The sequence below is a fragment of the Nonomuraea endophytica genome (assembly GCF_014203235.1).
GTDB classification, from domain to species: Bacteria; Actinomycetota; Actinomycetes; order Streptosporangiales; family Streptosporangiaceae; genus Nonomuraea; species Nonomuraea endophytica.
Genome location: NZ_JACHIN010000007.1, coordinates 1 through 57,434 on the forward strand (window position 1 = coordinate 1; position 57,434 = coordinate 57,434).

General features: G+C 70.9%; 48 protein-coding genes (1 of these 48 running past the window's edge). 20 read left to right on the forward strand and 28 right to left on the reverse strand.

The window, feature by feature from the left end:
* The first annotated feature begins 376 nt into the window (after positions 1–376).
* Positions 377–1,408: an AI-2E family transporter gene (locus HNR40_RS25105; protein WP_312896501.1), complete on the forward strand. Its 1,032-nt coding sequence runs from the start codon at positions 377–379 to the stop codon at positions 1,406–1,408.
* Between the two features lie 32 nt (positions 1,409–1,440).
* Positions 1,441–2,160: a helix-turn-helix transcriptional regulator gene (locus tag HNR40_RS25110; protein WP_184965414.1), complete on the forward strand. Its 720-nt coding sequence runs from the start codon at positions 1,441–1,443 to the stop codon at positions 2,158–2,160.
* 4 nt (positions 2,161–2,164) lie between these two features.
* On the opposite strand, the gene HNR40_RS25115 is transcribed toward HNR40_RS25110, so the two are convergent.
* Genes HNR40_RS25115 through HNR40_RS25155 form a run of 9 tightly spaced genes read right to left on the reverse strand, consistent with a single transcriptional unit; the run spans position 2,165 to position 11,466 of the window.
* Positions 2,165–3,013, reverse strand: coding sequence for a hypothetical protein (locus HNR40_RS25115; protein ID WP_184965416.1), 849 nt, complete (start codon positions 3,011–3,013; stop codon positions 2,165–2,167).
* Between the two features lie 51 nt (positions 3,014–3,064).
* Positions 3,065–4,261, reverse strand: a complete 1,197-nt coding sequence (locus HNR40_RS25120) for an ABC transporter permease (protein WP_184965418.1) — start codon at positions 4,259–4,261, stop codon at positions 3,065–3,067.
* Entirely contained in the window at positions 4,258–4,911 is a 654-nt protein-coding gene (locus HNR40_RS25125; RefSeq protein ID WP_376773505.1) for an ABC transporter ATP-binding protein, read from the reverse strand. Before HNR40_RS25125 ends, HNR40_RS25120 begins: the two co-directional genes overlap by 4 nt.
* Positions 4,908–5,942, reverse strand: coding sequence for a peptidoglycan-binding protein (locus HNR40_RS25130; protein WP_221340815.1), 1,035 nt, complete (start codon positions 5,940–5,942; stop codon positions 4,908–4,910). Before HNR40_RS25130 ends, HNR40_RS25125 begins: the two co-directional genes overlap by 4 nt.
* Positions 5,939–6,457 carry a hypothetical protein gene (locus HNR40_RS25135; RefSeq protein ID WP_184965422.1) on the reverse strand — a complete coding sequence of 173 codons (519 nt, stop codon included), beginning with the start codon at positions 6,455–6,457 and terminating at the stop codon, positions 5,939–5,941. Before HNR40_RS25135 ends, HNR40_RS25130 begins: the two co-directional genes overlap by 4 nt.
* A 24-nt stretch (positions 6,458–6,481) precedes the next feature.
* Positions 6,482–7,900 (reverse strand): sensor histidine kinase, encoded by a 1,419-nt coding sequence (locus HNR40_RS25140; RefSeq protein WP_184965424.1) that lies wholly within the window; start codon positions 7,898–7,900, stop codon positions 6,482–6,484.
* Positions 7,897–8,565 (reverse strand): response regulator transcription factor, encoded by a 669-nt coding sequence (locus HNR40_RS25145; RefSeq protein ID WP_184965426.1) that lies wholly within the window; start codon positions 8,563–8,565, stop codon positions 7,897–7,899. The genes HNR40_RS25140 and HNR40_RS25145 overlap by 4 nt, the downstream gene beginning before the upstream one ends.
* A 43-nt stretch (positions 8,566–8,608) precedes the next feature.
* A complete protein-coding gene (locus tag HNR40_RS25150) occupies positions 8,609–10,408 on the reverse strand; it encodes a vWA domain-containing protein (protein ID WP_184965428.1) in 1,800 nt (599 codons plus the stop codon).
* Entirely contained in the window at positions 10,405–11,466 is a 1,062-nt protein-coding gene (locus tag HNR40_RS25155) for an AAA family ATPase (protein ID WP_184965430.1), read from the reverse strand. Before HNR40_RS25155 ends, HNR40_RS25150 begins: the two co-directional genes overlap by 4 nt.
* A 238-nt stretch (positions 11,467–11,704) precedes the next feature.
* Between HNR40_RS25155 and erm the strand changes: the two genes are divergently transcribed.
* Positions 11,705–12,520: an ErmE/ErmH/ErmO/ErmR family 23S rRNA (adenine(2058)-N(6))-methyltransferase gene (gene erm, locus HNR40_RS25160; protein WP_184965432.1), complete on the forward strand. Its 816-nt coding sequence runs from the start codon at positions 11,705–11,707 to the stop codon at positions 12,518–12,520.
* On the opposite strand, the gene HNR40_RS25165 is transcribed toward erm, so the two are convergent.
* From HNR40_RS25165 to HNR40_RS25200, 8 genes are all read right to left on the reverse strand, one after another.
* Positions 12,509–13,900, reverse strand: a complete 1,392-nt coding sequence (locus HNR40_RS25165; protein ID WP_184965435.1) for a putative hexosyltransferase — start codon at positions 13,898–13,900, stop codon at positions 12,509–12,511. The two genes, erm and HNR40_RS25165, sit on opposite strands and share 12 nt — an antisense overlap.
* Positions 13,901–14,080: 180 nt before the next feature.
* Positions 14,081–15,016, reverse strand: a complete 936-nt coding sequence (locus HNR40_RS25170) for a S8 family peptidase (protein WP_184965437.1) — start codon at positions 15,014–15,016, stop codon at positions 14,081–14,083.
* A 141-nt stretch (positions 15,017–15,157) separates the two neighbouring features.
* Positions 15,158–16,978, reverse strand: coding sequence for a chitinase (locus tag HNR40_RS25175; RefSeq protein WP_184965439.1), 1,821 nt, complete (start codon positions 16,976–16,978; stop codon positions 15,158–15,160).
* A 3-nt stretch (positions 16,979–16,981) separates the two neighbouring features.
* A complete protein-coding gene (locus HNR40_RS25180; protein ID WP_184965440.1) occupies positions 16,982–18,391 on the reverse strand; it encodes a carbohydrate-binding protein in 1,410 nt (469 codons plus the stop codon).
* Positions 18,388–20,049, reverse strand: a complete 1,662-nt coding sequence (locus HNR40_RS25185; RefSeq protein ID WP_184965442.1) for a glycosyl hydrolase family 18 protein — start codon at positions 20,047–20,049, stop codon at positions 18,388–18,390. The genes HNR40_RS25180 and HNR40_RS25185 overlap by 4 nt, the downstream gene beginning before the upstream one ends.
* A gap of 85 nt (positions 20,050–20,134) precedes the next feature.
* A complete protein-coding gene (locus HNR40_RS25190; protein WP_184965444.1) occupies positions 20,135–22,384 on the reverse strand; it encodes a glycoside hydrolase family 18 chitinase in 2,250 nt (749 codons plus the stop codon).
* A gap of 360 nt (positions 22,385–22,744) precedes the next feature.
* Positions 22,745–24,562, reverse strand: coding sequence for a M14 family metallopeptidase (locus HNR40_RS25195; RefSeq protein ID WP_184965446.1), 1,818 nt, complete (start codon positions 24,560–24,562; stop codon positions 22,745–22,747).
* A 92-nt stretch (positions 24,563–24,654) separates the two neighbouring features.
* Positions 24,655–25,329, reverse strand: a complete 675-nt coding sequence (locus tag HNR40_RS25200) for a nitroreductase family protein (protein WP_184965448.1) — start codon at positions 25,327–25,329, stop codon at positions 24,655–24,657.
* Between the two features lie 93 nt (positions 25,330–25,422).
* Between HNR40_RS25200 and HNR40_RS25205 the strand changes: the two genes are divergently transcribed.
* Genes HNR40_RS25205 through HNR40_RS25220 form a run of 4 tightly spaced genes read left to right on the forward strand, consistent with a single transcriptional unit; the run spans position 25,423 to position 29,137 of the window.
* A complete protein-coding gene (locus tag HNR40_RS25205; RefSeq protein ID WP_184965450.1) occupies positions 25,423–25,902 on the forward strand; it encodes an Lrp/AsnC family transcriptional regulator in 480 nt (159 codons plus the stop codon).
* Between the two features lie 51 nt (positions 25,903–25,953).
* Positions 25,954–26,853: an ATP-binding cassette domain-containing protein gene (locus HNR40_RS25210; protein WP_184965452.1), complete on the forward strand. Its 900-nt coding sequence runs from the start codon at positions 25,954–25,956 to the stop codon at positions 26,851–26,853.
* Complete coding sequence (locus HNR40_RS25215; RefSeq protein ID WP_184965454.1) at positions 26,850–27,602, forward strand: ABC transporter permease; 753 nt, start codon at positions 26,850–26,852, stop codon at positions 27,600–27,602. Before HNR40_RS25210 ends, HNR40_RS25215 begins: the two co-directional genes overlap by 4 nt.
* Positions 27,599–29,137, forward strand: a complete 1,539-nt coding sequence (locus HNR40_RS25220; protein ID WP_184965456.1) for a CocE/NonD family hydrolase — start codon at positions 27,599–27,601, stop codon at positions 29,135–29,137. Before HNR40_RS25215 ends, HNR40_RS25220 begins: the two co-directional genes overlap by 4 nt.
* Here the strand turns inward: HNR40_RS25220 and HNR40_RS25225 are convergent.
* From HNR40_RS25225 to HNR40_RS25245, 4 genes are all read right to left on the reverse strand, one after another.
* Positions 29,110–32,244, reverse strand: coding sequence for an AfsR/SARP family transcriptional regulator (locus HNR40_RS25225; RefSeq protein ID WP_184965458.1), 3,135 nt, complete (start codon positions 32,242–32,244; stop codon positions 29,110–29,112). The two genes, HNR40_RS25220 and HNR40_RS25225, sit on opposite strands and share 28 nt — an antisense overlap.
* A gap of 21 nt (positions 32,245–32,265) precedes the next feature.
* Positions 32,266–33,063: a MerR family DNA-binding transcriptional regulator gene (locus tag HNR40_RS25230; protein ID WP_184965460.1), complete on the reverse strand. Its 798-nt coding sequence runs from the start codon at positions 33,061–33,063 to the stop codon at positions 32,266–32,268.
* 95 nt (positions 33,064–33,158) lie between these two features.
* Complete coding sequence (locus HNR40_RS57355) at positions 33,159–35,240, reverse strand: cellulase family glycosylhydrolase (protein ID WP_221340816.1); 2,082 nt, start codon at positions 35,238–35,240, stop codon at positions 33,159–33,161.
* 103 nt (positions 35,241–35,343) lie between these two features.
* Positions 35,344–35,718, reverse strand: a complete 375-nt coding sequence (locus HNR40_RS25245; protein WP_184965462.1) for a hemerythrin domain-containing protein — start codon at positions 35,716–35,718, stop codon at positions 35,344–35,346.
* A gap of 108 nt (positions 35,719–35,826) precedes the next feature.
* Between HNR40_RS25245 and HNR40_RS25250 the strand changes: the two genes are divergently transcribed.
* The 5 genes from HNR40_RS25250 (at position 35,827) to HNR40_RS25270 (ending at position 39,463) form a co-directional block, all read left to right on the forward strand.
* Positions 35,827–36,183 carry a winged helix-turn-helix transcriptional regulator gene (locus HNR40_RS25250; protein ID WP_312896502.1) on the forward strand — a complete coding sequence of 119 codons (357 nt, stop codon included), beginning with the start codon at positions 35,827–35,829 and terminating at the stop codon, positions 36,181–36,183.
* Between the two features lie 32 nt (positions 36,184–36,215).
* On the forward strand, positions 36,216–37,400 hold the full coding sequence (locus HNR40_RS25255) for a serine hydrolase domain-containing protein (RefSeq protein WP_184965467.1): 1,185 nt from the start codon (positions 36,216–36,218) through the stop codon (positions 37,398–37,400).
* Positions 37,375–37,938 (forward strand): AAA family ATPase, encoded by a 564-nt coding sequence (locus HNR40_RS25260; protein ID WP_184965469.1) that lies wholly within the window; start codon positions 37,375–37,377, stop codon positions 37,936–37,938. Before HNR40_RS25255 ends, HNR40_RS25260 begins: the two co-directional genes overlap by 26 nt.
* 27 nt (positions 37,939–37,965) lie before the next feature.
* Positions 37,966–38,616 carry a leucine efflux protein LeuE gene (leuE, locus tag HNR40_RS25265; RefSeq protein WP_184965471.1) on the forward strand — a complete coding sequence of 217 codons (651 nt, stop codon included), beginning with the start codon at positions 37,966–37,968 and terminating at the stop codon, positions 38,614–38,616.
* A 214-nt stretch (positions 38,617–38,830) separates the two neighbouring features.
* The gene (locus HNR40_RS25270; RefSeq protein WP_221340817.1) at positions 38,831–39,463 is read left to right on the forward strand and encodes a VC0807 family protein; all 633 of its coding nucleotides are present in this window, start codon (positions 38,831–38,833) and stop codon (positions 39,461–39,463) included.
* Positions 39,464–40,397: 934 nt separating this feature from the next.
* Here the strand turns inward: HNR40_RS25270 and HNR40_RS57360 are convergent.
* Positions 40,398–41,549 carry a sensor histidine kinase gene (locus HNR40_RS57360; RefSeq protein ID WP_184965473.1) on the reverse strand — a complete coding sequence of 384 codons (1,152 nt, stop codon included), beginning with the start codon at positions 41,547–41,549 and terminating at the stop codon, positions 40,398–40,400.
* A 362-nt stretch (positions 41,550–41,911) separates the two neighbouring features.
* On the opposite strand from HNR40_RS57360, the gene HNR40_RS25280 reads away from it, so the two are divergent.
* The 8 genes from HNR40_RS25280 to HNR40_RS25315 all read left to right on the forward strand — a co-directional run bounded on the left by HNR40_RS25280 (position 41,912) and on the right by HNR40_RS25315 (position 51,424).
* On the forward strand, positions 41,912–42,532 hold the full coding sequence (locus HNR40_RS25280) for a DedA family protein (protein ID WP_184965475.1): 621 nt from the start codon (positions 41,912–41,914) through the stop codon (positions 42,530–42,532).
* A gap of 37 nt (positions 42,533–42,569) precedes the next feature.
* On the forward strand, positions 42,570–43,385 hold the full coding sequence (locus HNR40_RS25285) for a DMT family transporter (protein WP_184965477.1): 816 nt from the start codon (positions 42,570–42,572) through the stop codon (positions 43,383–43,385).
* Between the two features lies 1 nt (position 43,386).
* Complete coding sequence (locus tag HNR40_RS25290) at positions 43,387–44,592, forward strand: glycosyltransferase (RefSeq protein ID WP_184965479.1); 1,206 nt, start codon at positions 43,387–43,389, stop codon at positions 44,590–44,592.
* A complete protein-coding gene (locus tag HNR40_RS25295) occupies positions 44,589–45,308 on the forward strand; it encodes a DUF998 domain-containing protein (protein WP_184965481.1) in 720 nt (239 codons plus the stop codon). Before HNR40_RS25290 ends, HNR40_RS25295 begins: the two co-directional genes overlap by 4 nt.
* 115 nt (positions 45,309–45,423) lie before the next feature.
* On the forward strand, positions 45,424–46,125 hold the full coding sequence (locus HNR40_RS25300; protein WP_184965483.1) for a cytochrome P450 family protein: 702 nt from the start codon (positions 45,424–45,426) through the stop codon (positions 46,123–46,125).
* Positions 46,122–46,874, forward strand: a complete 753-nt coding sequence (locus tag HNR40_RS25305; protein WP_184965485.1) for an isocitrate lyase/PEP mutase family protein — start codon at positions 46,122–46,124, stop codon at positions 46,872–46,874. The genes HNR40_RS25300 and HNR40_RS25305 overlap by 4 nt, the downstream gene beginning before the upstream one ends.
* A gap of 7 nt (positions 46,875–46,881) precedes the next feature.
* Positions 46,882–49,896: an AfsR/SARP family transcriptional regulator gene (locus tag HNR40_RS25310; protein ID WP_246509474.1), complete on the forward strand. Its 3,015-nt coding sequence runs from the start codon at positions 46,882–46,884 to the stop codon at positions 49,894–49,896.
* 31 nt (positions 49,897–49,927) lie between these two features.
* Positions 49,928–51,424: a DHA2 family efflux MFS transporter permease subunit gene (locus tag HNR40_RS25315; protein ID WP_184965487.1), complete on the forward strand. Its 1,497-nt coding sequence runs from the start codon at positions 49,928–49,930 to the stop codon at positions 51,422–51,424.
* On the opposite strand, the gene HNR40_RS25320 is transcribed toward HNR40_RS25315, so the two are convergent.
* From HNR40_RS25320 to HNR40_RS25345, 6 genes are all read right to left on the reverse strand, one after another.
* The gene (locus tag HNR40_RS25320) at positions 51,393–52,613 is read right to left on the reverse strand and encodes an MFS transporter (protein WP_184965489.1); all 1,221 of its coding nucleotides are present in this window, start codon (positions 52,611–52,613) and stop codon (positions 51,393–51,395) included. The genes HNR40_RS25315 and HNR40_RS25320 overlap by 32 nt on opposite strands.
* A 181-nt stretch (positions 52,614–52,794) precedes the next feature.
* On the reverse strand, positions 52,795–53,625 hold the full coding sequence (locus tag HNR40_RS25325; RefSeq protein ID WP_184965492.1) for a serine hydrolase: 831 nt from the start codon (positions 53,623–53,625) through the stop codon (positions 52,795–52,797).
* A 198-nt stretch (positions 53,626–53,823) separates the two neighbouring features.
* On the reverse strand, positions 53,824–54,702 hold the full coding sequence (locus tag HNR40_RS25330) for an alpha/beta hydrolase (protein WP_184965494.1): 879 nt from the start codon (positions 54,700–54,702) through the stop codon (positions 53,824–53,826).
* Positions 54,703–54,752: 50 nt separating this feature from the next.
* Entirely contained in the window at positions 54,753–56,147 is a 1,395-nt protein-coding gene (locus tag HNR40_RS25335; RefSeq protein WP_184965496.1) for an NAD(P)/FAD-dependent oxidoreductase, read from the reverse strand.
* A gap of 176 nt (positions 56,148–56,323) precedes the next feature.
* Positions 56,324–57,112: an ABC transporter permease gene (locus HNR40_RS25340; protein ID WP_184965498.1), complete on the reverse strand. Its 789-nt coding sequence runs from the start codon at positions 57,110–57,112 to the stop codon at positions 56,324–56,326.
* Positions 57,109–57,434, reverse strand: the 3' portion of a protein-coding gene (locus HNR40_RS25345) for an ABC transporter permease (RefSeq protein WP_184965500.1). It continues 532 nt past the right edge of the window; the window shows 326 of its 858 coding nt (coding positions 533–858); its start codon lies off the right edge, out of view; the stop codon is at positions 57,109–57,111. Before HNR40_RS25345 ends, HNR40_RS25340 begins: the two co-directional genes overlap by 4 nt.

A 57,434-nucleotide genomic window follows, 5' to 3' on the forward strand; every position in this document is an offset into this window, starting at 1 on the left:
AGCAAAAACTCATCATATTCCAGACGAGGTGTTGCATGAAATACTTCATGCACTGGCTTTTAACACACTGTTGAGTTCTCAAGAAACGGACGCGTTTTCCAGCGGCTCATTTCGTGTCTTAATTCTTTCAGCCGGTCCGCTTGGTGTCAAATTGACACTCGCGGGCTGACCTGCGGGAATTTCGACCACCCCGTCTCCGGGGCAACCCCTCTAACTTACTCCGACTTCCGGAGCTTGTCGAATCGGGGGTGTCCGTCCGGGTTCGGCGATCTTGGCCGTTCCCGTGGGACTGGTGAACTCTATGTACGTCTCCCGGAACCGTCAAATCAGCAAGATGTGCCGGTGTGGAGGGGATCGTGGGGGTAGTACCCCATGTGTGAGCGAGCGGTCGATACCCCGCGCGATCATCGTGCTGCTAGGCACCGCCTGCGCACTGATCGTGCTTTTCGGGCTGCGAGAGGTCGCCTCGATCGTCGGCCCCTTGGTGCTCGCCATGGTCCTTGTCATCGCCGTGTCTCCCGTGCGGGGATGGCTGGCAGGCAAGCGGGCGCCCGTCTGGGTCCAGGTGGCGGTGCCGTTCCTCATCGTGGTGTTCGTGGTGCTGGCCATGGTCGCGGTGCTGACGGTCTCGGTCACGCAGCTGGCCGGGCTGTTGCCCTCCTACTCCGGCCAGTTCCAGGGGCTGCTCAACCAGGCGCAGCGCTTCGCCGCCGAGTACGGGTTCGGGAACGAGCAGCTCAGCAAGGCGCTGCAGTCGTTCGATCCGGGCAAGTTGCTCGGTGCGGCCCAGGCGTTGCTGTCCAGCCTGGTCGGGGTGTTGTCGAGCCTGTTTCTGATCGTGGTGCTTCTGCTGGCGATGTCGCTGGACGCGCCCATCACGGCGAAGATCCTGGATTCGGTACGCGGCGAGCGCCCGGGCATCATCACCGCCCTGGACACCTTCGCCGGCAAGACCCGGCGCTACCTCATCGTCTCCACCGTCTTCGGGATCATCTGCGCCACCTGCGATGTCATCGCCCTGTATCTGCTGGGTGTCCCGCTGCCGCTGCTGTGGGGGGTTCTCGCGCTCATCACCACCTACATCCCGAACATCGGCTTCGTCCTCGGGCTCATCCCGCCGAGCATGCTCGCCCTCCTGGACGGCGGGCCCAAGCAGATGATCCTGGTCATCGCCGCCTACTGCGTGATCAACGTCGTCTTCCAGGGCCTGGTGCTGCCCAAGTACCTGGGCGACGCGGTGGGACTGTCCACCACGATGACGTTGCTGTCGCTGATCGTGTGGACGTTCGTGCTGGGCCCGCTCGGCGCGCTGCTGGCGATCCCGCTCAGCCTGCTGACGAAGGCGCTCCTGATCGACAGCGACCCGAGCGCGAAATGGGCGGGCGCCCTCATCTCGGGCAAGGCATAAACACCGGCGACGGAGGTGTTCTCCCTGACGCCATGTATGTAGAACGAGCGCCGCACGCCGAGCTGGCCGGCCGGATCTCCTGGCTGTGGGAACAGGTCGCGGAGTCCGACGGCTCCCAGCTCGTGGTGCCCGACGCCGCCGTCGACCTGATCTGGGGTCCCGGCGGTCTGCACGTGGCCGGTCCCGACACCGGCCCGATGCCGACGCCGATGCGCGCGGGCGACGTCTACGTGGGTGTCCGCTTTCATCCCGGGGCCACCGGCGCGCTGTTCGGCGTACCCCTGGAGGAGCTGCGCGACCAGCGTGTCCCCGTGAGCGCGCTCGGCGGGGTCATGCGTGATCTGGAGGCGCGGCTCGGCCCGAGCGGGCGTACCGGGGAGTCGCCCGAGGTGCGGGCGGCGGTGCGGCGGGCGATGGTCGGGGCGGTGACCGAGCGCTGGGGCGAGACGCCCGCGCCCGACGCGGCCGCGCCGGCGATGGCCACGGCTCTGCGGGCGGGACGGTCGGTCCGCGAGGTCGCCTGGGAGCTGGGGTTCAGCGAGCGCCAGCTGCACCGCAGAAGCCTGGCGAGCTTCGGCTACTCCCCCAAGGTTCTGCAGCGCATCGTCCGGTTCCAGCGGGCGCTCCGGATGGCCAGGGCGGGGCGGCCTCTGGCCGAGGTGGCGTTCGCGAGCGGCTACGCCGACCAGGCGCATCTGGCCAACGACGTCAAACGGCTGAGCGGCGTCACCATGGGGACGTTGCTCACCTGAGGCGTCAGATCCGGCCGTAGGCGCGCAGCGTCTTGAGCCGCTCGACCGTGATGTGACCACCCCACTCCGTCTGTACGGCAGGCGTCCACGACGTCCAGTTGAACCCCCACCCGCCATCCTTCTGCTGCGCGACCAGCGCGTCCAGGTGGCGCTCGATCACGTCGGGGGCGAACAGCGGCAGCCGCATCGGCTCGGGCGCGAAGTCCAGCGGGAAGTGCGCGGCACCGGGCGCGTCGGGGTCGAGCGCGACAGTGGCCAGGATGGCCTCCTTCAGCCGCGCGAACTCCGCCTCGGCGCGCTCCCGGTCGGGCGCGAGTTCGAGGAAGAGCACGACGGCCCGCGCCTCGTACGGGGTGGTCTCGTCCTTGATGGCGGCGATGGCCGACCAGCAGAAGTCGGTGGCCCGCACCAGCCACGGGTGCCGCACGCCGTGCTTGTGCAGGAGCCCGGCGATGGACGCGGTGGGCACGAGGTTGCCGGGCGGGTCGTCGTCGGTCTGCCACCAGGGCGCCCTGGGCGTGTCGCGCACGCTGGGCAGCACGAACGGCACGCCGCCGTCCGGCGTGCACACGCCGCCCAGGTACGCGCAGGCGCCGTTGACCATGGGGTCGTCGAAGGCGTCGAGCTCGTCGAGGATGTGGAAGGCGACCTCGACGGGCTCCGGCTGGCTGCCGGGGCCGCGCAGGTCGGGTTCGAGGGCGTTGCCGAAGCCGCCGTCGTGGTTCTGGTAGGCGCGCAGAACGTCCAGGACCCGTCGCCGGTCGCCGTCGCCGAACAACGCCTCGAACCGGAAGCGGTCGAGGAGCCGGGCGTTGAGCTGTATGTATGTCGCGGCGCTGGTCAGAATGTCCATGCCGCACACGCTATCGGGACGCCCGGCCAGAGCTCTTGAAGGAATCGGACGTCAGGTCGTGGCCAGCGCCTCCGTCGGCGACATGCGCGCGGCGCGCACGGCGGGGTAGAACCCGGCGAGCCCGCCGATGACCAGCGTGGCCAGGATGCCTCCGGCCATCGCCCAGACGGGCACGATCGACGGCCAACCCTGGAAGGTGGCGTACAGCGAGGTCACGCCGATGCCGAGCACGACGCCACCGACGCCGCCGATGGCGGACAGCAGCAGCGACTCGGCGAGGAACTGCAGCCTGATCTTCCCCCGGGTGGCGCCGAGCGAGCGGCGCAGCCCGATCTCGGCCCGGCGTTCGAGCACGGAGATGACCATGGTGTTGGCCACGCCGACGCCGCCGACGAGGAGGGCGACGCCGCCGAGGCCGAGCAGCAGGGCGTTCAGGGTGGCGTCGGTGGCCTGCTTGGCGGCCAGCACGTCCGAGGGCCTGGAGACCTCGACCTCGTCGGGGTGGGCGGGGTTGGCGGTGGCGGCGAGCACGTCGCGCACGGCGGTGACCGACTGTTCGTGGGAACGGGCGTAGACGGTCGTGGGGTAGCCGTCGAAGCCGAGGCGTTCCTCGGCGACCGGCCAGCCGACGAGGGCGGCGGTGTCCACCTCGGGGGCGAGCGGCGCCGGGCCGAGCACGCCGACCACGGTGAACCACTGCCCGCCGAGCCATACGCGCTGGTCGGGCCCGGCTTCGACGACGCCGAGCCGTTCGGCGGCCTTGGCGCCGAGGACGGTGGCCGGGTAGCGCTGGGTGGCCTCGTTCAGCCACGCGCCGCTGACCACCTGGGCGCCGACGTCGCCGATGAGGTCGAGCCTGGCGGCGGTGACCGACACGCTGCCGGTCTGCCCTTCGGGGATGTGCTCGTTGCGGTAGACGTGGGCGGTCGTGGTGCCGGTGGCGGTGACGGAGGTGACCGGCGGGATCTGCGCGATCATGCCTTCGGCCTCGGTGGGCAGGTGGGAGCTGTCGCCGAACATGGTCTGGCCGGGCGAGACCTTGAGCAGGTTGGTCCCGAGCGCGGCCAGTTGCCGGTTGAGGTCCTCCTGGCTGGAGGCGGAGATGCCGACGACGCCGAGCATGGCGGCGATGCCGATGGCGATGCCGAGCGCCGACAGGAAGACGCGCAGCGGCCGGGCGCGCAGCCCGGCGCCGCCGACCCGCACGACGTCGCGGGCGTGCATTCTGGCCGGGACGAGGGCGGTCATGCGATCACCTTGCCGTCGAGCATCTCGACCTGCCGGGGCAGGGAGGCGGCGATGTCGCGGTCGTGGGTGATGATCACGACGGTGGTCCCGGCGTCGTTGAGTTCGCGCAGCAGGTCCATGACGCCGGCGCCGGAGCGGGAGTCGAGGTTGCCGGTGGGCTCGTCGGCCAGCAGCAGCGACGGGCCGCCGACGACCGCGCGGGCGATCGCCACCCGCTGCTTCTCCCCGCCGGACAGCTGGTGGGGGCGGTGGTCGAGCCGGTGGCCGAGCCCGACCCGCTCAAGCGCGTCCGCGGCGCGGCGCCGCCGCTCGCGCAGGGCGGGGCCGGAGTAGAGCAGCCCGTCGGCGACGTTGTCGAGGGCGGGCACACCCGCGGCCAGGTGGAACTGCTGGAAGACGAAGCCGATCGTCTGGGCGCGCAGCGCCGACAGCGCCCGGTCGTTGAGCTGCGAGACGTCGTGCCCGGCGATGCGCACGGTGCCGCCGGACGGCCGGTCGAGGGTGCCGATCATGTTGAGCATGGTCGACTTGCCGGAGCCGGACGGGCCGACGATGCCGAGCAGCTCGCCCGCGCCGATGCCCAGGGTGACGCCGCGCAGCGCCTGGACCTCGCCGTAGTCCTTGCTGACCTCCTGCAGCTCGGCGATCACTTGGGCACCGCCACGGTGGTTCCCTCGTCCACACCGGAGACCTCGACCTTGCCGTCGGCGAACAGTCCGGCTTCCACCGCCGCGTAACGGGTCGAGGCGCCCTCGACGACCTGCACGCCGTAGCCGCCCTCGGCGAGGGCGAACAGCGCCCCCACCGGTACGGCCAGCACGTCCTTGCGCTGACCCGACACGACGGTGACCGTCACCGGCCCGGTGTCGAACCCCTTGACCCCGCTCACCGCGACCGTGACCTCGACGGTCGTGGTGGCCTCCTGGCCCTCGCCGGTCGTGGTGGCGGTCTTGCCGATGCTGGAGATCTTGCCCTGTACCTCGGTGCCGTCGGGCAGCTCGACGGTGGCCTTCATGCCCTTCTTGAGCAGGTGGCGGTCGGCCACGTCGAGGTCGACGAGCACCTCGCGGGTGGTGCCGGTGGAGGTCAGCACAGGACCGCCGGCCGCGGCGCCGCGCGCGGTCTTGAGCTTGTCGACGCGCAGCGGGCCGTCGGCCACGACGACGTCCTCGGGCTCGACCGTGCCGGTGACGGGGACGCCGATGTCGTCCTGCCAGTCCTCGACGGCCTCGCGGGTGGCCCAGGTGTACTCGCCATCCACGTCGAAGCCGTCGTAGCCGAGCTTGGCGAGGTTGCGCTCCAGCAGTTCGACGTCCATGCCCTCGACACCGTCCTGGAGCGTGCGGTAGAGCGGCATCGAGCCGTACAGGAGCGGGACCCGGTCGGCGTCCACGCTGTAGACGGACTTGCCGCGGGTGATGGTGTCCCCCTCCTTGGGCAGCCAGGTGATGGTGCCCTGGCCGCGGGCGCTGATGTCGGCGGTGGAGCCGTAGCCGAGCGAGCCGTTGACCGCCTTGGTCTCGGTCAGCGTCGTGCGGGTGACCTTGGCGGTGGCGGGGGCTGTGCGGGCGGCGACGGCCGTACCGGATCCGTCGCCGCCGAAGCCGATCGCGGCGGCGGCCACCGCGGCGGCGAGCAGGGCCGCGCCGCCCGTCCAGGCGACGGCGCGCAGGGCCCTCACTTGCGGCCCCCGAGCTGCGGGAACTTGGCCCGGCATGCCTCGACCGCCTTCTTGAACGCGGGGTCGTCGGCGTTGAGCGCCGGGCGCTTGCCGCCGAAGCCGCCGTTGGGGTCGGGGTCGGGCATGTCGACGCCGTTCTCGCGCATGCAGGCGGCGTAGCCGCGCAGCCGTTCCAGGTCCTCGGGCTTGAGGTCGGCGCGGTCGCGGAAGGGCCGGTACTGCTTGCACGCCTCGGCGGCCTTCTTGAACGCCTCCTGGTTGACGTCCTTGGCGTCGAGCTTCAGGCCGCCCATCTTGCCGTCGGGGTCGGGGTCGGGCATGTCGACGCCGTTGTCCCGCATGCACTGGGTGAACTTCCTGGCCTGTTCCTGCGGGTCGGCGGTCGTGGTGGACGAGGCGCTGGCGGACGCGCTGGGCTGGGCGTTGGCGACCGAGGCCACGCCCGCCGTGGTCGGTTGCGAGCCGCAGCCCGCTATCACGGCGAGGGCGCCTATGGCGATGAGGATTCGCGTCATGGGCCCGACTGTGGCCAGCCCGGATCAGAGCGGGCTGGGAGCCGCCTCGGAGGCAGGTAGGAATACGCGGAACCTGGCGCCCTCGCCCGGACCGGTGTCGAGCGTCACCCTGCCGCCGTGCGCGTGCACGATGGCCGCGACGATCGCCAGCCCCAGTCCCGCGCCGCCGTCCGAGCGCGAACGTCCCTGCCCGACCCGGTAGAGCCGGTCGAAGAGGTACGGCACGTGCCGCTCGTCGATCCCCTGCCCGGTGTCGGCCACTTCCAGCACGGCCATGCCGCCGGCGCGCCCGACGCGGACCGTCACCGAGGCGTCGGCGGGGGTGTGGGCCAGGGCGTTGCCGACGAGGTTGGCGGCCACCTGCCGCAGCCGCGCCTCGTCGCCGGCCAGCGAGACCGGGGCGAGCGCGTCGCCGAGCGCGGCCAGCCTGACCTGGCGTTCGGGCACTCTGGCGCGGGCGTCCCTGATGGTGTCGGCGGCGACCTCCAGCAGGTCGACGCGGCCGCGTTCGAGCGCGCGTTCCTCGTCGAGCTGGGCCAGCGTGAGCAGGTCGTTGACGAGCACGCCCATCCTGGTGGCCTCGTCCTCGATGCGGCGCATGGTCTCGTCGGCGTCGCCGCCGCCGCGCCGGTGCAGTTCGGCGAAGCCGCGTACGGACGTGAGGGGGGTGCGCAGCTCGTGGGAGGCGTCGGCGAGGAAGCGGCGCATGCGGGCCTCGGAGGCGGTTCTGGCGGCGATCTCGTGGGTGACGCGGTCGAGCATGACGTTCATGGCCAGGCCGAGGCGGCCCGGCTCGGTGTGCGGGTCGGGGTCGGGGACGCGGCGGGCGAAGTCGCCGCCGGAGATGTGGGCGGCGGTGTTCTCCATGCGGGTCAGGGGGCGCAGGCCGAGGCGTACCAGGACATCGGCTGCCATGCCGAGCAGGACCAGCACGGCGGCGCTGACGGCGACGGCGATGGCGATGAGCGAGGTGCGGGTCTGCTCCACGTCCTCCAGGGAGGTGCCGATGACGACCGTGTCGCCCATGGGCACGGCGGTCGCCACCACCCGCCAGGCGGGGCCCTCGCTGCCGGGCACGGTGTAGGGGCCGTCGTAGCGGAGCCGGTCGATCTCCGGGCCCGGGTCCTTCGTGGCGGGCAGGGTGGTCTTCAGCGTGCCGGAGCTGGTGTAGATCATGATGCGCGAGACCTGGGCGACCCGTTTGGTGAGCAGCCGTTCCAGGTTCACGTCCACGGCCGTGTAGCGGGCCGGCGGCCTGATCGGCAGCGGCTGCTGGATGCGGCTGCCGATGTTCGCGGAGGCCGCGACGAGCTGCTCGTCCACGCGGCGGACGAGCATGCCCTGGAGCAGCGCGATGCCGACGACGTTGGCGAGCACGAGGCCGAGCGTGGTCAGCGCCAGGATCGAGACGACCAGCCGGGTGCGCAGCGTCCAGCGTTTCATCGCGGGCTCCTGAGCGTGTAACCGACGCCGCGGACGGTCTGGATCAGGCCGGGGATCTTCTTGCGCAGGTAGTAGACGTAGGACTCGACGATGCTGGAGTCGCCGTCGAAGTCGTAGCGCCAGACGCTGTCGAGGATCTGGGCCTTGCTGACCACCCGTCCGGCGTTGGCCAGCAGGTACTCCAGCAGGTTGAACTCGGTGGGGGACAGCTCTACGCGGGCGCCGGCGCGGCGTACCTCGTGGGCGGCGGTGTCGAGCTCCAGGTCGGCGTAGCTGAGCAGCTCGGCGGGCGGGCCGCCGCCGCGGCTGCGGCGCAGGATGGCGCGGATGCGCAGCACGACCTCCTCCAGGCTGAACGGCTTCGCCACGTAGTCGTCGGCGCCCAGCGTGAGGCCCTGCACCCGGTCCTCGACGGTGTCGCGGGCGGTCAGGAACAGCACCGGGATGCGCTCGCCGAGCCGCCGCGCGACCTCGAAGCCGTCGAAGTCGCCCAGCATGACGTCGAGCACGACGATGTCCGGCTCGAAGTCGCGGGCGGCGCTGATCGCCTCCGCGCCGCTCTCGGCGGTCCTGACCTCGAAGGAGACCAGCCGGAGTGTCTGCGAGAGCAAGGCGCGGATGTTCGGCTCGTCGTCCACCACGAGCACCTTGGCCGGTCTGTCCATGCGCCTAGCATTACCTCGGCTACCTCAAAGCAGCATCAAAGCGTCACTTCATGGTGAAGACCGAGCCGCGGGCGCGGAAGGGCAGGTGGGCGCCCTGCGGGATGAGGAACGCGTGCTCGCGCCGGATCCGCAGCACGTCGCACTGGCCGTCGGTGATGAGCAGGATCGGGCCGTCGGCCGGGAAGTCGGGGGCCCGTTCCAGGAGGTTCACGCCGGGTTGCAGGATGGTGCCGCCCCGGCCGCGTACGCGTACCCGCTGGGCGATGTCCTCCACGGGCAGGTAACCGGCGTCGTAGGCGGCGGCGTCGCAGTAGACCACGCGGGCGCGGGGCACGTCCCTGGCGATGGCGTAGGAGGCGATGGCGCCCAGGGCCTTGCCGAGCGTCTTCACGTCCATCGAGCCTGAGGTGTCCAGGACGACGCCGAACGTCGCCTGCTGGACCAGTTCCTCGGGGCGTACCCACCCGGGGCGGGGGATGTCGGGCGTCGCGGACTGGCGGCGGGAGGCGCGCGCGTAGGAGCGGCGCTTGTCCACCGCCGGCACGTGCTCGTCGAACCAGCGCGCCAGCCGCGCGTCCCACGGCAGCGGCGGCTGGTCGAGCGCGCGGATCTCCTGCTCCAGGGCGGCGGGGACGAAGCCGCGCCCGCTGGTCTGGTGGTAGACCAGGCCCTGGGTCAGCGCGTTGCGGTAGTACTCGTCCAGGTCCACGTAGCCCTTGACGCCGCGCGGCGGCCGGTCGAGCACGTCGCCGAGCCCGCGCCCGCGCAGCGTGGCCAGCTTGCGCAGCCGCCGCAGGTCGGTGACGATCTGGTCATAGACGGCCTCGGCCGACTGTCCGGCGAGCGACGGGTCGTGCAGGAGCCCTTCCGGCATCTCCCCCACGCCCATCTCGACGAGCCAGCCGTTGATCACGTAGTCGCAGGCGATGTTCCAGACGTACGGCTCCCGCCCGCCCGTCCGCTCCCCGTGCCGCAGCGCGGCGTGCAGCATCTCGTGGGCCAGCACGAACCGCCACTCCTCGATGACCAGCCCGGCCAGCGGGTTGACGTAGATCTCCGCGGCCTCGGCGCTGACAGCGGCGACCGAGATGTCCCAGCCGCGGGCAAGATCGGCGTCGGCGACGACGGTCATCCCGGCGGCGAGCGCGCCGAGCAGCGGGTAGGAGGAGACGAACCAGCGCAGCGCGACGTCCCACGGGCCGTCGGGCCGCCGGTCCCCGGTGGTGCGCGGGGTCCCGGCCTTCTCCAGGGCGACGGTGGCGGTCCTGGCCACGCCGATGGCGAAGGAGCGTTCGTGGTCGAGGTGCTTGGCGAGGTCCTCGGCGCCGATGAGGAAGTCGGCCTGACCGAGCGGCGCGTACTCCGGGGGCAGCCCGATCCTGCGCCAGCGCTCGGAGAGCGTGACCTCGGGCTCGGCCGGCAGTTCGGCGGGCAGCGGCGTGGGGCAGCGGCCCAGCTTCAGCGTGCGCAGGAAACGCTCGACGTGCACGCAGCAGGCGGCCTGGTAGGCGACGTCGGGCAGGTTGGAGCGCTGCCAGGAGGCCACGACCTCGGCGCCGACGTCAGCGGGCGCGCAGTTGCGCGGGTCGGCGTGGCCGAAGCCCAGGTGGAGCAGGAGGTGGGCGAAGATCCATGCCCATTCCTCCGGCTCCGCCTTGCGGTGCGGGTGGTGGCGGACGTCGCCGTCGCCGGTGACGCTCGCCCAGGTCTCCTTGGACAGGTCGCCGTCGTCGGCCGGGTGCAGGTTGGCGTGGTAGACCTCGAACAGCGGGTGCCGGGTGACCATGGTCCAGCCCTGCTGCACCTTGAGCCGCCACGGGTCGAGCTTCTGCTTCTTCCTCATGAGCGGGCCGCCGAGAGCCGGGGCAGGTCGCGGCCGACCTCTACGAGGAACCACGTCGGCAGGGCGGGCGCGCCGTCGGCCTCGTTGGCGATGACGAGCTGCGCGCACTCCAGCGAGATCTCGGCCAGCTCGACCAGGAGCGTCTTGGCCCGGAAGGCGAGGTCGCGGCCCCGGCTGGAGGCGCCGCGCTTGTCGGCGGGCAGTTCCTTGACGAGGCGGGCGCGGAAGGTCTCCGACAGGAAGTAGAGCAGGTCGCGCTCCTCCGGCCGGCGCGGCCAGGGGGCCTCGCCCTTCAGGACGGCGTCGAGGTCGTAGGCGTGGCGGACGGTCTTGACGTAGGCGCGGAAGGCCGAGGCGTGGGTGGCGGTGAGGGTGCCGAAGGCGAGCATGGCGAGGATCTCGTCCTCGATGTCGTCGCCGTAGGAGGTGATGACGTCGGAGAGCATGTGCCAGGCGCGCGGCGAGGAGAACGCCTCCTCGGTCTTCGGCGGGGCGCTCCACAGGTGGTCGGGGCGCTGGACGAGGTAGTCGGCGATCCAGGGGTGGATGCCGGCGTCGGCCGCCCACTTGAGCCAGTCGTCGGCGCTGGCGCGCAGGTGCACGTGGACCAGCCGGTTGATCAGCGCCGAGGCCATGGGCCTGGCCAGCGCGTTGTCGGTGGCGCGGTTGCCGGCGCCGATCACGACCGAGCCCGCGGGCAGCTCGTAGGTGCCGATCCTGCGGTCGAGGATCAGCGAGTAGAAGGCCTTCTGCACTTCGGGCGATGAGGCGTTGAGCTCGTCGAGGAACAGGCAGTAGGGCTCGTCCCTGGCGATCGACTCCGGCGGGGCGAAGCGGCTGCGGCCACCCACGAGCTCGGGGACGCCGATGAGGTCCTCGGGGGCGAGCTGGGTGCCGAGCAGCGTCACACACTCCAGGCCGAGGGAGGCGGCGAACTCGCGGACGAGCGAGCTCTTGCCGATCCCCGGGGCGCCCCAGAGGAAGACGGGGCGCACCACGGCGACATGCAGCAGCAGCTCGGGGAGCTGCGCCGGGGTGACCGTGACGTTTGCCTGCATGCCCACAAGAGTGGCGAAACGGGCATGGGCCGCGCACCCGGTTTAATGCGTTGCGAGCGTTCGCGCGGCCCTCGTAGGGTCGTCGGCATGTATTGCTCCTGCTTCTACAGCATCCGCATCCGCAGCGGCCGGGCTCTGGCTCGCTAGCGGACTGCTCGACTTCTTAGCGCGTCCGTAAAAGCGCGCCCAGGGCCCTTCGAGATCCCATTCATCTCGAGGACCCGAAAGGGCTGCAGCTGTGGCGCAGAACTTCGCACACGGTAACTATTCCCACACTCAGAAGAAGGCCAGGAACTCCGGCGGCGGCCGCACGCCCAGAGACAAGACGCGGCGCGATTTGTCGCAGAACTTCCTGGTCGATCGGCATGCCGTCAACCTGATCGTGAAGGCCGCGCGGCCGCACGGGCTGATACTCGAACCCGGCGCCGGGGAAGGCGCGCTCACGGCCGTGCTGGCCCGGCAGGAGGACGTGGAGGTCGTCGGCTACGAGATCGATCCGCTTCTGGTCGCCAAGCTCAGGGCCAGGACCGGGCTGACGATCGTCAAGGGCGACTTCACCAAGGCCAAGCCGCCGAAGGAGCCGTTCGCGGTGGTCGGCAACATCCCGTACTCGATCACGTCGAAGATCGTCGACTGGTGCCTGCGGGCGCCCGCGATGACCTCGGCGACCCTGCTCACCCAGCTGGAGTACGCCCGTAAGCGCTCGGGCGACTACGGCAGGTGGAGCCTGGTCACGGTGGAGAGCTGGCCGTGGTTCCACTGGGATCTGCTCGGCCGGGTCGGCCGGGAGAGCTTCCGGCCGGTGCCGGCGGTCGACTCCGGCATCCTGCGCATCGAGCGGCGGCCCGAGCCGCTGGTGGAGGCGGGCGCGGCCTGGCGGGAGCTGGTCGAGCTCGGGTTCACCGGGGTGGGCGGCTCGCTGCGCGCCTCGCTGAAGACCCGCTACCAGGGCGTCGACGCCGCCCTGCGGCGGGCGGGCGTCGAGCGCGACACGGTGGTGGGATACGTCCACCCCGACCAGTGGATCACCGTCTACCGGGAGCTACACGGCTGACTTCATCCGCCCCTCGGAGGGGGCGGACACCGGCTTGGCGAGCTCTGGGACCGTCGGATTACGGCGGTTCCAGGGCATCGCCATGACCAGGATCGGCAGCAGCACGATGGAGGCCAGCGCCCACTGCGAGTGCAGCTCCCACCAGGTGTCGACGTCGAACTGCGTCATGTAGAGGTAGCCGTAGGCGGCCCAGGCCGAGCAGCCGATGATCGCCGGCCAGGCGAAGCGGGTGGGCCTGGCGACCAGGAACGGCATGAACCACATGAGGTACTGCGCGCCGAGCCGGGGCGTGACCACCATGAAGGCGATCAGCATCGCGATGGTCATGTCGATGGGGTCGGCCCGCCGCCACAGCAGCACGCAGGCGACCATGGTGGCGTAGATCAGGTAGGTGCCGGGGACGACGAGGTCGGGACGCAGCTCCCAGTTGCCGTCGCTGAACTGCGCGGCCCAGCCCCAGTCGCCGACGATCGGCCGGATGTCCCCCATGACGGACATCGCTTCCCGGATCTGGCCGAGCGAGGTGTTCACCACGAGCGGCAGCGAGAGCAGGAAGAGCACCGGCACCAGGCCGGTGAAGAACAGCGAGACGATCCTGGCCCGCAGGTTGGGCAGGAGCAGCAGCATGCCCGGGATCAGCCAGATCGGCCAGCTCTTCGAGCACAATGCCAGGCCCATGAGCGCGCCGGCGAACATGCCGCGCCGCAGGTAGTGGCGGTCGTCGCGCGTCGGCATGAGCGAGCGGTGCAGCAGGCCGCCGGGGCGGATCACCCTGTCCAGCGCGTTGCGCCAGCCGTAGGCGGCGACGCCGCGGCGCAGGCGCACGGTCACCTGGGTCGTGACGCCCGTCCGGTACGGCGAGCCAGGCCCGCGCGCCACCACGAACGCGGCCACGCCGAAGGCCAGCGCGACCGGCTCGACCTGGCCGTGGATGGCCGCGACCAGCAGGGCCAGCGGGTTGAGCGCGTATTGCAGCGCGCGCAGGTTGGCCTTGGGCCCGCCGGACAGCTTGGCCACCAGCGGGATCAGCGCGATGTCGGCCACGATCGTGACCAGGCGCCCGGCGAACTCCCACGGGATGCCCAGCCAGAGCAGGAAGCCGTAGACGTACGGGATCGTCGGCAGGAAGTGCCAGCCGCCCTCGCTGGCCAGGACCGGATCCTGGCCGTTAAGGATGGCCACGCCCGCGGGCTTGAAGCTCTCCATGAAGTCGACCGGCTGCCAGGCGTCGTCGGCCGCGGTGAACAGCAGAAGCGTCCGTACGGCCACGCCCACGAGGATCGCGACGACGAGGGATGGTCTCCAGTCACGCCATTGGGCGAGAAGGGCGAGCACGACACCGGCGACGAGGACTATCCCCGTGAGGACTGCGTATTCCATGGCGGCCTCTAGCCTGCCGTACCCGGGAGGGTGCTGCCACCGGGGCAGGCGAATGCGCGGTCAGACATGACACTCGATAAGTATGCTTACCAACACCATTTGTGCACTCCTTTTACCTGCGGTGACACCTGGCCGAGGCGCTATTCCGGCCGGGAAACTCACAGGAAACTCTCAGCTCGTTCACCTGGCCAGCGCCGCCTTCGCGTCGACGACGCCCAGGCCCAGACGCAAGTCCTTGGTCGGGTTCTGCGCGGTCTGCCGGATGGCCCTCATGGTCTGGTCGGGGGTCTTCCCCTGCCCGATCAGAAGCGCCGCCAACCCGGACACGTACGGCGCCGCCATCGAGGTGCCGTCGAGCAGGCCGTACCCGCTGGTGTTCTTGAGGGTCTCCGGGGTCGCGTAGGTCGGCAGCGTGGACATGACGCGCACGCCGGGGGCGGTGACGGCGTCCTCGGCGCCGAAGTTGGAGAAGTCGGCGGGCTTGCCCTGCTGGTCGCTGGCGCCGACGACCAGGACCTGCGTGGCCGCCTTGTACGGCTGCCTGGCGGTGCCCTCGTTCCCGGCCGCGGCCACGACGACCGCGCCTCTGCTGTAGGCGTGCAGGATGGCCGGGTTGAGCGTGCCGCCCTTGAGCAGCCGTGACAGCAGGCCGGTCTCGCCCAGGCTGAGGTTGATGACCTTGGCGCCGTTGTCGGCGGCCCAGACGATGCCCTTGACGATCGTGGCCCTGTCTCCCGATCCGACGGCGCCGAGGACGCGTACCGGCATGATCATGGCGCCGGGCGCCGCGCCGGCGATGCCGATGCCGTTGCGGGTGACGGCGGCGGCGATGCCGGCCACGTGGGTGCCGTGGCCGTTGCGGTCCTTGGGGTCCTGGTCGCCGTCGACGAAGTCGTAGCCATCGACGATCTTGTCCTTGAGGTCGGGGTGGTCGGTGTCCACGCCGGTGTCCACGATCGCGATGACCACGCCGTCGCCCTGTTCCTGTGTCCAGGCCTGGGGCAGCTTGATCGCCGGGAGGCCCCACTGCTGGGGTTCGAGCGGGTCGGGTTCGGGCGAAGCGCAGCCCGCCACGATCGCCAGGATCGCGGCGAGCGTCAATACTCGCCTCATCATGCCCCCCGATGCTCACGATAAGTCCCGACAAGACTACACAGAGCACATAAAGGGGTAGACGGGAGGAGCGAGGTGAGGCGCCTCGGGGGAGGTAACCCGGAAACCTCTCCCGAGGAGCCTCAGCCCCGCTCCTCCCGGGTCTCAGCCGAGCGCGTTGAGATACGCCCGGTGGCTGCGGGAGAACTCGAAGGAGTTGTACTTGTCCCAGTTGATCGACCAGGTCATGAGCCCGCGCAGGTTCGGATAGACCCCACGCGGCCGGTACGGCCCGCAGTTCGTGCCCTTGGCCAGGCAGTCGAAGGCCTTCTGGACCTCGGCCACCGTGGTGAAGCCGTTGCCGGCCCACGGCGCCGCCGGCAGGCCGATGGCGACCTGGTCCTGGCGGAGCGCGGGGAAGACGTTGGCGGTGTCGCCCCTGATGGGGAAGCCCGCGAGCAGCATGTCGGTCATCGCGACGTGGAAGTCGTGGGTGCCCATCGTGTGGTACTGGTTGTCCAGGCCCATGATCGGCCCGGAGTTGTAGTCCTGGACGTGCAGGAGCGTCAGGTCGTTGCGCATCGCGTGGATCACCGGAAGGTAGGACGCGCTGCGGTTGTCGGAGGCCCCGCTCGGGCCGGGCCCGTAGAACTGGTAGCCGAGCTGGACGAAGAAGGTCTCCGGCGCCATGGTCAGCACGAAGCGGGAGCCGTACCTCGCCTTGAGGGTTCTGAGGGCGGAGATCAGGTTGACGATCACCGGGGTGGTCGGGTTGCTCAGGTTGGTGTCGCCGGAGTTGAGATAGAGGGAGTGGCCTTCGAAGTCGATGTCGAGGCCGTCCAGGCCGTAACGGTCGATGATCGCGCCCACCGAGGAGACGAACGCGTCACGCGCGCCCGCGCTGGTGAGCTGGACCTGGCCGTTCTGGCCGCCGATCGATATGAGGACCTTCTTGCCCGCGGCCTGCTTGGCCCGGATGGCGGCGATGAAGTCCGCCTCGGACTCGACGTTCGGGCACTCGGCCGCCGGGCAGAGCCGGAAGCGGATGTCGCCCGAGGTCACCGAGGTCGGCTCGCCGAAGGCGAGGTTGATGACGTCCCACTCGTTCGGGACGTCGGCCATCCGGATGTAGCCGGAGCCGTTGGCGAAGGAGGCGTGCAGGTAGCCGACCATGACCCGCTTGGGCAGTTGCCCGCCGTTTCCGCCGCCCTCGGTCGTGGTGCCGGGGACCTCGGCGGTGTAGGCGGAGCAGTTGCCCGAGCCGTCGCAGGCGCGGACCTTGAAGCGGTAGGTGGTCTTGGCGGTCAGGCCGCCGACCGTGGTCGAGGTGCCCGTGACGGAGGTGGGGGCGCCGCCGTCGCGGGAGAGCTCGTAGCGGGCGATGGTGCCGGAGTTGTCGGTGGAGGCCGACCAGCTCACCGACAGCGAGCTCTGGGTGGCGCCGCCCACGGCGAGGTTGCCGGGGACGGTCGGCGGCGTGGTGTCGTCGGGCGGCGGGGTGCCGGGCGGCCCGTCGAGCACCACGTCGTCGGCCTGGTAGGCGCCCTGGCCGTACCAGCTGTTGACGTAGACGGTCACGCTGGTCGTGCTCGCGCCGGTGGTGAACGTCGTGCTCAGCTGGCGGTAGGCCGAGGGCGACGACGTCCAGGTGCTGACGTCGGTGGTGCCGGTGCCCAGCGCGCCGAGGAAGACGTAGCCGCCGCGCACCCAGGCGGACAGGGTGTAGGAGGACGAGGGCTTGACGCTGATCGACTGCTGGCAGCGTCCGGTGTCGCTGCCGGCCGGGGTGGCCTGCAGCGCCTTGGATCCCGAGTGGACCGGGGTGGTGACCGCCTGGGCTCCGGACGAGGCGGTGCAGGTCCAGCTCGCGAGGTCGCTCTCGAAGCCTGGGTTGCTCAGGATGTTCGCGGCGAGAGCGGGCGTGACGGAGACCGCCGTGAGGCCGAGGGCCAGCACGGCGGCCGCCGCGAGATGACGAAGGCGCATCGCCTAGAACCCCGCGGTGATGCGGGTGAACTCCCAGTCGGCCTGGGCGATGCCGCTGCAGTTGGACTGCACGCCGCCGCCGGGGCACGGCCGGTCACGGTTGACCGCCCAGTACGCCAGCCTGGTCAGGCCCTTGGACTTGGCCCAGTCGCGGATCTGCGTCCAGGTGGCCGGCGAGGTGAGCTCCTGCTGGTCGGACAGGCCGTTCATGCCGGAGATGCCCATGCGGGCGTAGGCCTGCGCGTCCGTGTAGCCGTAGGCGTTCTTCAGCGCGGTCTTCAGGCCCTCGGAGGCGTTGACGGTGTCCTGGTACATGTTGGAGCCGCCGAAGTCGAACGGCATGATCGTGAAGTTGTCGATCGGCACGCTGAGCGCCTTCGCCTGGTTGATCAGGCGGACGCCGTGGGAGTTCGGGCCGGTCCTGGTGGTGCCGAAGGTCACGACGATCTTCACGCTCGGGTTGTTCTGCTTGACGATCTTGAGGCCGTTCAGGATGCGGTCCTGCACCGTGTAGTTCTCGAACTCGTCGGTGTTCTCGATGTCGAAGTCCACGACGGCCGGTCCGACGGCGTTGATGACCTGCTGCACGGCGCCGGCGAAGGCCGCCGGAGTGGAGCAGTTGGGGCCGAGCTTGTTGCCCGACCAGCCGCCGAAGGAGATCTGCACGTTGCCGCCGGCGTTCTTGATGGCCGATATCGCCTGGGCGTCGGTGCCGCCGGTCAGCGGCCGGTTGCCGTCCCACGCCGGGTTGCAGCCGCCGCTGGCCAGGATGAAGGCCATGGTGAAGGACTTCACGCCGGTCGCGCTCATGACGGTCGCGGGCGCGGGCGGGTTGCCCCAGCCCATGTAGAGGTATGGCGCGCCGGCCATCTTGCCCGGCGGGTCGGGGTTGGTGCAGCCGGAGGTCGTGGCGGAGGCGTCACGGCCGGTGGACTCGCCCACGCTGTTGTACGCCTTCACCGTGTAGGTGTGCGACGTGCAGACGCCCAGACCGGAGATGGTGGCGCTGGTGCCGGTAACCGTCGTCCTCAGGGCCGTGCCCTCGTAGACGCGGTAGCCGGTGACCGTCCCGGAGGAGGCGCCCCAGCTGAGCGCGATGGAGGTGTTGGTGACCGTGGTGCTGACGTTGCCGGGCTGGCCGGGCACGCCCGGCTGCGGGTTGCCGCCGCCGGACCGCCACAGCGCGGGCACGTTCGGCGGCTCCCAGCCGGGCTGGGAGGTGTGCGCCTGGATGGCGGTGTAGCTGGTGCCGTTGTAGGTGACGACGGCGCCGATGGCGTACGGCGTCCACGGCGCCCAGTCGGCGAAGAACGCGATCGTGCGGGCGGAGCCGGCGGTCGCGGTCGTCGCCGAGGCCAGGCCCGCGAACAGCAGGGCGGCGGCGGATATCAGCGCGACTAGAAGGCGTCTCATGGCATTCCCTGAAGGTGCGGCTTGACGGTCTTGGAGAAGTTCCAGTTGTGGCTGGCGTCCCAGTTGATGGACCAGGTCATGGCGCCCCTGATGTCCGGCCACGCCTGCGGGGGCACGAAGCTGCCGCAGTTGGTGCGCTTGGACAGGCAGTCGAGTGCCTGGTTGACCAGGGTCGGGGAGACGACTCCGCCGCCCGCGGCGCCCGGTCCGGCCGGCAGGCCGAGTGCGACCTGGTCGGCGCGCAGGCCGTTCTGGAGCTGGATGCAGGCGAGCGCGGTCATGAAGTTGACCGTCCCCTGCGAGTAGGCCTGGGCCTGGTCACAGCCGAGCATGCTGCCGGAGTTGTAGTACTGCATGTGGACGACCGTGAGGATGTCCTTGATGTTCAGGGCGAGCTTGAAGTACTCCATCCCGGTCGACTGCATGTCGATGGTCTGCGGGGCCATCGTGATGATGAGGTTCGAGCCGGCCTTGGCGCGCAGTTCCCTGAGTGCCTGGCCCATGTAGGTGGCGTTGAGCCCGTTCTCCAGGTCGATGTCGACGCCGTCGAAGCCGTAGCTCTGCATGATGCCCCAGACGCTGTTGGCGAACTGGGTCGCCGCGGCGGAGTTGGTCACCTGGACGCGTCCCAGCTCACCGCCGACGCTCAGGATGATCTTCTTGCCGCGCTGGTGCAGGGCCTGCACGTCGGCACGGAACTGGGCGTCGGTGTAGCCGCCGAGCGCGCTGGCCAGGCCCGGGTCGAGGGTGAAGGTCACCTGGCCGGGGGTGCTGGTGGCCTCGGCGAAGGCGATCGCGACGAGGTCGTACTCGTTGGGCACCGCCGACAGCCGCAGCTCGGTGGCCGGGTTGACGAAGTTGTGCCAGTAGCCGGTGAGGAAGTGCTTGGGCAGCGGGCCGCCGCCGGTGCAGCCGGTGGTGGTGCCCGAGGCGTCACGCCCGGCCGACTCGCCCACACTGTTGTAGGCCTTGATCGTGTACGTGTGCGACTCACACGTGCCCAAACCCGAAATCGTCGCGCTCGTACCGGTCACCGTCGACTTCAACGTCGCACCCTCATAGACGCGATAACCCGTGACCGTCCCACTGGACGCGCCCCACGACAGGGCCAGCGAACTGTTCGTCGCACTCACCGACGCCGCACCCGGCTGACCCGGAATGCCCACGCAGCCGGTGGTGGTGCCCGAGGCGTCACGCCCGGCCGACTCACCCACACTGTTGTAGGCCTTGATCGTGTACGTGTGCGACTCACACGTACCCAAACCCGAAATCGTGGCACTCGTACCGGTCACCGTCGACTTCAACGTCGCACCCTCATAGACGCGATAACCCGTGACCGTCCCACTGGACGCGCCCCACGACAGGGCCAGCGAACTGTTCGTCGCACTCACCGACGCCGCACCCGGCTGACCGGGGACGGTCGGCTGCGGGTCGCCCTGGACGCTCTTCCAGAGGGCGGGGACGTTGGGCGGCTCCCAGCCGGGCTGGGAGGTGTGCGACTGGCGGGACTCGAAGTCGGCCGAGTTGTAGGTGACGCGGGTGCCGGTGGGATAGGAGGTCCAAGCCTGCCACTGGGGGTAGGCGACGGCTTGGGCGGGTGGTCCGACCAGGCCGAAGATCAATCCGACGACCAGGACGAGTAAGGCGCGGTATTTCATGAATTCTCCGGTTTCGAGTCGTACGGCCCGCGCCCCTGGGGGGCGAGGGCGCGAGCCGTACGGGCCCGTGGGGTGGGGGGTGTGTTCAGCGCAGGCCGTTGCTGAGGGCCGTGGTGAGGGATCCGTCGTCGCCCGACATCTCCCAGACCATCGCGCCCAGCAGGTTCTTGGCCTTGATGTACTCGGTCTTCTTGGCTATGGACCAGGGATCGTCGAACGTCCACCACTGACCACCGGGGCCGGTGTAGCAGTAGGAGGAGATCGACTGTTCGTCGTGCCTGACCGTGCAGCCGGGCACCCGTGAGGCGATGTTCTTGTAGCCGCGCGTGCCCGCCTCCTCGGGGAAGTCGCCGGGCGCGGCGCCGTTGGCCGACTGCCACTCGCCGGACTTGCCGCCGTCGGCCACCTGCTGCCAGCCGCGGCCGTAATAGGCCAGGCCGAAGGTCAGCTTGCGCGGGTTCACACCCGCGTCCAGGTACTTCTGGATGGCCTTGTCGACGCTGAAGTCCGGGTTGTACGGCGAGTCGGTGTCGAGGTGGAGGTTGCCCTGATGGCCCGTGCGGTTGGGCTCCCAGGAGTTGTCGCTGCCCGCGCCGTGGAAGTCGTAGCCCTGGACGTTGGCGAAGTCCAGGTACTGGAAGATCCTCGACAGGTCCCACCCGGCGTCGATCTTGACCGGGTCGGCGGGGGTGAAGGCGGTCAGCAGGTAGCGCTTGCCGGTGGTGACCGTCAGCGCGTCGAGCTGGGTGCGGAACTCCTGCAGCAGGAGGGTCAGGTTGTTCTTGTCGTTCGGGCCGACGTGGTTGCCCGCGTGGCCGGGGGCGCCCGGCCACTCCCAGTCGACGTCGATGCCGTCGAAGACGCCCGCCGCCACGCCGGGGCCGCCGCGGCCCTGGTAAACGGGCAGGTCGCCCTTGATGTACATGTCGATGCAGGACTTCACGAACGCCTTGCGCTTGGCGTCGGTGGAGGCGGCGTCGGAGAAGTACTTGGAGTATGTCCAGCCGCCGAGCGAGATCAGCGACTTGAGGTGAGGGTGCTTGGCCTTGAGCTTCTTGAGCTGGTTGTAGCTGCCGGCCAGCTTCTGGTCCCAGGTGTCGCCCACGCCGTCCACCGACTCGCCCGCGCCGAAGCCCTTGACGTAGTCGGCCCACGCGTCGCCCTGGCTGGGGTCCTGCGGGTTGGGGGTGGTGGCCCGGTCCACGCCGTTCATGCAGGTGTGCTGCGTCGGGTGGACGTTGGAGAAGGCGTAGTTGACGTGGGTGAGCTTGGCGGCCTGCGCGTCGAGGCTCTTCATCGTGTACGCGCGGCCGTAGATGCCCCACTGCACGAAGTAGGCGACCTTGTTGTAGCTGCCGCCCGGGGTCTCCGGCTGGGTCTTCGCGGTGAACGGCGCGCTCTTGTCGGACTCGTTGCCCGACGGGTCCACGGCGCTGACGGTGAACGTCTGGTCCGTGTCCGGCGGCAGGCCGCTGACCGTGGCGCCGGTCGTCGTGGAGGTGGTCTTCAGGGTGGCGCCCTGGTAGACGCGGTACTCCTTGATCGTCCCCGAGTTGTCCGTCGAGGCGTTCCAGGCCAGGCTGATCGTGGTGCTGGTCTGGCCGGGCGAGCGCAGGCCGGCGGGCACGCTCGGCTTGACCGTGTCCGGCGTGCCGGTGGTCGTGACCGTGACCGGGGCGCTCTTGTCCGACTCGTTGCCCGACGGGTCCACGGCGCTCACCGTGTAGGTGTGCGCGGAGCCGGGTGACAGGCCGGTGAGCTGCGTGCTCGTCCCCGTGGCCGTCTTGACGACCGCGGCTCCCTCGTAGACCCGGTACTCCCTGATCGTTCCCGAGTTGTCCGTGGAGGCGTTCCAGGCCAGGTCGATCGTGGTGTCGGCCTGCGCGGTCGAACGCGGGTTGCCCGGCACGCTCGGCTTGACCGTGTCGGTGGGCACGCCGTCACACGGGTCGCCGTTGAGCTTGCAGTTCTGCGGTACGGCCTGTGCGCCGCCCGGATTGCCGAGGAAGCCGAAGGTAACGGTGGCGCCAGGAGCGAGGGTCCCGTTCCATCCGACGTTGCTGAAGGTGAAGTGCTGCCCACTGCGTGCCAGGGTGGCGTCCCAGAACGAGCCGACCGTGATGCCGGCGGGCAGGTCGAACTCGACCTTCCAGCCGGTGATCGTGCTCGTGGTGCCGTTGGTGACGGTGTAGCGGCCTTCGAAGCCGCTGCCCCAGTCGGAGGTCTTCGTGAACGCCGCGGTGGCCGAGGCGGCCTGAGCGGGCCCTGGGACGACGAGGGTTAACAGCAGACTTGCCAGCGCGGTCAGGGAAAGTAAAGGAAGGGTACGCCGCATGATCGCTCCCTCGGCGGGAGAACTGTGGGGGGTGTCCTGCCCTGGTGGAGGTCAGGCAGGTGGTACGAGCGGCAACGGATGGTGATCGTGGCAGGCTGTGGGGGGTGGGGGGCGCGCCATGATTGCCTCGGTTCAGATCTTCTCTTAGGAAAGTTTCCTAAGAGTTATGGCGATCGTAGGCTTGACACCCATGCCTTACAAGACCTAATTCCATCTTCAATCGCCGCAGCTGGTCACCAACTCCGCGCCACGGGTTAAAAGCGCACCGTAACGGCGGCTTCGCCGTACCCGCAAGACGGTCCGCCCCACAGACAAGAGCGCGCCCCCACACGCGGGTGGGGGCGCGCCGTCGGGAAGGGACTACGGCTGCTGCGTGATCTTGACGTCGTCGACGCCCGCCTCCAGCAGGGAGGCGGTCGAGGCGTCGGCGGCCTCGATGAGGACACGCACGGTCTGGCCCGCGAACGGGGTCAGGTTGGCGTTGGCCACGGCCCACGAGCCGTTGCGGTTGGTGGCCGCGCCGAGCTGCTCGAACACCTGGGTAGTGGTGTTGCCGACGACCTTCACGCGGAAGTAGTCCGCGTTGGAGGAGTTGGTGCCGTGTGCCAGATACCACGACAGCGACAGGGACAGCGAACCGGTGGCCGGCAGCGTGATCTGCGGCGACTGGATCGAGGTCAGCCCGCCGTCGATGTCGTGGTCGCCGGCCGCGGCCCCGGCCAGGCGGCCGGTCACCAGGTCGTTGACGCCGCTGACCGTCGTGCCGAGCTGCTTGGCGCCGCTGGAGGTGGTGGCCTCGGGGTCACCGCGTTCCCACAGACCCGTCGTGGCGCTGCCCGGGACCACGGTCCAGCCCTTGTCGGTCTCGAAGGTGTCCTCCCAGACGGTGGTGCCCGGCGTGGTGCCGCAGTACTGGGCCTCCTTGCCGATGATGCGGTAGACGCAGTCGGAGTACTCCAGGAAGCGCAGGGCCGCCTCGCGGTTGCGCGTGGTCTGGGGCACGATCTGCTCGTCCGGCGGGTAGAAGCCGGGACTCGCGGTGCGCGGATACATCTCGAACGTGAAGCTGAAGATCTTGTAGACGCCCCACATCCAGTCGTCGATGGTCCCGTCGGTGATGTACAGGTCGCTGGCCTGCTCCGGCGTGTAGTTGTTGGTGGAGGCCATGTTCTGGCCGAGCGTCGCGTGGGCGTCACGGTCGTCCTGGGTCAGTCCCGGCGCCGTGTCGTTGAAGGTGTAGCCGTAGGGCCACAGGATCAGCTCGCTGTAGGTGTGCCAGTCGATGTGCGACCTGATCTGCTGCTTGCCGCCGACCACCCGGCCGCGTACCCAGTCGGCCACCGCCTTCACCTCGACCGCCGACTCGGGGGCCGTGCCCCGGTAGGTCTCGCTGGAGGTCGAGCCCGAGGAGCCGCCGCAGCAGCCCCAGTTGTAGTTCCAGTTGCGGTTCATGTCGGTGCCGACCGCCGTCGAGCCGGAGTTCGGCTGGCGGTTCTTGCGCCAGGAGCGGTAGCTGCCGGTCGCGATGTCGTACTCGCCGCCGTCCGGGTTGAGGTCCGGCAGGATCCAGATCTCGCGGGAGTTCACCAGGTTGGTGATGCGCGCGTCGGTGCCGTAGTTGTCGGCCAGCAGGTGCATCAGGTAGAGCGCCATCTCGACCGTGAGGTGCTCGCGCGCGTGCTGGTGCGCGGTGAACAGCACCTCGGTCTCGTTCTCGTCGGTGCCGACGTTGTCGCTGATCTTCACGCCGACGAGCTGTCTGCCCTGGTACGACGTGCCGTAGACGAACTTGCTGGCGATGGTCGGTTTGGCGGCGACGAGCGCGTTGATGTTGGCGTTCATCTCCGCGTAGTTGTGGTAGCCCGAATCCGACGGCGGGAAGTCAAACGCTGCCGCGCCGGACGGGGATAACGGGCGTGGCACCTCCGTGACCCGGTAGCCGAGCTTCTTGATCGCCGCGACCTCGGCGGACGTCGCGGTGACCAGAACCGAGTCAGCCGCCACCTCCTCGATGGCCGCGCCGGTGCCCGAGACCGCGCTGCGCTGGCGCGCGTCGGCCGGGCCCTGAACCCGATACTGCTTGTTCGCGGGCGGTTCGGCACCCGCGCCCACCTCGGTGATGCCGGTCAGGCAGAACAGGCCGAGGACGGCAAGCAGGATCGTTAATCGGCGTCTCACCTCGTTCCTCCTCAGGCGCGCGATTAGGGGGGTGTGTTGACGCGCGCCTGCACCGAGAGTGAAGACTTCCGCTCAGCCGGAAAAGGCCCAATTCAGCGGTAGTGCACCATGGCTTGCTCTAGTGGCTTCCTGGTTAGGTCCGGTACCTCGGCGCCGGCGGCGGCGTAACCCACGGGGAACAGGATGTAGGGGCGCTCGTTGGCGGGGCGCTCGCAGATCTCGGTCAGGAAGGCCATCGGGTTGGGCGTGTGGGTGAGCGTGGACAGGCCCATCGCGTGCAGCGCGGCGATGAACAGGCCGCAGGCGATGCCGACGCTCTCGTTGACGTAGTAGTGCTTGGTCTTGCCGCCGTCGGGACGCAGGCCGTACTTCTCGGCGAAGCACACCACCAGCCACGGCGCGACCTCCAGGTAGCGCTTGTCGGAGGTGGTCTCCAGCGGGGCCAGCGCCTCGCGCCACTCGGCGGGCAGCCGGCCGCCCTCGTAGTTCTGCCGCTCCTCGACCTCGGCGGCGTCCCTGATGCGGCGCTTGGTCGCCCGGTCGCCGACCACGACGAACTTCCACGGCTGCTGGTGGGCGCCGGAGGGGGCGGTGTTGGCCGCCAGCACCGCCAGTTCGACGCAGCGGAGCGGGACCGGCTCGTCGCTGAAGAAGCGGACGCTGCGGCGCCGGTCGAGGAAGTCGTAGAACTCGCGGCCGCGGGCGAGCATGTCGTCCGGCTCGTAGCGTTCCGGCGTGTAGGGGCGGAACGGGAACTTGTGCTCCATGAGGACGCAGTCTGCGGACGCGTGCCGGATATGACAACCGAGTGCCCGCTATCCTGACGATCTGACAGTGAAAGCCGGGTATCAGGAGACAAAATGGCAGCCAAGCGTGCCGGGCTGGACGCGCTCGACCTCCGGATCCTCCAGCTGGTCGCCGAGCAGCCCCGCAGCGGCCTGCTGGAGTTCTCCCGGCTGCTGGGCGTGGCCCGCGGCACCGTCCAGGCCCGCCTGGACCGCATGGTCGCCGACGGCGTGATCACCGGATTCGGCCCCGGCCTGTCCCCCGAGGCGCTGGGCTACCCCGTGCAGGCGTTCACCACGCTGGAGGTGCAGCAGGCCTCCCGCGAGCACATCTCGCGCACCCTGTCGGCCATCCCCGAGCTGATCGAGGCCTACATCGTGACCGGCCCCGGCGACGTGTGGTGCCGCATCGCCGGCCGCGACCACGAGCACATCCAGGAGATCATCGACCACATGCTCACCATCGACGGTGTACGGCGCAGCACCACGGTGATCACCCTGTCCACCGTCGTGCCGCACCGCGTCCTCCCCCTGGCCGCGCGGGCTGCCAGCTAGCCGCCAGGCCCCTGCCAGCCCGTTGCCAGCCCCGCCCGCGAACCTCGGGGCATGGACTACGCGATCGAAGCCGAAGGGCTGGTCAAGAGATACGGCGACAAGGCGGCCCTGGACGGGGTCGATCTCGGCGCCAGGGCCGGGACGGTGCTGGGCGTGCTCGGCCCGAACGGCGCGGGAAAAACGACGGCTGTGCGCATCCTGGCCACGTTGCAACGCCCCGACGCGGGACGGGCCCGCGTCCACGGGCACGACGTGGCCGAACGCCCCGCCGAAGTACGCAAGCTGATCGGCCTGACCGGCCAGTACGCCTCGGTGGACGAGAAGCTCACCGGCGTGCAGAACCTCATGATGATGGGCCGCCTGCTCGGCATGAACCGCTCGTCGGCCAGGGCGCGGGCGACGGAGCTGCTGGAGCGGTTCGGGCTCACCGAGGCCGGCGGGCGGGCCGCGTCCGGGTACTCCGGCGGCATGCGCCGCCGCCTCGACCTGGCCGTCAGCCTCGTCAGCCGGCCGAGCGTGCTGTTTCTCGACGAGCCGACCACCGGGCTCGACCCGCATGCCCGCAGCGAGCTCTGGGAGGTGGTCAGGGAGCTGGTCGCGGACGAGGTGACCGTGCTGCTGACCACGCAGTACCTGGAGGAGGCCGACCAGCTCGCCGACGACATCCTGCTGATCGACTCCGGCAGGGTGGCCGCCAGTGGCACGCCCGACCAGCTCAAGGCCATGGCCGGCGGGCACCGGCTGGACATCAGGCCGCTGCGGGCCGAGGACGAGGAGAAGGCCATGGCCATCCTCGGCTCCGGCGAGCTGAGCATCCCGATCCACGACCTCGCCATGGCGCCGGCCGTACTCAGGAAGCTGGACGAGGCCGGGATCGTGCTGGCCGAGCACGCGCTGCGGCTGCCCTCACTCGACGACGTCTTCCTCACCCTCACCGGAGCACGCGCATGATCTCGCAGAGCCTCACCCTCACCTGGCGCAGCCTGGTGCCGTTGAAGAACAGTCCCGGCCAGCTGCTGGCCATGCTCATCCAGCCGGTCTTCATGATCGTCATCTTCGTCTACCTGTTCGGCGGCGCGGCGGGCGGCGACCGGGCAGAGGCCGTGCAGTACATGCTGCCCGGCGTGCTGGTGCAGGTGGCGCTGATGGCCACGATCGGCACCGGCATGAACCTGGCCACCGACATCGGCAACGGCGTCTTCGACCGGTTCAGGACGATGCCGATCGCCCGGATGGCGCCGCTGGCCGGGCGTATCCTCGCCGACCTGTGCACGATGACGGTCACGCTGGCGATGGCGGTGCTGGTCGGCTACCTGGTCGGCTTCCGCGTCACCACCTCGCCACTTGAGGCGCTGGCGGGGCTGGGCCTGGTGCTGCTGTTCACGATGGCGCTGAGCTGGGCCTCGGCCTGGATCGGCGTGATCGCCAAGTCGGTCACCGCGATGCAGGGCATCTCCACGGCCGTGCTGCTCCCGCTCACCTTCGGCAGCAGCGCCTTCATCCCCGCCACGGACCTGCCGGGCTGGCTGACCGCCTGGATGTCGGTGAACCCGGTCTCGCACCTGGCCGCGGCCCTGCGCGGCTTCACCGTCGGCGGGCTGGACGCCGCCGACGTCTGGATCACCCTCGGCTGGACCGCCGCGCTGCTCGCCGTCTTCGTACCGCTCGCGCTGCGCGCCTACAACAGGAGAGTGCGATGAGGACCCGCGACGGCGTCGAGCTCGCCACCACGGTACGGCTGCCGCGCACCGGCGCCCGCCACCCCGTCCTGCTGGTCCGCACCCCCTACGGCCGCGACACGATCCCGGGACCCGGCCTCCGCCTGGACGTGGAGCGCCTGGTCGGGGCCGGATACGCGGTGGCCGTGCAGGACGTGCGCGGCACCGGCGGTTCGGAGGGCGAGTTCCGCGTCTTCACCGGCGAGGCCGAGGACGGTTACGACGCGGTGCGCTGGGCGGCGACCCAGCCCTGGTCCGACGGGAACGTCGGCATGTTCGGCGACTCCTACCTCGGCCTCACCCAGCTCCTGGCCGCGCAGGAGCGGCCGGAGGGCCTGCGCGCGATCGCGCCCAGCCTCACCCCCGGCTCCTACCGCGAGATCGTGTACGAGGGCGAGGTGGTGACGCTCAACAAGATCCTCACCGTCTGCGCGATGACGTTCGCCCTCGACGAGCTGCGCCGCCGCATCCGATCCGGTACGGCGGAGCCGGTCGCGGAGGCGGAGTACCTGGCCGCGCTGGGCTTCCCCGACCGGTTCCCGCAGCGGATGCGGGAGCTGGCCGAGCGGCTGCCGCTGTCGGACCAGCCGCTCCTCAACGACCTGATGCCCGCCTACGCCGCCTGGATGGAACACCCGGACGCCGGCGCGGCGGTGTGGCGGGGCGGCACGTTCGACTACCCGCGGATCGAGGTGCCCGCCCTGGTGAGCACCGGGTGGCACGACTTCTGCCGCGACGCCTCCATCCGCCACTTCCAGCGGCTCGGCGGGAGTTCGCGGCTGATCGTGGGCCCGTGGACGCACATCTCGCACGGGCGGGAGATCTTCGGGCGCGACTACGGGCCCACAGCCTCACAGGAGGCGATCGACTGGACGGGGCTGCATCTGGCGTGGTTCGACCACTGGCTGCGCGGCTCGCCTCTGGAGGGGCCGGTGGTGCGGTACTTCGTCATGGGGGCCGACGAGTGGCGCGACTCGCCGCGGTGGCCGGTGGCGGCGCGGCGGGTGCCGTACCACCTGGGGCAGGGCGGGGTGTTGTCCACGACGCCCTCGCACGGCACGTGGGAGTTCGCGGCCGACCCGGGCGATCCGGTGCCGACCGTGGGCGGGGCGGTCATGGACTTCACCGGGTTCGGGCCGCTGGACCAGCGGCCGCTGGACGGGCGGGCGGACGTGCTGCGCTTCGCGAGCGCGCCGCTGGTCGGCGACGTGGAGGTGACCGGGCGGGCCGAGCTGGTGGTGCGCATGTCCACGACCGCGCCGACGGCCGACGTCACGGGCAAGCTGGTCGACGTGCATCCGGACGGGCGGGCCGAGCTGCTCACCGACGCGGTCACCCGGGCCGTGGGCGGCGAGGTCGTGGTGGACCTGGGGTGGATCTCCACGGTCTTCCGGGCCGGGCATCGGATCAGGGTGGACGTGGCCGGCTCCAATTTCCCGAAATATGCCAGGAATCCGGACAAGGGGCTGACCACGATCCACTCGCCGTCCTACGTGATGTTGCCGATCAGGTCGTAGACCTCGTCCTGGGTCAGGGCCGCGCCCCGGGCGTGCAGCTCCGTGAAGCGGTCCTCTCCCAGTGCGGCCCGTGCCGTCGCCATGCCCACGTCGGTGTCCGTCGCGACGTCGGCACGGCCGGCGCCGAACAGCAGGGCCGCTTGCTCCATGTCGCCGCCGGCCAGCGCCGCCAGCGCGAAGCTGCCGTAGACGGTCGCCAGCACCGGCAGGTCGGGTGCCGAGCCCAGGGGCGTGCCCCACATGACCGCCAGCGCCTCCCGGTGCTGGGCGAGGCCGCCGGGCAGGTCGCCGGAGGCCACCAGGGCTCTGCCGTAGCGGGTGCGTACCGTGGCGACGAGCTGCGGGATCGGGGCGGCCCGCGCCATCATGTCCACGGCGGCCGACAGCGCGGTCAGCGCCTGGCCGTACTCGCCGCGCTGGTAGCCGATCATCCCCTCGCCCAGCCGGAGCTGCACGAGCACGTCCGGGTTGATCTCGTCGGTGACGCCCAGCCTGGCCTTGGCCAGGTCGGCCGCCGCGCCGTCCAGGTCGCCGCCCTGCGCCCGCAGCACCGCCAGCCTGGTCAGCGTCGAGACCGACTCGTTGGCGCTGATCCACGCGCTGGTCAGCGAGGTAACCTCGGAGTAGAGGTCGGTCACCGGCCGTCCCTCACCGGCGCGCAGGGCGGCGAGCTGCAGCAGCGCCTCGCTCAGCCCCCACCGGTCGCCGATCTTCCTGAACCCGCTCACCGCCCGCTCCAGCGCCTCCTCGGTCGCCCGCGGGCCCCTGAGCATGAGCGCCGAGCTGGCCAGCCACAGGTCCTCGTCCTCGGCGTAGGAGAGCAGCAGCCCGTAGGCGTGCTCGTCGCGCCCGGCGATCATCGCCATCACGGCCTTGCCGATCCGCAGCATCGGATGGACAGGACCTTCGCTCTCGGCCCGCGCGATCAGCGCGTCCATCTCGGCCGACATGCGGTTCAGCCGCGGCCGGTCCACCACGATCCGGCCGAACATCGTCACCCCGACCGCGAACCTGCACGCCGCATAAGCCTCCGCCAGCCCCGGCGGCGGCTCCTCGCCCGCCAGCGCGAGCGCCTGCTCGGCCCACTGCGCGGACTCCTGCCGGTAGCCGCACATCCACCAGTACCAGTTCAGCGCGCCGCACAGCCGCAGCGCCGTCCCGGTCTCGCGCTCGTCCAGCGCCCAGCGCAGCGCCGCCGCGCAGTTGTCGCGCTCGGCCGCCAGCCGCTCGATCCACTCGATCTGCTCATCCGTCCGCAGGTACGGCACCGCCGTCTCGGCCAGCTCCCGCATGTGAACGGCCAGCCGCCTCCTGAACTCCCCGCTCTCCCCCGCCTCGGCCAGCCGTTCCAGCGCGTACGCGCGGATCGTCTCCAGCATCCGGTAGCGCCCGTCGTCGCCCGCCTGCACCAGCGACTTGTCGGCCAGCGCGCCCAGAACGTCAGGGTCGCCCCCGCACACCGCCTCCACCGACTCCAGCGCCGCGCCGCCCGCGAACACCCCCATCCGCCGCAGCAGCGCCCGCTCGTCCGCGGTGAGCAGGTCCCAGCTCCACTCGACGACCGCTCTGAGCGTCTGCTGCCGGGGCAACGCGGTACGGCTGCCGCCGGTCAGCAGCCGGAACCGGTCGTCGATGCGCTCGGCGAGCTGCCGCGTGGTCATCGTGCGCAGCCGGGCGGCGGCCAGTTCGATGGCCAGCGGCATGCCGTCGAGGCGGCGGCAGATGTCCGCGACGTCACCGACGTTGCCCGCGTCCAGCCGGAACGACGGCCGCGCCGCGACCGCCCGGTCCAGCAGCAGCCGTACCGCCGGGTAGGCGGCCGCCCGCTCGGCGTCCACACCCTCGGGCGGCAGTTCCAGCGGCGGGATGGGCACCAGCCGCTCGCCCGCGACGTTCAGCGGTTCCCTGCTGGTGGTCAGGACCCGGAGTCCTGGGCAGAGCGCCAGCAGCCGCTCGGCCACGACGGCGGCGGCCTCGATCACGTGCTCGCAGTTGTCCAGCACGATCAGCGCCCGCTCGCGCCCGAGCCGCTCGGCCACCCGGGTCACCGGATCCTCGCCCGGCTGGTTGAGGTCGTCGCGCAGCCCGAGCGCGCCCGACAGCGCGCCGGGCACGTCGGCCGGGTCGGCGATCGGGGCCAGCTCGACCATCCAGGCGTCGCCCTCGCGCAGGGCGGCCTCGGTGGCCAGGCGGGTCTTGCCCGCGCCGCCAGGACCGACGATCGTCGCGAGCCTCGCCTGCCCGAGCAGGCTGACGAGCTGGGCCAGTTCGTCGGCCCTGCCGACGAAGCCGGTGAGCGGCGCGCGTACGTTGCCCTTGGCCTGGCGCGGCTCGGGACGGCGGGCCGGGACCTCGCCCTTGAGCACGGCGAGGTGAGCGGCGCGCAGGTCGGGACCAGGATCCACGCCCAGGTCGGTGGCCAGGGCGCCCCTGACCCGCTCGAACAGCGCGAGCGCGTCGGCCTGGCGGCCCGCCGCGGCCAGGGCGCGCATGGCGAGACCGGCCAGGCGTTCGCGGTGCGGCTGCGCGGCCAGTTCCTCGCTCAGCCCGGCGGCCAGGGCGGCGACCTCACCATCGCCCGGCGCCCTTGCCAGCACGGCCTGGGCGTGGGCCTCCAGGGCGAGCAGGCGTTCCTCCTGCAGCCCCGCCGCGACGTTGGCCAGATGCGGCACCGCCAGCAGATCGGCCAGCGCGGGCCCCCGCCACAGCGCCAGCGCCGCCTCCAGAGCGGGCTCGCGATCCTTGCCCGCCTTCAGGGTGTCCTGTGGGTTGCGGACGGTCCGCGTGGAAGCGTCGACGGTCTGGGTGAAGGCGTGGGCGTCGACCCGCTCGCGTGGGATCGGCAGGACGTAACCGCCCGCGCGGCCGTCCACCGTCAGGTACGGGCGCAACGCGGCGCGCAGGCGCTTGACCAGGGTCTGCAGGGCGTTGGCCGCGTTGGCCGGCGGCTCGTCCGGCCACAGCGCGTCGATCAGCCGCTCGGCGCTGACGACCTGCCCGGCCTCCAGCGCGAGCATCGCCAGCAGCGCGCGCACCCGGGCGCCGCCCACGGACACGGGGACGCCGTCGTTCGTGACCTCCAGCGGTCCGAGGATGGATATGCGCACGCACTCCATCCTGCCGGGTGCTCACGACTTCAGGTGCACGGCCACCTCCATGCCCACCGGCTGCCCCTCCTCCAGCAGGCCGATCTGGCGCACCTGGGACAGCGACACCTCGGCGCCGCTCTCCTGCGCGGCGGCCAGCAGCGCGAGCACGGCCGGGTGGGTGGCGCCCTCCACCATGGGCACGTCCTGGTCCCAGCGCCAGCGCACCACCATCTCCCGGCCCGTCTCGATGGTGCCGCGCTCGACGTCCGTCCAGGACTCCGGCGGCAGGGCGGCGACCGGCCAGCAGCACAGCACCTGGACCTCGGTCTCGCTGCCGGGGGTGGCCCTGATCGTGGTCCAGAACGCGCCGGTCGGGCGGTTGCCCTCCGCGTCCAGGCGCCGCCACAACCCGGCGAACAGCGCGTTGGCCTCCTCGTCGTCGGCGATGTCCGGGGGCAGGACGACACCTGCCCAGGGCTGGGCCTCGGCCTGCCGTACCTCCGTCTGCCAGTGGATGGGGCCGGCGAGCAGGCGCTCCAGGGCGTCGAGCGCGGCGTCCTGGCGTTCGCGGTCGGCGGCCAGCCTGGCGCGGTGGTCGGCCAGCGTGGCCGTCGCGGACTCGGCGTCCTGGAGCAGCTTGGGCGCCTCGGCGAGTGGCAGGTCGGCGGCGCGGGCGGCCTTGAGCCTGAGTGCGTGCTCGAACTGGGTGGCGCTGTAGCGGCGGTGCCGCGACCACGGGTCCACCGAGACGGGCGGAAGCAGGCCCTGCTCGTCGTACAGGCGCAGGGCCTTCAGGCTCAGACCGGTCAGCTCGGCGAATTCCCCGATGTTCATCATGGGACCAGTGTGGGACCTGCCCCTGGGGGAGGTTCCAGTCGTTGGTCCGGGCGCCGTGCGCGGATCCCCACGCGCACGGCGCCCGGGTCGGGGGGTTAGAAGTCGTCAGGCAGGCGGACCTGGTCGCGGATCCACCGTCCCGCCTCCTTCAGCCGGCTGGTGCCGGTGAACGGGCCGCCAGGGCAGGTGCCCTCGGTGAAGACGGCGCCGGAGAGGGGGTCGTCGGAGAAGTTCCAGTTGACCCAGCTGATCTTCTTCTGTGCCATCAGGTCGATGTACTGCTGCGACCTGCTGAAGTTGTTGCCGCCGCCGCCCGATGACGTCTGCGTGCCGAACTCGGTGACGAACATCGGCAGGCGGTCGGCCGCGCGGGACAGGGTGTTGAGGTAGTTGGTGCCGTGCGAGGCGGCGTAGAAGTGGAACGTGTACATGATGTTGGTCGCGTTGACCGGGTTGTTGATGATCTCGGTCTCGTCGGAGCTCTCGGAGACGCCGAGCGAGGACCAGGCTCGGGTGCCGACCAGGATCGTGCTCTCGGGGTCGTTGGCCCTGATCACCGGGATGATCTGGTGGGCGTAGTCGCGGATGCGCGACCAGGCGACGCCGCTGGGCTCGTTCATGACCTCGTAGAGCAGGTTCTTCTTGTTGTTGTGGCGCTGGGCGATCTCGGTGAAGAACGTCTTGGCCTTGTTGAGGTTGTTCTGGGCGAATGGGTCACCGGGGTTGAGCATGTGCCAGTCGACGATGGCGTACATGCCGCGGGAGGTGGCCTGCTCGATCAGGTTGTGCACCCGGTCGGTGAACGCCCGGGGGTTGGTGTCGTAGCCGCCCTCCTGGATGTACATGGAGATGCGCAGGACGTCCGACTTCCAGTCGTCGGCCAGGGCATTGAGCGAGGCGGTGTTGAGGCAGTCGTAGTGCCACTGGATGCCGTGGCTGCTCATGCCGCGCAGCTGGATCTGCTTGCCGTTCTCGTTGCAGAGCTTGATCCCGCACACGCGCAGCTGGCCGTTGGCATCAACCGGGGTGCCGCCGCTGGTGGGCGGCTGGGTGGTGGCGGTGACGGCGGCGCTGCGGTCGGACTCGTTGTCGGACGGGTCGCGCGCGGTCACGGTGTAGGTGTGCGTGGAGGAGCCGGCCAGGCCGGTCACGGTGGCCGTGGTGCCGGTGACGGTGGCGACGACGGTGTCACCCTCACGTACCCGGTAGTCCTTGATCGTGCCGCTGTTGTCCGTGGCGGCGTTCCAGGCCAGCGAGATCGAGCTGGACGTGGTCCCGGTCGAGCGCGGGTTGCCGGGGACGGTGGGCTTCTCGGTGTCGGGCGGTCCGGTGACGCCGACGCTGAGGCGGTCGAGGTTGGGGCCGCCGTTGGCGGTGGTCGAGCTGGCCCTGACGGTGTTGGCGCCCGCGTTCAGGGCGGCGTTCACCTGGACCTCCTGCCAGGTGCTCCACGCGCCGGTGCCGGGGAAGTCCTTGGTCTGGGCGCTGCCGTTGACGCTGATGGACATCGGGCGGTTGACGGTGGTGCCGTTGGCGTAGCGGAAGGTCAGGGTGGCGTTGCCGGCGGCGGCCGCGTTCACGGTGAACTCGACGGCGGAACCGGTGACGTTGTCGTAGTTGACGAAGCCGGTGCCGGTGAACCCGGCGTGGTTGGACTCCACCACGCCCTGGGTGATCGTGGCGTCCTCGGCCTGGTGGTCGTTGCCGGGCGTGGCGGCGACCTCGGCGTCCAGATAGTCCCAGTTCGGGTTGCCGCCGGTGGCGGAGGCCGTGGCTCTGATCGTGTTCGCGCCGGCCACGACCGGTGCGGTCAGCGTGGCGGTGGCCCAGGTGCTCCAGGCGCCGGTGGGGTTGAAGGCGCGGTCGTCGGCGATCAGGGCGCCGTTGACGGAGATGTCACTGGGGCGGTTGGCGGTGGTGCCGTTGGCGTAGCGGAGCGCCAGGGTGGCGGTGCCGGCTGCGGGGGCGTTGAACGTCCACTCCACGTACGGCCCCGCCACGTTGTCGCCGTTGACGAAGCCGGTGCCGGAGAAGCCGGGGTGGTTGGACTCGACGGCACCCTGCGAGATCGTGGCGTTCTCCGCCTCGAGCCGGGTGGGCGCGGCTTCGGCGGGCAGTGCGGGTAAGAGGGCCAGACAGACGGCGGCCAGAGTGATCAGCCGCGTGGAACGATGCATGGGGGGGTCCACTCCTACTCGTTCATTAGGAAACTTAACTAACGAGCAAACGGAGAATAGATCCGACGTCTGTTCGGAACAAGGCCCAAATTGACAAGCGCCTCTACAGCCGTGACAAAAGGGGAGCCAGTTGCTCCTCCTCATAGTCGAGATGAGCCAGGAGTTCCTCGGCCAGCCGTTCCAGGTCCTCGCGGAAGTCGGCGGCCCGCTCGATGGCGGCGAGGATCTCGGCGACCTTGCCGTGCTCGCGCTCAAGCCGGTCGATGACCTCGGCGGACTCGGGGAAGCGGGCCCGCAGCGTGGTGAACAGGTAGTGGCTCTCCACCGTGTGGTGCATCTCGACGTGGTGGCAGTAGTACATGCAGCGCACCCGCAGATCACCGGTGATCTCGCTCGCGCCGCGCAACTCCTTCAGTTCCCGGCGCAGACCGTCGTGGACGGCGATCAGCTCGCGGACCATGGCGTGGTCTCGGGACATCGGGACACTCCTTCATGGTTCCTTCTAGTAACTAAGGCAATGATGGATTACCGTCGTGGTAGACGCCTAGATCGCACTTTTTCCTGCGTTAGTTACCTGGAGAGAACCGTGGAGTACCTGACGGAGACCGAGGCCAACTGCCGCGCCCGCGAGGTGCTCGACCGCGTGGGCGACAAGTGGTCCATGGTCGTGCTCTACAACCTCAGCACCGGCACCCACCGCTTCACCGAGCTGCGCCGGGCCATCCCGGGCATCAGCCAGCGCATGCTCACCGTCACCCTGCGCGGCCTGGAGCGCGACGGGCTGGTCAGCCGGACGGTCCACCCGGTCATCCCGCCCCACGTGGACTACGACCTGACGCCGCTGGGCTGCACGCTGCGGGAGATCGTGGGCGCGCTGGTCGGCTGGGCCCACCAGCACCTGGACGAGATCGATCAGGCGCGGACGGCGTACGACAGGGTGTAGACGCGAGACCGCTTCGGTGGTCAAGTCAGGGAATGACGGTACAAGGCACCTGCGATCCCCGGTTCTCCCTGGTCCGGGAGGAGTTCGAGCGCAACATCGCCGAGCGCGGCGAGATCGGCGCGTCGGTCTGCGTGATGGTCGACGGCGAGGTCGTCGTCGACCTGTGGGGCGGCGAGGCCGCTCCGGGGACGCCCTGGCTCCACGACACCATCGGCCACGTCTGGTCGTGCACCAAGGGGGCCACCGCGCTGTGCGCCCACCTGCTCGCCGCCCGCGGCGAGCTCGATCTCGACGCCCCGGTCATCCGCTACTGGCCGGAGTACGGCGCCGCCGGCAAGGGCGCCACCCTCGTCAGGCACGTGCTCGCCCACCAGGCCGGCCTGCCGGTGCTGCGCGAGCCGCTGCCCGCGGACGCGTTCCTCGACTGGAAGCTGATGGCCGAGCGGCTGGCCGTGGCGGAGCCGTTCTGGGAGCCGGGGACCCGGCACGGCTACCACGCGCTGACCTTCGGCTTCCTCGTCGGCGAGATCATCAGGCGGATCAGCGGGCGCTCGCTGGGCACGTTCTTCCGCGAGGAGGTGGCGGAGCCGCTCGGGCTGGAGTTCTGGCTGGGTCTGCCGGAGGAGCAGGAGGGCCGGGTGGCGCCGACGATCCCGGCCGACGTCCCGGCCGAGTTGCCGTCGTTCTACGTCAAGGCGTTCTCCGACCCGTCGTCCATGCCGGCGCTGCTGCTGGGCAACGACGGCGGCTTCATGACCTCCTCCGACACCCGGGAGTCGCACGCCGGCGAGTACGGCTCGGTCGGCGCGATCACCAACGCGCGCGGGCTGGCCGGCATGTACCGGCCGCTGTCGCTCGGCGAGCTGGTCCCGGCCGAGCAGCGGTCGATCATGGCCAGGACCGAGTCGGCGGGCATGGACGCGGTCCTCGGGGTGCCGACGCGCTGGTCGGCGGGGTTCATGAAGTCGACCGACAACCGGCACCTGCCGGCGGCCGACAGCGAGGGCGCGCTGATGTCGGAGTACGCGTTCGGCCACGCGGGCATGGGCGGCTCGGTCGGCTTCTGCGACCCGGGGGCCCGGCTGGCCTTCGGCTACTCCATGAACAAGCAGGGCAGCGGCCTGGGCATCAACCCCCGGGGCCAGGCGCTGACCGACGCCGCGTACCGGACGCTCGGTTACGATCGGGCCAATGGAGGGATCTGGTACCGGCCTTGACCGGTTCATCGTCCTGACCGGCGGGCCCGGCTCCGGCAAGAGCACCCTGATCGACCGGCTGGAGATGCTCGGGTATTCCAGGACCGAGGAAGCGGGCCGGGCGATCATCCAGGACCAGAGCGCGATCGGCGGGCGGGCGCTGCCCTGGGCGGACAAGGACCTGTTCGCCGAGCTGATGCTCTCCTGGGAGCTGCGCTCGCACCGGGCCGCCGCCGCCCAGGGGCCCGGCCCGGTCTTCTTCGACCGCGGCGTCGTGGACGTGATCGGCTACCTGCGGCTGGAGGGCCGCCCGGTGCCGGACCACGTGCACCGGGCGGCGCTGCGCCACCGCTACCACCGGCGCGTCTTCGCCGCCCCGCCGTGGCCGGAGATCTTCCGCAACGACGCCGAGCGCAAGCAGTCGGTGGAGGAGGCGGAACGCACCTACACGGCGGTGACCGGGGCCTACGAGGACTACGGCTACGAGCTGGTGACGCTGCCGAAGGCTCCGGTAGAGGTCAGGACCCGCTTCCTTCTCGACAACATCCCCCTATCCTGAAACATCCCGTCTTTCAGGAGCTCAGCAATGTACTTCGGCATCACTGACCTCTGGACCTTCGTGGCCGGTGCGTTCTTCATCATCCTGTTGCCAGGACCGAACTCCCTCTACGTCCTCAGCCTGGCCGCGCAACGCGGCGTGAAGCAGGGCTACCGCGCCGCCGCCGGCGTGTTCGTCGGCGACTCGGTCCTCATGCTGCTGGCCGCCGCCGGCGCCGCCTCGCTCCTGAAGTCGAACCCGGTCCTGTTCACGATCGTGAAGTACGCCGGAGCCGGCTACCTGGCCTGGATCGGCTTCCAGATGCTGCGCGGCGCCTGGCGGGCCTGGCGCGCCCCGCAAACCGAGATCGCCCAAACCGCCGAGCCGGTCGACCGCGTCAACCCGTTCCGCAAGGCCCTGGTGGTCAGCCTGCTGAACCCGAAGGCGATCCTGTTCTTCGTCTCGTTCTTCATCCAGTTCGTGGACCCCGGGTACGCCGCCCCGGCGTTCTCGTTCCTCATCCTGGGCGCGATCGTCCAGTTGTTCAGCGTCCTCTACCTGACCATGCTGATCTTCAGCGGGACCTTCCTGGCCGGGCAGTTCCGTACGCGGCGCAAGTTGTCGGCCGGGCTGACGAGCGGCGTGGGGGCGTTGTTCCTGGGGTTCGGGGCCAAGCTGGCCACTACATCGCTGGGGTGAGGTCGGCCTATCGGCCGGGTGAGGCGTATGTAGCCTTCGCGTGGAACGTGGCAAAAGAGGCAGTCGCACTCAGGCGGGTCAGGTACGGTTGGCCACCGGCGCGCTGCCCGGCGTGCCGAGGTGTCCGTGCCGTTACACCGACCGATCCGTTCGGCAAGCCCGGTTCCCCGCTGCCCGGGTAGTCGTAGGGTCTCGGCCTACCTGCGGAGCAGCCTTGAACCACCCTCCGATCACCTTGCCTCGCCTGACCACGCTCGCCCGCGACGCGGTGCCGAAGCTGCTGGAGGCGGTCGTGGCGCCGCTGGTCATCGTGTATGCCAGCGTGTGGCTGCTGGGCACCCAGGGCGCGTTGTTCGCGGGCCTGGCGTGGTTGTTCGGCGGGCTGATCTGGCGGCTGGCGCGGCGGGCCAAGGTCCCGGCCACGATGTGGATGGCGGCGCTGGCGCTGTCGTTCAGGACGGCGGTCTCCTTCTGGACCGGCGACTGGCACTACTGGGCCATCCAGCCGGAGCTCGGCACCATCTGCATCAGCGTGGTCTTCCTGGCCTCGGTCCGGCTGAACAAGCCGCTCGTGCAGAAGCTCACCCTCGACTTCGTCCCGCTGCCATCCGTGGTGCTCAAGCACGCCCGGATGCGCAGGTTCTTCGCCAGGATCACGCTGCTGTGGGGCTTCGTGCTGCTGGCCAACTCGACGGTGAGCATCTGGCTGGCGCTCAACGAGTCACAGCTCCAGGGCTACATGCTGGTCCGCACCGGCGTGGTCGCGCTGATCAGCGGCTCGGCGATCGCCTTCTCCGTCCTGGCCTTCAAGCGGGTCCTGCGCCGCATGCACGTGGCCCACGCCTGACCGCTCGGCCAGCACGATCGCGCCGCAGCCGGCCATCACCAGGCCGGTGAGCGTCGCGAACAGCTCCACCAGGTCCGGCACCGGCGTGGCCACCGGCCCGGCCAGCGGGCCCGCGCTGAGCGTGACGATCAGGCCGTAGAGGCCCCAGCCGAACATCGAACCCGACCCCACCCAGGCGATGGCCAGGGTACGCCCGCCGTACCCCTTGACCAGGGCGAGCAGTGCGAACGCGGCGGCGGCGATGAGCGCGCCCTTCAGCCCGTTCTGCAGGAAGGCGGTGGTGCCGGAGGCGGCCGCCATCTCCGGGGGCAGGCCGAGCGTGCCGCCGAAGGCCCAGAAGAGCTTGATGCCGGCGAGCGGCAGTGCCACGGCCAGCGCGCCGCGGGCCATGATCCGCTGGAGCGGCAGCGTCGCGGTCGGCGCCGGGCGGACCGCGCGGAAGGCCCGTGGCCAGCGGTCACGGGCGTAGAGGGCGAAGGCCGTGCTCAGCCCGATCGCCTGGCCGATGAATCCGCCGTAGACCGCCATGTACACCCACGGCGCGATCGGCCCGTCCGCGGGGAAGACCGACAGGCCCTCGACCAGCACGCCCACCGGCGCGGTCACCAGGATCACCGAGAGCAGGCCGATGCCGACCCACATGGGCAGAAGCACGAGCCAGGCGGGCAGCCGCATCCCCCACCGCATGGTGAACGACAGCGCCAGCACCAGCCCCACCAGGTCCATGCCGAACGTCATGGCGTTCATGGCGACCATGACGGGATTGGCGAGGAGGGCCGGGTCGGAGACGCCGACGTGGTTGCCCGCCAGCCAGAGCAGCTTGATGGTGAGGTAGGGGAGCATGGCGGCCATCGCGACGATCGCGGCGGTGATCCGGCCTATGCCGGCTCGTTCACTGGTCATGCTCCGATCGTGCTGCGGCGGGCCGCCCGGCTCATCCCGCTGTGCGGGGATCCGCCTCCCCCGCGCGGGGGAGCTCCACGGTCAGCTCGTAGCCGTCGCCGCGAGGGCCGGCGGTCAGGATGCCGCCCGCCAGCCGTACGCGCTCGCGCAGGGCCGTCAGGCCGGTGCCGCCGCCGATCGCGGTCGCCCGCCCGCCGGGCGCCCCGTTGACGACGCTGACCCGCAGTTCCCCGACCGTCACCGTCACGAGCGCGCCCGGCGCGTGCTTGGCCGCGTTCGTCAGCCCCTCCTGGACCACCCGGTGCGCCAGCGGCGGCTCACCGGCCAGCCGCAACGTGATCTCCATGCCCGAGGCGCGCGCCCGCTCGACCAGCTCGGCCACGCTCCCGCCCACCGGGTCGAGCGGCGCGCTCTCCCCCTGCTCGCGCAGCAGCCCGATGATCTGGCGCAGCCGCTCGGTCGCGTCCGCCGCGGCCACGCGCAGCTCCCCCGCCGCCTTGACCTGCGCGGGCGTCAGCCCGGGTGACAGCTCCAGGCCCGCCGCGCGCACCGCGATGAGCGCCAGGTCGTGGCCGAGGGAGTCGTGCATGTCGTGGGCGATCCTGGTGCGCTCGCGCAGGCGCGCCTGCGACTCGGCCGCCGCCTGCGCCCGCGCGCGCTGGGTGCGCAGCCTGCTCCGCAGCCCCCCGATCAGGTACGGCACCGCGTACGTGCCCAGCAACCCGGTCACCATGGCGATCCACTGCTCGGCCCGCCCGCCCTCGGCCAGCACCAGCACGCTAGCGGCGCCCGCGATCCCGGCGAACGCGGCCACCGCCTGCCGCAGCCGCTCGACCTGGCGCCCGGCCAGGTAGGCGTACCAGAAAAGGCCCAGTGACAGCAGCGTCATCGGGATGACCTTCGTGACCCCGACTCCCGGCAGCCAGCCGAGGTCGAGCGTGGCGAAGCCCATCTCCAGGTCCCAGGGCGCGGCCAGCGTGATGAGCACGACCGCGGCCACCGGCCAGGCCCGCCCCACGGCGACGGCGGCCGCCAGCAGCACGACGCGGGTGCCCGTCACGGCCACGAACGGCCCCAGGCCGTCGAGCGGATCGGGCCCGGAGGCGGCGGCGAGCACCGACAGGGCCAGCCAGACGAGCACGTCGTAGGCGACTTGGCGGCCGGATCGGCTGAGGTGGTTCACGCCCTCGACGGTAGTGGGCGCCGGGCACCGCCCGGACCTGCCGAACGTGGTGTGAGAACCCCGACGAAGGTAGGGCTAACCCCACCTCTGATTCGGATACCTGCACTCCTGACTCACCGGGAGGACCCAGGAAGGATCGATGGTGTCAGCCGGAGGTCGTACCTCGACCCTGACGAAAGTCGGGGGTGGTGCGTACCGAACGTCCGATGCGCCGTGAACTGCGGACTTCTTACCTTCGTGGTGGTGTGACCCCGAGAACGTCTCAGGGGTTTGCCCGTGACCTTAGGGGGTTGTCCCCCGATGCCTCGCGGCTCCTCCGCCGAGATGGTGGATGGGCCCACTGAAGATTCGGAGTGCACGACATGTCTCACGCGATTCTCGACCTGCTGCAACAGGTCATGTCCTCGCCGTGGCTTTATGTCGCGCTGTTCGCCCTCGCGCTGCTGGACGGGTTCTTCCCGATCGTGCCGGCGGAAACCTCGGTGATCACCGCCGGGGTGTTCGCGGTGACCGGGCAGACCAACCTGGTGCTGGTCATCGTGGTGGCCGCCCTGGGCGCCTTCGCCGGCGACCACATCTCCTACCTCATCGGCCGCAAGTTCGGCGGACGGCTCCGCGAACGCAAGGCCCTCGTGTGGGCGCGCAACGCGCTGGCCGAGCGGGGCGGGCTGGTGCTGGTGGTGGCCAGGTACATCCCGGGCGGGCGGACGGCGACGACATTGACCATGGGCGCGGTGCGCCACCCACTGCGATCGTTCACCTTCTTCGACGCGATCGCGACCTCCTCCTGGGCCGTCTACTCCGCGCTGATCGGCTTCTTCGGCGGGATGGCCTTCGAGAACGACCCGATCAAGGGACTCCTGCTCGGCCTCGGCATCGCATTGTCGATCACCGCGATCGTCGAAGGGGTCCGCTTCATCAGGAAGAAGCGAGCCGCTACTCAGGATTCGGCGGAGCGACTCCCTGTAGACACGTCCGTTTGACCCTTTTTGGCGACTATCCACTAGAGAGGAGCGTTTCATGACTGTGCTGGCCGCGGCGATCGCCCTGATCGGCTCGCTGTTCTTCGCGCTCGGTGCGGCACTTCAGCAGTTCGAAGCACTCGGCTCCGGCAAGACCCGCCTGCGTACGCTCGTCCGGCGGCCGCGGTGGGTCATCGGCGGGGCCTCCATCGTCGCGGGCGGCGGCCTGCACATCGTCGCGCTGGGTCTCGGCCCGCTGACGATCGTGCAGCCGATGGGCGTGGCCAGCCTGTTGTTCGCGCTGCCGCTCGCGGCGGCGCTGCACGGGCGCCGGCCCTCCCGCGCCGAGCTGGGCTCGGCCGCCGTCGTGGCGGTCGGACTGATCGGCCTGGTTCTCCTGGTTCCCCCATCAACCGGCCCTTCGCACCTGAGCCTCCAGGAGGTGGCGATCTTGCTCGCCGTCTCCGGTGTGGCCGCGGTGCTGCTCTGGGCAGGTTCCAGGATCGCCTCCCCCGCCGGTCGGGCCGCCCTGCTCGCCACCAGTGCCGGAGTTCTCTACGGCGCGACGGCCACCCTCATGCGGGTGCTCGCCGACACCTTCGGAGAACAGGGCTGGAACTGGTGGTACCTGCTCGCTCTGCCCGTCCCCGCGCTGCTCGCCCTGATGCTCCTGCAGCGCGCCTACGCCGTAGGCCACTTCGGCGTCTCCTTCGCCTCGCTGCAGATCGCCGACCCGCTCACCGCGGTGGCCTTCGGCGCCCTGCTGCTCGGTGAACCTCTGCCCACCGGCGTTGCCCCCATCGCCGCCGCCGCGCTCACCGCGGTCGGAACCGTGGCACTTGCCCGCACCACCCCCTTGGAAAGGTCCGCCTGACATGGCCATGCCCCTGCCGACCCGCACCCCCGAGCTTCACCCCGTCGCCGACCGTCCCCGCCGGATCCTGATCTCGACCGACACGTATCCCCCCGACGTGAACGGCACCGCGGTCTTCACCTACCGCCTGGCCACCGGCCTGGCGGAGCGCGGCAACGAGGTCCACGTGATCTGCCAGTCGGACGAGGGCCCGGCCAAGGCGGACGTGGTCGACGGGGTCATCGTGCACCGGCTGCGCTCGGCGCCGCTGCTGGTCCACCCGACCATGCGGGTGACGGTCCCGACCCGGCTCGACCGGCTCGTCGAGGCCATCGACCCGGACGTGCTGCACTCCCAGGGCCATTTCGTGGTCGGCCGGGCGGCCATCAACGCCGCCCGCCGCCGCGGCGTCCCGGTCGTGGCGACCAACCACTTCATGCCCGACAACCTCTTCCAGTTCGGGCACGTGCCCGCGCGGCTGCGGGCCAAGGCCGGGCAGCTCGCCTGGCGCGACTTCCGCCGCATTTTCAACCGCGCCCAGCGGGTCACCACGCCCACGCCGCTGGCCGCCAAGCTGCTGGCCGACACCGGCTTCACCGGCCAGGTCGAGCCGGTCTCGTGCGGCATCGACCTGGCCCGCTTCCACCCGCACACCGAGCCCAAGCAGTGGGCGCGCAAGATGTTCGGGCTGCCCGACCGCAACACCGTGCTGTTCGTGGGCCGCCTCGACGAGGAGAAGCGGCTCGACGACCTGGTGCGGGCGCTGCCGTACGTGCTGAACGAGACCGACGCGCAGCTCGCCTTCGTCGGCCGCGGCAACCAGCGCGAGGTGCTGGAGCAGCTGGCCAAGCGGATCGGGGTGGCCGACCGGGTGTTCATGCTCGGGTTCGTGCCCGACGAGCAGATGCCGCAGGCCTTCGCCGCCGCCGACGCGTTCGCCATGCCGAGCATCGCGGAGCTGCAGAGCATCGCGACGCTGGAGGCCATGGCCAGCGGGCTGCCCGTGGTCGTCGCCGACGCGATGGCGCTGCCGCACCTCGTCGACGACAACGGCTTCCTGTTCCCGCCCCGCGACGTCATCGCGCTCGCCAAGAACCTGACGACGCTGCTCACCGACGAGGCGCTGCGCGAGCGCATGGGCAAGGCCAGCCGCGAGCTCGCCCTCACCCACGACCACCAGAACTCCCTTGCCCGGTTCGAGCAGATCTATGATGAGGTGGCGCGATGATCTGGGGTGCCGTCGCCGGTGCGCTGGTCGCTGTGTTCTCGCTGGGTTACGCCCAGCTCGCGCTGCCCGAGCAGCCTCTCCTCAGTGACTACGCGCTGGTCTCCGGCGGGCTGGTGCCGGTCGTGACCGGCATGCTCGGGCTCGCCGCCACCTGCGTCTTCCTCGCGTACGGCCTGGCCGTGCGCGAGCCCGCGCGCACCGCGGCGACCCGGGTCCTGCTGCTGGCCGGAGCCGCCGGCCTCATGCTCAGCGCCGTCTTCCCCACCGACCCCGCGGGGGTCGCGGTCAAGTCGATCACCGGGGAGATCCACCGCTGGTCGGCGGCCGTGGTCTTCACCACACTGCCGGTGGCCGGCTGGATGCTGGCCCGCGCCCGCGGCGCGCTGCCCCGCTGGAACGCGGTGCGGGCCCTGGCGGTGACCTCGGCGATCACGCTGGTGGTCTACCTGGCGACGCACCCCGCCTCGTTCCTGTCCCCGCTGATCAACGGCGGCGCCTACTACGGGCTGCTGGAGCGGGCGCTCGTGCTGGCCGAGATCGTGCTCCTGGTCGTGATGGCCATCGCCGCCCTCCGGGAACACCGCCACCCGTCCACCGCCGCCATTCCCACGCAGGGCGCCGCGCCAGACATCGCGTCCGACACGGCGGGCTCCGGTCCCGCGCCGGACGCCGGGCCGGGTCCCGCCGCCGGGCGCACGGAACATCTGGCCGCCTAGCGCAAATACCCCCTTGACCACGGGGAGGCGATCGCCTCTCCCCCTGGTCATGGGGGTGTTTGTCGTCCGGGACCCTTCGACGGGCGTCGAAGCGAATCGGACCTAGGCTCGGACCATGCTCATCACCCGATACACGCAGGCCACGGCCGTACTCGAAGACAGCGGCGTGGTGCCGCCGCCGGTCCCGCAGGACGCCGAGCCCGGCACGCTCGCGTGGCTGCGGGCGCGGGTGTCGCGCTTCGCCTCCGGCCCTGTGCACGCCGAGCGCCGCCGGGCCGTCGTCGAGCTGCTGGCCTCGTTCGATCCGGCCGAGCTGCGGGTGCGGGCCAGGGCGCTGGCCGGCGTACCGGCCGACGAGGTGGCGGCCAGGAGTTTCGGGGTGGACCAGGTGGCGGCGGTGTCCGCGGCCGCGAGCGGCTACCTCAGCGGGGAGACGAGCCCCGAGGCCGACGCCGCGGTCAGGGAGCTGCTGCCGCTCGGCATCCCGATGATCACCGTGTTGCTGCAGGCGCACGCCTCCACCGCGGCGCTCATCGCCAACGCGCGGGCCCACGACGACGGCGTCACGCCCATCGAGGACCTGCTGCACGAGACGCTCCGCCACGACCCGCCGCTGAAGCGCACCCGCCGGGTCGGGGTGGAGATCGATCTGGTGGCCGCCAACCGGGACCCGGACGTCTTCCCCGACCCGGACCGCTTCGACCCGTCCCGCGGGCGCACCCCGCACCTCACGTTCGGCCACGGTGTCCGGCCCTGCCCGGCCGCCGCCCACGCGCTGGCCATCGCCGCCGGCTACCTCGAAGGGAACCGCTCATGACCGCGAACGAAACGGCCGGCGAGGTGTTCGGGCGGCTGCACGTGCCGGGGCGGCCTTTGTTGCTGCCGAACGCCTGGGACTACGGGTCGGCGGCCACGCTGGCCGCCGAGGGGTACCCGGCGATCGGGACGACCAGCCTGGGGGTCGCGGCGGTGCACGGCAAGCCGGACGCCGCCGGTGCCACGAAGCAGGAGACGATCGCGCTGGCCAAGGCCATGGCCGGGCTCGGCGTGCTGGTGACCGTGGACATCGAGGGCGGGTTCAGCGACGACCCCGCCGAGGTGGCCACGCTGGTCGCCGAGCTGGGACGGGCCGGGATCGCGGGCGTCAACCTGGAGGACGGGCGGCCCGACGGCACGCTCAGGGCCATCGCCCACCACCAGGAGATCATCGAGGCGGCGCTCGGCCACGGCGTGTTCGTCAACGCCCGCACCGACGCGCACTGGCTCAAGACCGGCGACGACGCCGTCGAGCGGGTCCAGGCGTACGAACGGGCCGACGGCGTCTTCGTCCCCGGCCTGACCGACCCGGCGCGGATCGCGGAGATCGTCAGGAGCACGAGCCGGCCGGTCAACGTGCTCTACGGTCCGCCGATGGAGGCGCTGGCCGAGGCGGGGGTGGCGCGGGTCAGCACGGGTTCGCTGCTGTATCGGGCGTCGCTTCGCGGGATGCTGGCCGTACTGGGAGACGAAGGGCGGGCGATGCCGACCTACGACCAGATCGCCGCGATGCTCCCGCAACCCCGATAATCGAGGCATGCGCTTCGAGATCCTAGGCCCGACCAAGGTCCGGGCCGAGGACGGGCGGGAGGTCGCGCTCGGCGGCCCGCGGGTGCGGGCGCTGCTCGTCCTGCTCGCGCTGCAGGCCGGGCGCATCGTCCCCGCGGAGCAGCTCGTCGACGACCTCTACGGCACCCGCCCCCCGGAAGGCATCTCCAACGCCCTGCAGTCGCAGGTGTCGCGGCTGCGCCGGGCGCTGGGCAAGGACCTGGTGGAGTTCCATCCGGCCGGATACCGCCTGGCGGCCGACCCGTCGCAGGTGGACGCGCACCGGTTCGAGAAGCTGGCCGCCGACGGCAGGCAGGCGCTCGGCGCCGGTGACGCCCGCAGCGCGGCCGCCGTGCTCCGCGAGGCCCTCGACCTGTGGCGCGGCGCCCCGCTGAGCGACGCCCCGCTGGCCGAGGCGGCCGCCACCCGGCTGGAGGAGCTGCGCCTGGCCGCCGTCGAGGACCGTATCCAGGCCGACCTTGCGCTCGGCCGCCACCGCGACCTGGTCGCCGAGCTGCGCCAGCTCATCTCCGCGCACCCGCTGCGCGAACGGCTGCGCGCCCAGCTCATGCGCGCCCTCTACGGCAGCGGCCGCCAGGCCGAGGCCCTGACCGCCTACGAGGAGGGCCGCCGCATCCTCGACGAGGAGCTCGGCGTGGAGCCCGGCGCCGAGATGACCGCGGCGCACCTGGCGGTCCTGCGCGCCGACCCGGCCCTGGGCGGCGCTGCCGAGGGCGTGACCAGGCTCGGCCTGCGCTCGCAGTTGACCAGCTTCATCGGCCGGGCCGACGACCTGGAGCGGCTGGGCGGCCTGCTGGACTCGGCCAGGCTGGTGACGCTGATCGGCCCCGGCGGCGCGGGCAAGACACGGCTGGCCACCGAGGCGGCCGAGCGCATCCCCGGCGACGTCTGCTTCGTGGAGCTGGCCCCGGTGGCCGACGCCACCGACCTGGCGCGCGCGGTGCTGGCGGCGCTGGGCATCAGGGACGCGCCGGTCGCCGGGCCCGGCCGTCCGGCGCCCGCGCCCCGCGAGCGGCTGGTGGCGGCGCTGGCCGACAGGAAGCTGCTGCTCGTCCTGGACAACTGCGAGCATCTGGTGGCCGCGGCGGCGGAGCTGGCCGACGAGTTGCTGGCCGCCTGTCCCGCGCTGCGGGTGCTGGCCACCAGCCGGGAGGCGCTCGCGATCACCGGCGAGTCGCTCGTGCCCGTGCCGCCGCTGCGGCTGCCGCCGCCCGGGGTGCCGGACCCGCTGGACTATCCGGCGGTGCGGTTGTTCGCCGACCGGGCGGCCGCCGTGCGCCAGGACTTCGCCCTGGAGGGCGCCGACCTGGAGCTGATCGTGGGGATCTGCCGGGCGCTGGACGGCCTGCCGCTGGCCATCGAGCTGGCGGCGGCCCGGCTGCGCACGCTGACGCTGGCCGACGTGGCCGAACGGCTCGGCGACCGCTTCCGGCTGCTGACCCGCGGCAGCCGTACCGCGTTGCCGAGACACCAGACGCTGCGCGCGGTCGTCGACTGGAGCTGGGATCTGCTCGACGCCGGCGAGCAGCGGCTGGCGCGCAGGCTGACGGTGTTCGTGGGCGGCGGCCGGGTGGACGCGGCCGAGCTGGTGTCGGGCGGCGGCCCCGGCACCGAGGACGTGCTGACCTCGCTGGCGGAGAAGTCGCTGGTCGAGCTGGTCGACGGCCGCTTCCGCATGCTGGAGACGATCCGCGCCTACGGCGCCGAGCGGCTGGCCGAGGCGGACGAGGTGGACGCCACGCTGGCCGCGCACGCCGCCTACTACCTGGAGCTGGCGACCGAGGCCGACGCCCGGCTGCGTACCCGCGACCAGTTGCCGTGGCTGACGCGCCTGGACGAGGAGAGCGACGACCTGCACGCGGCGATCCGCTGGGCGGCCGAGGCGGGACAGATCGAGCTGGCGCTGCGGCTGATCTCCCGGATGGCCTGCTACTGGTGGATGCGCGGGCACCGGGTGGTCAGCGCGCAGCTCGCCAACCTGGTGCTCGGCAAGACGGGCGAGCCGCCGCCCGACGGTCTTGAGGAGGAGTACGCGACGTGCGTGCTGACCGCCCTGGCCGACGGCCGCGCCACCGCGGACCTGGCGCGCCGTCGTGAGCTGCTCGCGGACCGGGTGAAGGAGTTCCAGCTGCCGTTCCGGGTGGAGTTCCTGACGATGCTGATGCCGTTGTTCACCGGACCGCCGGCGGGCTACCGGCCGGCGGACGTGGCGCCGCCGCCCGGAGTAGAGCTCTCGCCGTGGACGCGGGCGCTGACGTGGCTGGGCACCGCCTTCGTCCACCACGCCTATGACCAGCTTGACGAGGCCGCTGAGCGGTTCGAGCGGGCGCTGGCGGACTTCACCGCCATCGGCGAACGCTGGGGCCGCATGCTGGCGCTGGGCGGGCTCCAGGACCTGCGCTTCGAGCTGCGCGACTACCCGGGCGCGATCGCCCTCGCCGACCAGGCGATGGCGCTGTCGCAGGAGCTGGGCGCGAGCGCCGACGCCGCCGAGAACCTGTGCCGCCGCACCGACAGCGTCCTGTGCCTCGGTGACCTGGACGCGGCCGAGGCGGGCTACCTGCGCGCCGCCGAGCAGGCCCGCAGGATCGGCGCGCCGGACACCCTGGCGTGGGCGCACCTCGGGCAGGGCGAGGTGGCCGCGCGGCGCGGGCGGCCCGAGGCGGCGCGCGCCTACCTGGAGCAGGCGCTGTCGGAGTGCCCGGACGGCTGGTACGCCGTCGTGGACACCCGGACCCGCATCCTCCTCGCGCTCGGCCGGCTCGACCTGGCCGCCGGCGACGCGGACGCGGCGTGGCGACGTTTCGCCACCGCGCTGGGCGAGGCGCAGCGCACGTTCAAGCAACTGTCGCGGCCCGCGATCGACGGCCTGGCCGCCACCGCCGAGTCGCGCGGCGACGGCGAGACCGCGAAGTTGCTGCGCACGCTCACGCCGCTGGAGGCGCTGGACCTCGTGGAGAGCCGGTCAGCCACCGGTCAGTGACCCGTCAGCGCCGCCGCCCACTGTGGGCGGCATGCGCACCAAATGGGCCTGCCTGGCGATCGCCTGCCTCGCCACGCTCCTTCTCTCACTCGACCTGACCGTCCTGCACCTCGCCCTGCCGAGCCTGGTCGCCGACCTCGGCGCCTCCTCGACGCAGTTGCTGTGGATCGGCGACATGTACGGCTTCGCGCTCGCCGGCCTGCTCATCACCATGGGCAACCTCGGCGACCGGATCGGGCGCAAGCGGCTGCTCCTCATCGGCGCGGTCGCGTTCAGCGCCGCCTCCGTCGTCACCGCCTACGCCCCCAACGCCGAACTGCTCATCGCGGCCAGGGCCCTGCTCGGCATCGCGGCGGCCACGATCATGCCGTCCACCCTGTCGATCATCCGCAACGTCTTCACCGAGCCCGGCGAGCGCACCACCGCGATCGGCATCTGGAGCTCGATGAGCGCGGCCGGGTTCGCGATCGGGCCGGTCGTGGGCGGCGTCCTGCTCGACCACTTCTGGTGGGGATCGGTCTTCCTGATCAACCTGCCGATCATGGCCGTGGTGCTCGTCGGCGGCTACCTCGTGCTGCCGGAGTCACGCAACCCGGACGCGGGCCGGATCGACGCGCTCAGCGTCGTGCTGTCCTTCGCCGGCATGGTCGCCGTCATCTACGCGGTGAAGGAGGCGGCGCACAACGGCCTCGGCGCCCCCGACGTCCTCGCGGCCGGCGTGCTCGGGGCGGCGGCGCTGGTGGTGTTCGCCCGGCGTCAGACACGGCTTGCCCACCCGCTCATCGACGTGCGGCTGTTCGCCAAGCGCGCCTTCACCGCCTCCATCGGCACGAACCTGCTGGCCATCTTCACGATGATGGCGATGTCGCTCATGTTCGCCTGGTACCTGCAGCTCGTCATCGGCTGGTCGCCGCTCCAGGCGGGCCTGGCCGGCCTGCCCGGCGGCCTGTCCGGCGCGATCGGCGGCATGGTGGCCGCGCCGCTCATCCGGGTCCTGGGCCGCAACGGCGTGGTCGCGCTCGGACTGGCCCTGAACGCGGTCTCCTTCGCCTGGTACGCCACGCTCGGCACCGAGCTGAACTACTTCTACCTGCTGGTTCCCATGGTCATCGGCGGCATCGGGATCGGGCTCACGTTCACCGTGAACAACGACAACGTGCTGGCCACCGCGCCCAAGCGGCGCGCCGGGGCCGCGGCGGCCATCTCCGAGACCGCCTTCGAGCTCGGCGGCGCGCTCGGCATCGCCGTCCTCGGCACGGTCCTGACCAGCACGTACCGGGCCAACATGACCTATGCGGACCCGGCCGCCCGCGAGTCGATCACCGACGCGATCAACCTGGCGAGCACGCTGCCCGCCGATCGGGCCGGTGAGCTGATCAGCGCGGCCGAGCAGGCCTTCGTGGCGGGGATGCGGACGACCTCGGTGGTCACCGCGGCCATCCTGGTGGTCGTCGCGGGGCTCGCGCTGGTGGGGCTGCGCGGGGTGCCCAAGGTCATCAGCGACGCTGAAGAACCTGCTCACCGGTGACGGCGGGCTCCGGCAGGGGGCGGAGGCTGCGGAGCCGTACCAGGACCAGGAGGGCGGCCAGGCCCGTGGTCAGCGGCGGCACCACGAAGGCGAGGGAGGGGCCGATCTGGTCGACGAGCTGGCCGGCCACCGAGGCGCCGGTCGCGATGCCGAGGCCGATGGCGCCGTTGAGCCAGGTGAACGACTCGGTACGGACGTCAGCCGGGACCAGGTCGTCGATGATCGTGTAGCCGGTGATCACCACGGGGGCGATCACCAGGCCGGCGAGGGCGGCGGCGCCGTACGTCATGGGGATGGAGCCCGCGAACGTGAGCGCGGTGGTCGCGACGGCCAGCAGTGCCAGGCCGGCCACCAGCCGGGTGCGGGCCGCCACCTTCCAGCGGACGGCGCCGTAGAGCAGCCCGCCCACCACGCTCGCGGCGGAGAACGTCCCGTAGATCGGCCCGGCAAGCGCGGGCTCGCCCAGCGCGGCCGTCAGCGAGGTGATGCCGACCTGCAGCGAGCCGAAGACGGAGCCCATGGCGAGGAAGGCGAGCGCCAGCGGAGCGACGCCGCGCAGCCGCAGCACTCCGCCGGTGGCCCGCACCCGGACCGGCATGGGCTCGGGCAGCGCGGTCCGCACGCTCGCGAACACCACGGTCCCGGCCACGATCAGCACCAGCGCGCCCAGCAGCGCCACGACCGGCGAGAACCCCGTGGACAGCCCCACGAGCAGGACGGGAGCGAGCGTGAAGGTCAGCTCATCGGTGATCGACTCGACCGCGAAGGCCGTGTTGAGCTTCCCCGAGCGTCCGAGCCGGTGTGCCCACCGCGCCCTGACCATGGCCCCGACCTGCGGCACCGACGCTCCCGCCAGCGCCGCGGTGAGCACGAGGAACGGCACGGCCGCCTGCGCGGAAGCCAGCGCGAGCAGCGCCCCGAGCGCCAGCCCGTGGACGGCGACCTGTGGCAGCAGCACCTTGCGCTGGCCGTAGCGGTCGGCGAGACGACCGGTCTGCGGCCCCACCAGGGCCTGTGACACCGCGGCCGCCGCGGCGGCGATTCCGGCCGCGCCGTAGGAGCCGGTGGACCGCTGCACGAGCAGCAGCACACCCATCTGCAACATCGCGTACGGCAGGCGGGCCACCAGCGCGGGCGCCAGGAACCGCCAGGCGCCGGGGGTGGCCAGCACGTTCAGGTAGGACCTCATCTGGTCTCCGTCCAGGTCATGACGGAGCCTCCCGGGAGCGCACCGTCGTGGTGGGCTTCGACCGGGGTGATACCGACGTGGTTCAGTCGGCCGCCGAGCGGTCTAACAGTGAGTTACAACGCCGGATGATCCCCCTTTATTGCCCTCGCGACGGGTGCCCTGGAACACATGGCGGCGGGTGTCAGGTGATGACCGGGACGGCGGGACAGGTGCGGGTGAGGCGGGGTGACAGCTTGTCGAGGCGCTGGCCGATCAGCCTGGCGAGGCCCTCGACGGCCTGGATGCCCTGGCCCTCCCCCGGCTGCAGGTCGGTCTGCACGGCCAGCAGCAGGTCACGCCCGGGCCCGTGGATCCGGCCGTAGCTGGTCACCGCCCAGGTGTTGTGCACGAAGGGCCGGGGAGTCCACCCGTTCTTCAGCGCCACCCGGTCCCCTGGCCGGGCCGCCGCGCTGACCCCCCACGCCTGGTCGGCCTGCACGCGGCCCATCAGCCCGAGAATGTGCGCACGGTGCACGGCCGACAACCCCGCACCCCCCTGAACCAGCAGCCGCAACAACCGGATCCGGTCGGCCGGGCTGGTGTTGGTGCCGCCCCAGTACCGGCTGGGACCCGGGGTGGTCTCCCGCAACCCCATCCGCCGGTAGAAGTTCCCCATCCCGTAGCCGGCGCCGACCCGCCACCACAGCGCGTCGGCCGCGTGGTTGTCGCTCTCCCGGATCATCCGGGCCGCCAGGTCGCTCTCCGCGGAGCTGAGCCGCCCCCGGCGCAGCATCAAGGCGGTGAGAATGTCCACCTTGCTGCCGCTGGCGGTGATCATGCCGCTCTCGTGCTCCCGGTACGCCAGCCGCAGCCCGCTCACGAGTTCGTGCGCACTGTAGACGATGCGTCCGGGCTGCCGGGTGACGTACCGATCGAGGTCCTTCTGAAGCCGCCCGCGCGCCGCCACCGCGCCGACCAGATCCGGGTACTCCAGCACACAGGCGGCGTTCGCCACATGCACGTGCGGCGCCATCGGCGGAGGCACCGTCCCGCACCCGGCTATGACCCCGCCCACCAGGACCGCCGTGGCAGCCGGTGACAGCCCTCGACCGTACGATCGCATGCCCGTCCCCCCGGAACACAACTTCGCCCCGGGGGTGGCGATCTTCCCATTACAGGATGATCTCTGCCCAACACCTCAACAGGTCACACGCCCAGATATCCGGGAAAGTCAGGCGGCGAGGTGTTCGCGGAGGAAGGCCGCCACCTCGGCCACCGCCTGTCCCACGTACGGCTCGCGGTCGTACAGGTCCACGTGCTCCTTGGCATCCAGCCAGACCAGCTTCTTGGGCTCGTCCAGCCGCCGGTACGCCTCCTCCGCGCCTTCCGGCGAGCAGAACCGGTCGATCACCCCGTGCACGATCAGCGCCGGTTTCGGGGACAGGAAGTCGGCGCCCATCATGTTGTCCATGGTGATCAGCTCGCAGATGCTCGCCCTGGTCACCTCGTTCTTCCAGGACGCGGCCGCGCCGCGGGAGGTCCCGTAATAGGCGAAGGGCTCGTCGCCCGGCATCGCCGCCTCGCCGTCCGTGGAAACCGCGGGCAGATACTCGACCGCGCCACCGAGGTCCTGACGCTCCAGCACGCCGGCGAACCCGCCCAGCGCGCCCTGATAGTCCATCCCCGTCCGCATCGAGTACGGATTGTTGTACGCCCCCGCGATCCCGGCGAAAGCCTTAACCCTGGGATCAAAAGCAGCAAATTTCAGGGCATATCCGCCGCCCAGGCAGATACCCACAGCCGCGATCCGCTCCGGATCCACCTCCGGCCGCGACCGCAGCAACGACACCGCCGCCCGCAGGTCGTGCAGCTTGCCCTGCACGTCCTCGTGCCGCCGGGGCTCGCCTCCCGACTCTCCCCAGCACCGGTGGTCGAAGGCCAGCGTGACGAAACCCTCGGCGGCCAGCCGCTCGGCGTAAAGCCCGGTCACCTGCTCACGCACCCCGGTGAAGGGGCCGGTCAGCACGACGGCCGGCCGTACCCCTGAGCCTGAGGGGATCCGCAGATCACCGGCCAGCACGATTCCGTCGGCGGAGAACTCCACTCTCATGCGCCAAGTCTGTGCGGCCGCGGACCTTGGTGTCCACGGCCGCGCGCGGCTCAGGAGTCGAAGCCCAGGCCCATCCGGTCGAGCGTGCGCAGCCACAGGTTGCGCTTGCCCTGGTGGAGGTCGGCGCGGGCGATCGACCACCGGGTGAACTGGATCACCCCCGACCGGACCGGCTCCGGCGGGAACGGGAACGGCTTCTCCCTGACCATCCGCAGCTCCGTCCGCTCGGTGCGCTCGCCCGACAGCAGGTCGAGCATGACGTTCGCGCCGAAGCGGGTGGCGCCCACGCCCATGCCGGTGTAGCCGACGGCGTAGGCCAGCCGGCCGCCGTGGGCCTGGCCGAAGAAGGCGGAGAAGCGGCTGCAGGTGTCGATGACGCCACCCCACCGGTGGGTGAAGCGCAGGCCGGACAGCTGCGGGAAGGTGTCGTAGAAGTGCCCGGCCAGCTTGACGAACGTCTCGTCGCGCTGGTCGTATTCGGGCTTGAGGTGGCCGCCGTTGTAGTAGACGGCGTCGTAGCCGCCCCACAGGATGCGGTTGTCGTCGCTCAGCCGGTAATAGTGGAACTGGTTGGCCGAGTCGCCGACGCCCTGCCTGTTCTCCCAGCCCACCGAGGCGAGCTGGGCGGGCGACATGGGCTCGGTCATGAGCGCGTAGTCGTAGACCGGCACCACGAAGTGCTTGAGCCGGCGCAGCAGCGGCGGGAAGACGCCGGTGCCGAGCGCGACCTTGGGCGCGGCGGCGCTGCCGTGCGGGGTGCGCAACGTGATGGTGACGCCGTCGTCGTCGAGTGCCCGGACCGGCGAGCGCTCGTAGATCCGGACGCCGAGTTTGAGACAGGCCGCGCGCAGCCCGAAGGCCAGCTTGGCCGGGTCGAGCATGGCGCAGCCGCTGCGCTCCCACAGCCCGCCCAGGTAGGTGGGCGAGTCGACCTCGGCCCGTACCTGCTCCCGGTCCAGGGGCACGTAGTCGAGCCCGAGGTCGGAGATCAGGTCCAAGTGTTCGTTGAGGTCGTCCAGCTGCCACGGCTCGGTGGCCACGTGCAGTTCGCCGGTACGCTCGAACGAGCAGTCGATGTCGTAGCGGCGCAGCGTCGCCTCGATCTCGTCGAGGTTCTCCACGCCCATGTGCTCAAGCCGCTCGATGTCCTCGGGCCAGCGCTCCAGTCCGTTGGCCAGCCCGTGGGTGAGCGTCGCCATGCAGAACCCGCCGTTGCGGCCGGTGGCCGCCCAGCCGATCCTGCGGCCTTCCAGCAGGACGACGTCCTGGGACGGGTCACGTTCCTTGGCCATCAGGGCCGTCCACAACCCCGAAAAGCCCCCGCCGACGACCACGAGGTCGGCGGTCGTCTGTCCGAAGAGCCGCGGCTGCGGCTCAGGTCTGGCCGGACTGTCCAGCCAGTACGGCTTGCGCTCCGCATCAGCAAGCGCCTTCAGCGGATCCACAAATCCCACTTCCCTACGAAGTTAGTGTGAAATACGAAAAATTGCGGGATCGTATGAGTGATCACGCACGGGTTCCCCCCGCCGAAATCCGATCTCGCCTCCCTGTTCTTTGTCGTCGTTCCTTAGCGTCGTATGCCAAACCCCCCGCCGACCGGCGGGGGGAAAGGTCGGAATTCTCAGGTACGGCGCCGCCGAGCCGCGACGAAGTTGGCCACGGCGATCAGCACGCCAACACCGAAGATCAGCGTACCCATGACGTTAACCTGCGGCGGAATGCCGGTCTTCACCGACCCGACGATCCACAGCGGGAACGTGATGGTGGAGCCGTTGACGAAGCTCGTCACCACGTAGTCGTCGACCGACAGCGCGAAGGCCAGCATCGCCCCCGCCGCGACACCCGGCATGATCGCCGGAAGCGTCACCTGACGGAAGGTGCCCCACGCCGAGGCGCCCAGGTCCCTGGCCGCCTCCTCCAGCGAGGGGTCGAGCGTGACCACCCTGGCCCGCACGGTCACCGTCACGAACGACAGCGAGAACAGCACGTGCGCGATGATGATCGTGAACGAGTCGCGCGGCATGTTCGCCGAGACGAACAGCGACAGCAGCGACGAGCCCATGACCAGCTCCGGCGTCGAGATCGCGACGAAGACCAGGAAGTTGGTGATGCCCTTGCCCCGGAACCGGAAACGGCCCAGCGCGAGACCCAGCATCGTGCCGATGACCGCGGTCACCAGAGTGCTCGCGACCGCGATCACCAGCGAGTTGATCAGCGCGGTAGACAGGTCCGAGATCGAGAAGAGCTCCTGGTACCAGCGCAGCGTGAAGCCCTGCCAGCTGGTGTTGGACTTGCTCTTCTTGTCGTTGAACCCGAAGAGGATCATCACGGCGATCGGCGCGGACAGCCAGACGATGATCAGCCAGGTGTAGAGGTGGAGGACGCGGTCGCCCAGACGGTTCCTTTTCATCGGTTGGCCGCCGCTTCCAGAACGTTCTCCGTGCCCAGCGCCTTGGCGTAGATGAAGATGCCCACCAGCAGCACCGCCATCAGCGTGAACGACAGCGCTGACGCCGACGGGTAGGCCAGGTTCGTCAGGTACTCGGTCTGGATGACGTTGCCGATCATCGTGTTCGAGGTGCCGCCGAGGATCTGGGCGTTGACCGGGTCGGCCGTGGCGGGCACGAACGTCATCAGCACCCCGGCGAACACACCGGGCAGCGACAGCGGCAGCACCACCCTGCGGAAGGCGGCCAGGCGGGTCGCGTACAGGTCCTGGGCCGCCTCGATCA

Excerpts from the sequence above, each read along its gene's own strand:
- HNR40_RS25165 (WP_184965435.1), bottom strand. The coding sequence starts at position 13,900 with ATGGAATACGCAGTCCTCACGGGGATAGTCCTCGTCGCCGGTGTCGTG.
- HNR40_RS25260 (WP_184965469.1), top strand. The coding sequence starts at position 37,375 with ATGGAGGGATCTGGTACCGGCCTTGACCGGTTCATCGTCCTGACCGGC.
- HNR40_RS25205 (WP_184965450.1), top strand. The coding sequence starts at position 25,423 with ATGGCAGCCAAGCGTGCCGGGCTGGACGCGCTCGACCTCCGGATCCTC.
- HNR40_RS25245 (WP_184965462.1), bottom strand. The coding sequence starts at position 35,718 with ATGTCCCGAGACCACGCCATGGTCCGCGAGCTGATCGCCGTCCACGAC.
- HNR40_RS25115 (WP_184965416.1), bottom strand. The coding sequence starts at position 3,013 with ATGGACATTCTGACCAGCGCCGCGACATACATACAGCTCAACGCCCGG.
- HNR40_RS25325 (WP_184965492.1), bottom strand. The coding sequence starts at position 53,625 with ATGGCGCCGCACGTGCATGTGGCGAACGCCGCCTGTGTGCTGGAGTAC.
- HNR40_RS25175 (WP_184965439.1), bottom strand. The coding sequence starts at position 16,978 with ATGCGCCTTCGTCATCTCGCGGCGGCCGCCGTGCTGGCCCTCGGCCTC.
- HNR40_RS25280 (WP_184965475.1), top strand. The coding sequence starts at position 41,912 with ATGTCTCACGCGATTCTCGACCTGCTGCAACAGGTCATGTCCTCGCCG.
- HNR40_RS25145 (WP_184965426.1), bottom strand. The coding sequence starts at position 8,565 with ATGGACAGACCGGCCAAGGTGCTCGTGGTGGACGACGAGCCGAACATC.
- leuE (WP_184965471.1), top strand. The coding sequence starts at position 37,966 with ATGTACTTCGGCATCACTGACCTCTGGACCTTCGTGGCCGGTGCGTTC.
- HNR40_RS25285 (WP_184965477.1), top strand. The coding sequence starts at position 42,570 with ATGACTGTGCTGGCCGCGGCGATCGCCCTGATCGGCTCGCTGTTCTTC.
- HNR40_RS25330 (WP_184965494.1), bottom strand. The coding sequence starts at position 54,702 with ATGAGAGTGGAGTTCTCCGCCGACGGAATCGTGCTGGCCGGTGATCTG.
- HNR40_RS25290 (WP_184965479.1), top strand. The coding sequence starts at position 43,387 with ATGGCCATGCCCCTGCCGACCCGCACCCCCGAGCTTCACCCCGTCGCC.
- HNR40_RS25315 (WP_184965487.1), top strand. The coding sequence starts at position 49,928 with ATGCGCACCAAATGGGCCTGCCTGGCGATCGCCTGCCTCGCCACGCTC.
- HNR40_RS25170 (WP_184965437.1), bottom strand. The coding sequence starts at position 15,016 with ATGATGAGGCGAGTATTGACGCTCGCCGCGATCCTGGCGATCGTGGCG.
- HNR40_RS25310 (WP_246509474.1), top strand. The coding sequence starts at position 46,882 with ATGCGCTTCGAGATCCTAGGCCCGACCAAGGTCCGGGCCGAGGACGGG.
- HNR40_RS25110 (WP_184965414.1), top strand. The coding sequence starts at position 1,441 with ATGTATGTAGAACGAGCGCCGCACGCCGAGCTGGCCGGCCGGATCTCC.
- HNR40_RS25135 (WP_184965422.1), bottom strand. The coding sequence starts at position 6,457 with ATGACGCGAATCCTCATCGCCATAGGCGCCCTCGCCGTGATAGCGGGC.
- HNR40_RS25155 (WP_184965430.1), bottom strand. The coding sequence starts at position 11,466 with ATGCAGGCAAACGTCACGGTCACCCCGGCGCAGCTCCCCGAGCTGCTG.
- HNR40_RS25215 (WP_184965454.1), top strand. The coding sequence starts at position 26,850 with ATGATCTCGCAGAGCCTCACCCTCACCTGGCGCAGCCTGGTGCCGTTG.
- HNR40_RS25200 (WP_184965448.1), bottom strand. The coding sequence starts at position 25,329 with ATGGAGCACAAGTTCCCGTTCCGCCCCTACACGCCGGAACGCTACGAG.
- HNR40_RS25120 (WP_184965418.1), bottom strand. The coding sequence starts at position 4,261 with ATGACCGCCCTCGTCCCGGCCAGAATGCACGCCCGCGACGTCGTGCGG.
- HNR40_RS25295 (WP_184965481.1), top strand. The coding sequence starts at position 44,589 with ATGATCTGGGGTGCCGTCGCCGGTGCGCTGGTCGCTGTGTTCTCGCTG.
- HNR40_RS57355 (WP_221340816.1), bottom strand. The coding sequence starts at position 35,240 with ATGCATCGTTCCACGCGGCTGATCACTCTGGCCGCCGTCTGTCTGGCC.
- HNR40_RS25255 (WP_184965467.1), top strand. The coding sequence starts at position 36,216 with ATGACGGTACAAGGCACCTGCGATCCCCGGTTCTCCCTGGTCCGGGAG.
- HNR40_RS25220 (WP_184965456.1), top strand. The coding sequence starts at position 27,599 with ATGAGGACCCGCGACGGCGTCGAGCTCGCCACCACGGTACGGCTGCCG.
- HNR40_RS25300 (WP_184965483.1), top strand. The coding sequence starts at position 45,424 with ATGCTCATCACCCGATACACGCAGGCCACGGCCGTACTCGAAGACAGC.
- HNR40_RS25190 (WP_184965444.1), bottom strand. The coding sequence starts at position 22,384 with ATGCGGCGTACCCTTCCTTTACTTTCCCTGACCGCGCTGGCAAGTCTG.
- HNR40_RS25185 (WP_184965442.1), bottom strand. The coding sequence starts at position 20,049 with ATGAAATACCGCGCCTTACTCGTCCTGGTCGTCGGATTGATCTTCGGC.
- HNR40_RS25340 (WP_184965498.1), bottom strand. The coding sequence starts at position 57,112 with ATGAAAAGGAACCGTCTGGGCGACCGCGTCCTCCACCTCTACACCTGG.
- HNR40_RS25210 (WP_184965452.1), top strand. The coding sequence starts at position 25,954 with ATGGACTACGCGATCGAAGCCGAAGGGCTGGTCAAGAGATACGGCGAC.
- HNR40_RS25140 (WP_184965424.1), bottom strand. The coding sequence starts at position 7,900 with ATGAAACGCTGGACGCTGCGCACCCGGCTGGTCGTCTCGATCCTGGCG.
- HNR40_RS25305 (WP_184965485.1), top strand. The coding sequence starts at position 46,122 with ATGACCGCGAACGAAACGGCCGGCGAGGTGTTCGGGCGGCTGCACGTG.
- HNR40_RS25230 (WP_184965460.1), bottom strand. The coding sequence starts at position 33,063 with ATGATGAACATCGGGGAATTCGCCGAGCTGACCGGTCTGAGCCTGAAG.
- HNR40_RS25150 (WP_184965428.1), bottom strand. The coding sequence starts at position 10,408 with ATGAGGAAGAAGCAGAAGCTCGACCCGTGGCGGCTCAAGGTGCAGCAG.
- HNR40_RS25320 (WP_184965489.1), bottom strand. The coding sequence starts at position 52,613 with ATGAGGTCCTACCTGAACGTGCTGGCCACCCCCGGCGCCTGGCGGTTC.
- HNR40_RS25180 (WP_184965440.1), bottom strand. The coding sequence starts at position 18,391 with ATGAGACGCCTTCTAGTCGCGCTGATATCCGCCGCCGCCCTGCTGTTC.